Annotated in this window: 31 protein-coding genes; 12 read left to right on the top strand and 19 right to left on the bottom strand. The window is 32.4% G+C overall.

Annotation, left to right across the window (positions count from 1 at the left end):
* Positions 1 to 592: 592 nt before the first annotated feature.
* The 5 genes from RINTHH_RS09140 to RINTHH_RS09120 all read right to left on the bottom strand — a co-directional run bounded on the left by RINTHH_RS09140 (position 593) and on the right by RINTHH_RS09120 (position 10,329).
* Entirely contained in the window at positions 593 to 2,044 is a 1,452-nt protein-coding gene (locus tag RINTHH_RS09140; protein ID WP_008235700.1) for a S8 family peptidase, read from the bottom strand.
* A 323-nt stretch (positions 2,045 to 2,367) separates the two neighbouring features.
* Positions 2,368 to 3,660, bottom strand: coding sequence for a carboxyl-terminal processing protease CtpC (ctpC, locus tag RINTHH_RS09135; RefSeq protein ID WP_008235699.1), 1,293 nt, complete (start codon positions 3,658 to 3,660; stop codon positions 2,368 to 2,370).
* A gap of 171 nt (positions 3,661 to 3,831) precedes the next feature.
* Entirely contained in the window at positions 3,832 to 5,058 is a 1,227-nt protein-coding gene (gene ispG / locus RINTHH_RS09130) for a (E)-4-hydroxy-3-methylbut-2-enyl-diphosphate synthase (protein WP_044304971.1), read from the bottom strand.
* Positions 5,059 to 7,313: 2,255 nt separating this feature from the next.
* Positions 7,314 to 8,156 (bottom strand): YaaW family protein, encoded by an 843-nt coding sequence (locus RINTHH_RS09125; protein WP_008235695.1) that lies wholly within the window; start codon positions 8,154 to 8,156, stop codon positions 7,314 to 7,316.
* Between the two features lie 1,669 nt (positions 8,157 to 9,825).
* The gene (locus tag RINTHH_RS09120; protein WP_008235693.1) at positions 9,826 to 10,329 is read right to left on the bottom strand and encodes a sterol desaturase family protein; all 504 of its coding nucleotides are present in this window, start codon (positions 10,327 to 10,329) and stop codon (positions 9,826 to 9,828) included.
* A 940-nt stretch (positions 10,330 to 11,269) separates the two neighbouring features.
* Between RINTHH_RS09120 and ftsH the strand changes: the two genes are divergently transcribed.
* Positions 11,270 to 13,174: an ATP-dependent zinc metalloprotease FtsH gene (gene ftsH / locus RINTHH_RS09115; RefSeq protein WP_044304970.1), complete on the top strand. Its 1,905-nt coding sequence runs from the start codon at positions 11,270 to 11,272 to the stop codon at positions 13,172 to 13,174.
* A gap of 1,600 nt (positions 13,175 to 14,774) precedes the next feature.
* On the opposite strand, the gene RINTHH_RS09110 is transcribed toward ftsH, so the two are convergent.
* The 3 genes from RINTHH_RS09110 to RINTHH_RS09100 all read right to left on the bottom strand — a co-directional run bounded on the left by RINTHH_RS09110 (position 14,775) and on the right by RINTHH_RS09100 (position 18,769).
* Positions 14,775 to 15,086 (bottom strand): DUF6679 family protein, encoded by a 312-nt coding sequence (locus RINTHH_RS09110; protein WP_008227571.1) that lies wholly within the window; start codon positions 15,084 to 15,086, stop codon positions 14,775 to 14,777.
* A 1,361-nt stretch (positions 15,087 to 16,447) separates the two neighbouring features.
* Positions 16,448 to 17,395 carry a tRNA epoxyqueuosine(34) reductase QueG gene (gene queG, locus RINTHH_RS09105; RefSeq protein WP_008235690.1) on the bottom strand — a complete coding sequence of 316 codons (948 nt, stop codon included), beginning with the start codon at positions 17,393 to 17,395 and terminating at the stop codon, positions 16,448 to 16,450.
* Between the two features lie 654 nt (positions 17,396 to 18,049).
* A complete protein-coding gene (locus RINTHH_RS09100; protein ID WP_008235689.1) occupies positions 18,050 to 18,769 on the bottom strand; it encodes a response regulator in 720 nt (239 codons plus the stop codon).
* Between the two features lie 1,017 nt (positions 18,770 to 19,786).
* On the opposite strand from RINTHH_RS09100, the gene RINTHH_RS09095 reads away from it, so the two are divergent.
* Positions 19,787 to 20,560, top strand: a complete 774-nt coding sequence (locus RINTHH_RS09095; RefSeq protein WP_044304968.1) for a WecB/TagA/CpsF family glycosyltransferase — start codon at positions 19,787 to 19,789, stop codon at positions 20,558 to 20,560.
* 988 nt (positions 20,561 to 21,548) lie between these two features.
* Here the strand turns inward: RINTHH_RS09095 and accD are convergent.
* From accD to leuB, 3 genes are all read right to left on the bottom strand, one after another.
* Positions 21,549 to 22,508: an acetyl-CoA carboxylase, carboxyltransferase subunit beta gene (accD, locus tag RINTHH_RS09090; RefSeq protein ID WP_008235687.1), complete on the bottom strand. Its 960-nt coding sequence runs from the start codon at positions 22,506 to 22,508 to the stop codon at positions 21,549 to 21,551.
* A 2,707-nt stretch (positions 22,509 to 25,215) separates the two neighbouring features.
* Positions 25,216 to 25,488 (bottom strand): hypothetical protein, encoded by a 273-nt coding sequence (locus RINTHH_RS09085; RefSeq protein ID WP_008235686.1) that lies wholly within the window; start codon positions 25,486 to 25,488, stop codon positions 25,216 to 25,218.
* A 206-nt stretch (positions 25,489 to 25,694) separates the two neighbouring features.
* Positions 25,695 to 26,786, bottom strand: coding sequence for a 3-isopropylmalate dehydrogenase (gene leuB / locus RINTHH_RS09080; RefSeq protein WP_008235685.1), 1,092 nt, complete (start codon positions 26,784 to 26,786; stop codon positions 25,695 to 25,697).
* 1,883 nt (positions 26,787 to 28,669) lie between these two features.
* Here leuB and msrA point away from each other — a divergent pair.
* Both msrA and RINTHH_RS09070 read left to right on the top strand, forming a co-directional pair.
* The gene (gene msrA, locus RINTHH_RS09075; RefSeq protein WP_008235684.1) at positions 28,670 to 29,236 is read left to right on the top strand and encodes a peptide-methionine (S)-S-oxide reductase MsrA; all 567 of its coding nucleotides are present in this window, start codon (positions 28,670 to 28,672) and stop codon (positions 29,234 to 29,236) included.
* 1,040 nt (positions 29,237 to 30,276) lie between these two features.
* The gene (locus tag RINTHH_RS09070) at positions 30,277 to 31,269 is read left to right on the top strand and encodes an aldo/keto reductase (RefSeq protein WP_196794905.1); all 993 of its coding nucleotides are present in this window, start codon (positions 30,277 to 30,279) and stop codon (positions 31,267 to 31,269) included.
* A gap of 579 nt (positions 31,270 to 31,848) precedes the next feature.
* On the opposite strand, the gene RINTHH_RS09065 is transcribed toward RINTHH_RS09070, so the two are convergent.
* Entirely contained in the window at positions 31,849 to 32,343 is a 495-nt protein-coding gene (locus tag RINTHH_RS09065; RefSeq protein WP_008235682.1) for a hypothetical protein, read from the bottom strand.
* Between the two features lie 5 nt (positions 32,344 to 32,348).
* Positions 32,349 to 33,422 (bottom strand): undecaprenyldiphospho-muramoylpentapeptide beta-N-acetylglucosaminyltransferase, encoded by a 1,074-nt coding sequence (murG, locus tag RINTHH_RS09060; protein WP_044304966.1) that lies wholly within the window; start codon positions 33,420 to 33,422, stop codon positions 32,349 to 32,351.
* Between the two features lie 104 nt (positions 33,423 to 33,526).
* Between murG and RINTHH_RS09055 the strand changes: the two genes are divergently transcribed.
* From RINTHH_RS09055 to RINTHH_RS09045, 3 genes are all read left to right on the top strand, one after another.
* Entirely contained in the window at positions 33,527 to 34,336 is an 810-nt protein-coding gene (locus RINTHH_RS09055) for a nuclear transport factor 2 family protein (RefSeq protein WP_408005766.1), read from the top strand.
* Positions 34,337 to 35,598: 1,262 nt separating this feature from the next.
* A complete protein-coding gene (locus RINTHH_RS09050; RefSeq protein ID WP_008235670.1) occupies positions 35,599 to 36,072 on the top strand; it encodes an NADAR family protein in 474 nt (157 codons plus the stop codon).
* Positions 36,073 to 36,808: 736 nt separating this feature from the next.
* Complete coding sequence (locus RINTHH_RS09045; RefSeq protein ID WP_008235667.1) at positions 36,809 to 39,031, top strand: RelA/SpoT family protein; 2,223 nt, start codon at positions 36,809 to 36,811, stop codon at positions 39,029 to 39,031.
* Between the two features lie 1,189 nt (positions 39,032 to 40,220).
* On the opposite strand, the gene RINTHH_RS09040 is transcribed toward RINTHH_RS09045, so the two are convergent.
* Complete coding sequence (locus RINTHH_RS09040; protein ID WP_044304964.1) at positions 40,221 to 41,030, bottom strand: alpha/beta fold hydrolase; 810 nt, start codon at positions 41,028 to 41,030, stop codon at positions 40,221 to 40,223.
* Positions 41,031 to 41,964: 934 nt separating this feature from the next.
* Between RINTHH_RS09040 and RINTHH_RS09035 the strand changes: the two genes are divergently transcribed.
* Positions 41,965 to 42,351: a hypothetical protein gene (locus RINTHH_RS09035; RefSeq protein WP_044304963.1), complete on the top strand. Its 387-nt coding sequence runs from the start codon at positions 41,965 to 41,967 to the stop codon at positions 42,349 to 42,351.
* Positions 42,352 to 42,515: 164 nt separating this feature from the next.
* On the opposite strand, the gene RINTHH_RS09030 is transcribed toward RINTHH_RS09035, so the two are convergent.
* A complete protein-coding gene (locus RINTHH_RS09030; RefSeq protein ID WP_008235661.1) occupies positions 42,516 to 42,950 on the bottom strand; it encodes a hypothetical protein in 435 nt (144 codons plus the stop codon).
* Positions 42,951 to 43,394: 444 nt separating this feature from the next.
* Here RINTHH_RS09030 and RINTHH_RS09025 point away from each other — a divergent pair, with 444 nt between their 5' ends.
* The 3 genes from RINTHH_RS09025 to RINTHH_RS09015 all read left to right on the top strand — a co-directional run bounded on the left by RINTHH_RS09025 (position 43,395) and on the right by RINTHH_RS09015 (position 48,634).
* Complete coding sequence (locus RINTHH_RS09025) at positions 43,395 to 43,730, top strand: hypothetical protein (protein ID WP_008235659.1); 336 nt, start codon at positions 43,395 to 43,397, stop codon at positions 43,728 to 43,730.
* A 523-nt stretch (positions 43,731 to 44,253) separates the two neighbouring features.
* The gene (locus tag RINTHH_RS09020; protein ID WP_044304962.1) at positions 44,254 to 46,407 is read left to right on the top strand and encodes a pentapeptide repeat-containing protein; all 2,154 of its coding nucleotides are present in this window, start codon (positions 44,254 to 44,256) and stop codon (positions 46,405 to 46,407) included.
* Between the two features lie 1,723 nt (positions 46,408 to 48,130).
* On the top strand, positions 48,131 to 48,634 hold the full coding sequence (locus RINTHH_RS09015; protein ID WP_008235655.1) for a hypothetical protein: 504 nt from the start codon (positions 48,131 to 48,133) through the stop codon (positions 48,632 to 48,634).
* Positions 48,635 to 49,406: 772 nt separating this feature from the next.
* Here the strand turns inward: RINTHH_RS09015 and RINTHH_RS09010 are convergent.
* Entirely contained in the window at positions 49,407 to 50,507 is a 1,101-nt protein-coding gene (locus RINTHH_RS09010; protein ID WP_008235654.1) for a phosphotransferase enzyme family protein, read from the bottom strand.
* A 1,085-nt stretch (positions 50,508 to 51,592) separates the two neighbouring features.
* Here RINTHH_RS09010 and RINTHH_RS09005 point away from each other — a divergent pair.
* Entirely contained in the window at positions 51,593 to 52,876 is a 1,284-nt protein-coding gene (locus tag RINTHH_RS09005; RefSeq protein ID WP_008235653.1) for a hypothetical protein, read from the top strand.
* A gap of 1,670 nt (positions 52,877 to 54,546) precedes the next feature.
* Here RINTHH_RS09005 and RINTHH_RS11615 read toward each other — a convergent pair.
* The 3 genes from RINTHH_RS11615 to RINTHH_RS11605 form a co-directional block, all read right to left on the bottom strand.
* Complete coding sequence (locus RINTHH_RS11615) at positions 54,547 to 54,735, bottom strand: hypothetical protein (RefSeq protein ID WP_008235651.1); 189 nt, start codon at positions 54,733 to 54,735, stop codon at positions 54,547 to 54,549.
* Positions 54,736 to 54,845: 110 nt separating this feature from the next.
* On the bottom strand, positions 54,846 to 55,055 hold the full coding sequence (locus RINTHH_RS11610; protein WP_008235641.1) for a hypothetical protein: 210 nt from the start codon (positions 55,053 to 55,055) through the stop codon (positions 54,846 to 54,848).
* Between the two features lie 131 nt (positions 55,056 to 55,186).
* Positions 55,187 to 55,396, bottom strand: coding sequence for a hypothetical protein (locus RINTHH_RS11605; RefSeq protein WP_008235640.1), 210 nt, complete (start codon positions 55,394 to 55,396; stop codon positions 55,187 to 55,189).
* Between the last annotated feature and the right edge of the window lie 599 nt (positions 55,397 to 55,995).

Below are 55,995 nucleotides of genomic sequence, written 5' to 3'. Positions count from 1 at the left end.
ATATGGTAGGAGTAATATATTATCTATCGAAAATATATAATATATTACTAGAAAAAATTAAAGATAATTAACAAGAAATACCCATTACATTAATTTTACAAGTATTATATTGATAGCTGAATTTGATTATAGTCTCATAGTTAATTGGTGTAAGATTTATATCACTTGATAAAATCAAATCACTATTTAATTTTATGTTCAAGGTAAGCTTTTTTATATTATGATTAATTTTTTGTGGTTTAATTTGCAGCCAATTACTATTTCCTATCATCCCTAAATCATAAGTAATATTAATTATAATTTAGTCTTAGTATATTTAGTTATTATCATCAAAAACCGAATTGCAGAATATATATCTTCATAATGAATAAAGAAAAATTATCTGTCGTGATTTTGATGTTTTTATGTAATGTGCAAATATAATCCCTCTAATATCCGACGATAGGGAGTATAGTATTACCTTATTTAAATATTTATAAGCCTACATTCTAAAAGTTAGTCAAGCATTTTCTTAATTGTTAATAGAATTTTGAGGATATTCTTCCTACTAAATAATCTCATCCTATGAATTTTACTGCAGACTGACTTACCTTCAAAAGAAAAAATTGAGCAACTGTTGATAGGGCTGTAATTGTTCAGTAATGTCTTTAATAATACAAGACATATCATTATCTTCCTTACCACTATTATCTTCATTGTCATTGTATAAAAAACGTTTTATAGTATCCCCTATAATATTTCCTGGAAAAGCACTGATTAAGTTGGGAATCTGGTTTATACTCTCTCCAGAGTTTAACAATTGATAGTCACTGGGAGCATTATTAAAAGAGGGGTTATGGTTATGAACAATCATTTCAATCTCATTATTGATTTCATTATTAGATAAGTAACCAGAGACATCTCTAGTATTAGAAAATATCCCGTGAGCATTATTACCCGATGTTTCTATAATTATTTGACGAACTCTATCTGGCGTTAAATTCGAATTAGCATTCAGCATGAGTGCTACCACACCGGCAACATGGGGACTTGCCATAGAAGTGCCACTGTAGAAATCATATTCATTATTGGGAATAGTAGAATAAACCTGAACCCCTGGTGCTGTAACATATGCTAGATCATTGCTACCAGCCCGGTTAGAAAAATCTGCTAACTGGTTATTTTGGTCAACAGCCCCTACTACTAAACCCCATTTATCTGCGTCAAGCCCTGGATAACACGGTTTGGATTCACCATAGTTCCCTGCGGACATGACTACAACTACTCCCATACTATTGGCATATTCTAGAGACTCGGCAATATTGTTAGCGGGAAATTTACCACCAAGACTAAGGTTAATTATATTTGCCCCATTATCCACCGCATAACGAATACCATTGGATATGGAATCATAGTATCCGGAGCCAGAATCCCCCAATACCTTCACCGGCATGATTTGGGCATCATAAGCAATACCAGTAACCCCAAAGCCATTTTTTTCCCCAGCGATTATCCCGGAAACATGAGTTCCATGACTATTCCGATCTAAAATATCATTGTTGCCATCATGAAAATTCCAGCCGGAAACATCATCAATATAACCATTCAAATCATCATCTATGCCATTGCTAGCAATCTCTTTGGTATTAGTCCAAATATTGCCATTTAGGTCTGAATGTTGATAATCTACTCCAGTATCCAAAACGGCAACAATAACTCCCTTACCTGTATAGCCCTCACTCCAAACCTCAGGTGCTTGTACTAAATCAGCACTCCACTCCTGACCTCCTAAGCTTGGAACATTAGGAAAGCCATTATTCCCTAAAGCCTTTCCTACAGCTTCTGCTGCACTGACTAAACCATAACCCAAATTATGGTTATATTCAGCGTCACTAATACCAAAATTATCAGTGATTTTATTGGTGTATGTTGCTGAACTTCTTTGATTAGTGAATGGTAAGTCACTATTTTCGATTGTCAATTCATTCCTGGGAGAGAATAAAGACCAGGAAGCACTGACTTCTTCTTTACGGAAGGCTTGGTTAGTATCAGAGCTATTAAGCATTGCTGTTTTATCCTACTCAATCGTAATTGGTAATTGTCAACAAAGCACCAAAATTGGGTAGATGATGACAAACTAATTATTCACATTAAATATCTCCTCTTGCTAACAAGAATTACCATTAAATTTAAAAAAAAACTGTTGATTTGCCTACATCTTAAAAACTGCTCAATTTTACTAATATTTATTGGCAAGATAATCAGAATAAAAGTTCCAACAAGATGATAAAAGACTACTTAACCTGTATAAATATACATATTTACCATATATACTCTGAAGTGCGAGTTTTTAATTTAGCTTTACTATACTGTCTATTTACATTTTTCCTATCGTGCACTTTTTTCTATACTTGTTGAATATTGAGTAGTAATTTTCTCACTTAAGATTTCTACAGCTTTAGCAAACTGAGGGTCAGCAAGAGTTCCTACTGTTTTTCTTTCCTTTAACCACAGTTTTTTTCTTTGCTCTATTGTCATTTTAAATTTGATATCAGGGATTATTCCTTGCTTATTAATATCTCTACCACTTGGTGTAAAATACTTAGCAATTGTGACAGCAACACCAGAACCATCATTTAAAGGACGTACTGATTGTACTAGTCCTTTACCAAAAGTCTTCGAACCAACTAAAACAGCCCGCTTATTGTCTTGTAAAGCACCAGAGAGTATCTCACTAGCACTAGCACTGCCTCTATCCACCAAAATTACCAATGGTTTTTTAGTCAATGATTTACCTGTGGCAACTTCCCTTTCTCTATCACCAAAGCGGCTCTTAGTAAAGACAATAGTACCCTGACTCAGCCACATTCTGGCAATTTCTACACTAGAATACAACAAACCCCCAGGATTGCCACGTAAATCTAAAACATATCCTAGAACCTTATTCTTTTCTAAATTCTTTATTGCGCCTCGCATTTCCTTACTAGCATTGGCACTAAACTGATTTAGCCGAATGTAACCGATGGGACCTTGGGGTGTAGACTGCCTGGAATAACGTACTGGATGAATCTCAATTTTTGCCCTGACAATTCTAAAATCTTCCTCCTTCCCATTACGTAAAATAGTGAGAGTCACCTTAGTATTTACCTTACCGCGGATCAAAGACACAGCATGATTTGTATCCATACCCTCAGTACTTGTACCATCAATTTTGATGATAATGTCTTTCGCTTGAATCCCTGCTTTAAAAGCTGGTGTATCTTCAATCGGAGCAATCACTATAAGCCTTTTTGTCTCATTATCTATGCCTATTTGGATCCCAACCCCTGTTAATTCCCCGGAGGTATCCACCTGCATATTTTTAAATTCTTGAGGTACCATAAACCGTGTATAGGGATCATTGAGTTTATTTAGCATTGTCCTAATTGATTTATAAGCCTCCTGCTTATTGCTATAGTTTTTATCTAAATACTCTCTACGAACAGCTTGCCAATCCACCTGATTAAAAGTCCCATCTACGTATTGACGATAAATAATTTGCCATACTTCGTCCACTAACTCTTTTGGACTTCCCTTGAATAAGGCCTGTCCTTGAGAATGAACACCCAAGCTAGTGACGGTAATTGTCAATAAAGTCACTGCCGCAGCACCAAAAACAAGCCTTTTCCTATTAATTACCATAATGACAGCTGCTCGGCTAGAGAAAAAATAGTCAATATGCTCAATTTAACACAGCCATTAGTACCAAGATCGAGCATATTCTGTTATTTTCCAATAAAAAATTCGTTTTTAGGTGATTTGAGGCACTAATGATACCAAAATTAGATAAAAATTAAGCAAATTAGATAAAAATTAAGGATCTACCCAAAGCCCATCAGCTTTTATTAGGCTAATTAATTCTTCCACGCCATCATCTTCTGGAACTTTTTTAATTTCTTCCCTCCTACGATAGAGAGAAATGTAACCTGGTGTTTTCCCCACATAACCGTAGTCGGCATCTGCCATTTCTCCTGGTCCGTTGACAATACAACCCATGACAGCTATATCTAAGCCGGTCAGATGTTTGGTTGCTTCCCTAACTTGATGTAATACCTTTTCCAGATTAAATAAGGTGCGTCCACAGGAAGGACAAGCAGTGTATTCTACCATGGTTTTACGTAAACCCAAGGCTTGAAGAATGCTGTAGCACACAGGAATTTCTTTTTCTGGTGATTCTGTAAGAGAAACACGAATTGTGTCGCCAATTCCATCTGCTAGCAGGGTAGCAATACCTGCTGTAGACTTAATTCGTCCATATTCCCCATCCCCAGCCTCTGTAACGCCTAAATGTAAGGGATAGTCCATACCCAACTCGTTCATGCGTTTTGATATCAGACGATATGCTGCAATCATCACAGGCACTCGCGAGGCTTTCATGGAAATTACCAGATTACGAAAATCTAAATACTCACAGATGCGCACAAATTCCAATGCTGATTCCACCATACCTTCAGGAGTGTCACCATAGGTAAATAATATCCTCTCGGCCAAAGAGCCATGATTTACTCCTATTCGCATGGCTTTTCCTTGATCCCGTAGAGAAATTATTAAGGGTTTTAGGGTTTCCCCAATTTTTTCTCCAATTTCCTCAAACTCCGACTGGGTATATTCTGTGCGCTTAGAGTTTGGTTTCTCAAATACATATAGTCCGGGATTAATTCGAACCTTTTCAATGTGTTTTGCTACTTCCAAAGCAATTTTCATCCCATTGTGATGTACATCTGCAACAATGGGCACATCCTCATATGTTTGTCTTAATTCTTGTTTAATTCCTTCTAGGGCTTTTGCATGTGCCATACTGGGTACAGTGACACGAACAATTTCACAACCGATTTCATGCAAATGACGAATTGCGTTGACAGAACCCTCAATATTCAGGGTATCTTCGTTAATCATTGACTGCACTACCACAGGGTGTCCGCCACCAATGGTGACGTTCCCCACTTTCACAGGCCGGGTTTTGCATCTCCTGATGGTAGTATCATATTCCAGTTGATTGAATGCAGCATAAGGATGTGTAAGCATTGGTAGAGTTTGCATAATCTATTAAATAAATGTGTTGTAGGCTAAATACTAGCTTTCAAAAGTTGCTACTTCCCAGATTGCCATAGTTGGGATATTTTTGGCCATGCTCTAAGGGTAAAAATACAAATGACTTTCAGGTGAGGAGATTAAGTTAAAGATAAAACAAGTTAAAAAAATAACTTACAATAAGGACTTTATTTTAGAGTATCCAAGTTATATCTAAATATAGTTAGGAGAGTTAAAAAGAATTGGAAAATTTACTAGATAACTAAAATTAAACTGAGAGAATCACTATATATTGATAAGTCATAGCAAGATGTAAAAACCTCCGTATTATGTTGACTGGTAATTCAAATTCTCAGACTACTTACGGACCACCATGAAATAAAAAAATTATCCTCTATTCATGAAAATTTCTTCATCAACACAAAGTTTTTGATTCACCAACTTCCTAGAATTGTAGTAATTTCTACAAATAATTTGTAGAAATTACTACGGCAAGATTTTATCAATCACTATATAGTATTTTCTTAAACGAAACCGCTCCCTGTATATTTTGTTGTCAGGTAAGTCTTATTACTAATAATTCTAAACCCATTTAAATAGTTGTTGAATTCTAGAATTCTATTCTAGTTTAAGTTAATTGCTGTAACTTAAACCCATAGTACAAATAATAAAGCGCTAAAATTAATAAACGGCCTAGATTATTTAATATTTTCAATTAATATTGAAATCTATATCTTGACTTACAATTACTACCATAATAACGCATTGATTACTATTGATTAACTTATATGGACCTCTAAATAGAGTTGAATTAATATTGGGCTAGGAGAATTAAATAAAATTTCTGCCGCTATCAATGTTAGCAACAAATTCTCTATATCATGTTTATATTTAGGGTCTGATAATATTTTGATATCTAGAACTTATTCCTTTAATATTAGACAATAATATCTACGAAAATATATTCACTCGGAAGTGCAATATGGTTGTATATAATACATTAATATGGTAGTAAGCTAATTAGTGAAATCATATAAATGAAAAGCGTGATTTAGTTTACTGCTGATAAGAAATTTATATGGAAAAGCCTAATGCTAGTGAGCACTATTGTGGCAAATAAACCACAGAATAAAAAGGTTGCGGGTAGACCATTTTCTGCAGACAACATTAAAAATAAATTATGGGGATGACCTACCCAAATATACATTTTATTTTGATAAAGTTACGTAAACCCCAGCCTGTAAGTGGTTATTGCCATGTTAGATATATAGAAGAATCCCATTGAGTTTTTCACATCAAAGGTAGTGAGCGGTGGTGGTAGGGTATAGTGTGGTTATAATAACCACACTCAAAAGAATGAAGGTACAACTTGAGTAAAAAAAATTAGAAATATTATGAGGTGCAAGTGCAACCATAGCAATACTTATTACAATACTAAAAACTCCAACTGCTAATATCTAGCAGTCTTGTTAGATAATACAAATAAAACTAATAATCAAAACAATTGCACAGGTATTATAGGAATTATTTAGAATTAGGTCGGGCAAATTGGCAATAATGTTTGCACTAAGAGTCATAAGCTCACTAAGTACAACTTCTAATCTTAGATTATTCAGAATTCGGAAGAAAAAGTAGGTTTCTTAACTTTTGATAGTTTGTCAACTATAAACCTAATCCCAAAGTGAGCACCATAATAAGATAACTACTTAAAGTATTTGTATGAATAAATACAGAGGCCATTTTACTAGGGGGTAATTCTCTAATATTATTATCCGATCAAATACACTTTACCACTGGAGTAATATTAGTCCAACTCCAGAATAATTATCCCCAAGCCAGGATAACTATAGAGGTAGAGGAAATAACTACTAGCCAAGATATATATCTTAGTTGGGATGCTTCTCAAATGAGACTACCAAAATCAGCAAAAGCAATAAAGCATGGTAAAAATTACATATAACTAGCAATACTTCTATACTATTAAAAGCAAAACCCATACTGATAATAAATAAAAAGCCTAGCATTACAAATTCCCAATTCAAGGGATTATAAATAATTGACTAATAGTTATGTTGCCATGCAAAAATCAACGTTACTATTATGTATTATTAAAGGCAATATGAATCTATACTACTGTCAAATAATACCAGTTGAATGTTAGCATCATCAGGCCGAGGGGAATTTGATAAGGCCGTTTATCTTCTCTCCCCATCTTTACATACTTTATTAATCAGTTTTTAGAGGCTGACCTGTCAGTAGTTTATTTAGGCAACTTCCCAGGATTCAATATGGGTAAGGCGGATTTGAGCCAAAGTAAATATTGTGGGTATGATACGACTATAATTGGTTGCGATTGATCTCCACCCCAAGTCGGCAAAAAACCAAGTCCACATAATAGGACCAACAAGGGCAAAAATACTTCTTGCTGCTCCATAACGAGCTGCATTTATTGCCATCCCCCGCTTGGCCATTTGTAAACTGATATAGCCTTGAAACTGTCTTTTTGCAATTCTTCCGCCTTGAATTGCAGTGAATCTTGCGACCTCATAGGTTGCAAGATTCACTGCAAATTGGTGTGCTATTTTTTGTAAAATAAATGGTTGTAATAGAGAGGTTATAGCTAAAGCACTGCCACCTTTAAAAATTATTCCTAGAGGATCTTGTTGCCAAGACAGGGGTAAGGATTCCCTTAAATCCAAATTTGCTAATTGAAATTGTAGTCTTGTATTTAGTTCTTGTTGCTCTTTGCAAGGTAATTTTCTCCAAACTTTTCCTATCAAAAATAAAAATACTTCTGCTTCTAAATCAACAGTTTCCAGGTTATGAGAGTAAGAGATTTTTAAATATTTACATACTTGTATAAGTGCTTGTCTATAAGATACATGATTAGTTTGACCCCGTAATACGGTCATTCCATCAGCAGCTAAAAAGCGAAACCTTTGGTCAATTGCATCAAGCCAATTTTGATGGCTTTGGCTTTGAACTTCTATGGGTTCTGGTGTTTTTATATAATCGATAGGATTAAACTTGCGACTAAAAAGAATAGTCGTTAAGTTCTGTAACTCTTCTTTTGTTGCTAGTTCCAAAACTACCCTTAGTTCATCCAATTGATATTCCTCCATTACTTACAGCTTTTCCGTACTTTATTTTACTACTAGCCTTAAACTATGATTAGCAGTTCTTTATACAGGACCAGTTGACGAAAATTTATGCAAGACAGATTTCACCTTACTTAATGATAGAGATGGTTCAGGTGTATTTTCCATGTCAAGGTGAAACAAGATATTCTCATTGTCTATATCTATTAAATCAAAAACAGGAAAAATTGCGTTAATGTATTATATATATTTGTAATATCAACCAGTAGCAAAGTTATATTTCAACAATGTTGAAATATAACTTTGCTACTGGTTGATTCTTTAGTCAACTTTAAACTCTATCGTAAGTCATAGATTTTAGAAGAAAGAGTAAGGATGTTAATTTATATTAAATCAAAAAATTGGTTATTAAGTAAGAATTTTCTTAATCCGAGAAGTTGAACAAAGGATTTTTATAGGAGGGTTAACTGTAAACTTGATAGGTTAGCCAAAAATTTAATTACATAATATAGTTGATGTCTATACAATATAGACTTATTGCTATCAACCATGTTGATATGATATTTAAATCTCTAAAGTATCAGCAGATATTATTCAGTTGGAGCAAAATTTCTCATTTGACTACTATAAAATAATTGACGCTATAATTATGCTATGAGCTTTTGGCTTGTTCGTATGGTTAGTTTTACTCTCTGCTCTTATTCTTTGCGCTCTTGATGTAATAACATCTTAAGATTTTTTATCATAAAATATGGTAGTGGTAAGTTGATAAAAATACCGATATCTTTGGTTTTATTTTCCAAGGAATAGAGAGCCTATCAATTTCGCCTCCTAACTTATTAGCTTGCAGATAAACGGGAAATTGAACTCAAAGTAGACTTTCAACTTTGGTACTTATCTATTTTATGCAAAGACAATTAAATATCTTGAGAGTATTTGAGGGAGTCGTTATTTCGAAGGTTTGTCTTGATCAGATTTATAAAGTTAACCTGTTCTCCTTATTATTAAAATCATGAACTTTCATCAATTTCTTTAATTAGGGAAGACTGGCAAGTATATTCGTTCTTGAGTGAACACAGACTAGAAATAGTTTGATAGATTATAAGATTACATTTAGCAATCACAAGAAAATTGGTTAAAGCTATTATACATACATAACCCTTCTTATTTTGGTATTTAACTAATGCGTAGTGGCATGTTGGAATTTCTTATCTAATAAGGCAATTGCAAAATTATGGATATCTATGAATATTAAAATAGTTGCTTTTAGGGGGTTTTATAATTATTTTTAAGGGTGAATAGCTGTTGTTAGCTGTGCAGGCTATTTTTCCAAATTCTTATATTTAGAAGAAATTTATAAATGTATTAATTACAACGTATCCTATCAAAACCTCCTTAGTATATCTCCTAATCAAGCTTTGTTTTCCTTTCCCGCAGTATATTAATGCAAATACAACAGAATTAATAAATTAACATTGCTAATATAGCTTTAAGAGCTTTTTAATTTTATGTAGTTATTTCTCACACTATTTACTCGTGTTTTATATTCTATTTATTAGTATTAAGAATTACTTATAACCACAGGTACAACTTACACCCCATTATTATGAAATCCTATGCTTTGCAAGACAAAACTAGTACATCTCTCCTTGATGAATATACTAAATTTTGTCTGTTCTCACCACCATTTTAGTTGCAAGTGGCCTTTTTCATATTGTTCAGTTTCTTTTTCGGTTAGCCATTCTACTTCTTTATAAGTGCCAAATATATGATCCCAGCAATCTAGAGCTAAGCCAAAATTATGTTCCCACATGCCATATTTATGATGTACGTAATGAACTGGGATTTTCATCCAAAAACATTTAGTTGGATTTTCATGTTGTAGTTGGTGAGAATAGGCAGCAAAAGCTGCATAACAGAGGGAACCCATTAACCAACCAATCCCAGAATCCCAAGTATTGAAAAACATCAAGAACATAGCAAATGCACCACCTTTAATATAGTCAATAAACTCCCAAATCACTCCTTGTGCTTCGTTCCGACGATGGTGCTCCCGGTGTCTTTTGCCAATTCTATGAGAAATATGCATTAGTCGATGCATCCAGTACTCTACCAAACTGGCAAGAATAAAAGCAACTACAAAATAAAATACTATTCTAACGGTTATTAGTAAGAGAGTCATCACATTATTCTTCAATAACAGTAATCAAAAATTAATTAAGTTAGTTATTTTCTGATATAAATCAGTCTAGTTCATGACTTAACTTCATGGATTCTTAATTCTCCTATTATAGTTTAAGAATCTTTTTTAATAAAGTCCTAGATAGTTTATTCAAATGTCTAATAAATTATCTCCTGCGTGTTAGCTTCCAGCACTAAAGGTCCTCTAATCTCAAAAATGTAAGTATTTTCTGATAACAAAATATGTAAATATAACAGATCATTAGCCTCGATTATTCCTAATAAGCTACTATTGACTTATGATCCTAGGATGCCAATTAATTTAGTAAATTCCTCTTAATAAATGTTCAATAATTATTAAATTCAAATAATTATTGTGTAACTAAAATCTCATGATATGTTGGCATATCTGAAGTTGGTTCGTAGATACTGAAACTTTATCCTTCATTCTTATCATATCTAGGTAATTACTTATAATATTCACTATATGAAAAAATAATAATTATATCTGAATTAAATTTCAACTTTCTATATTCGTATTTAAGAATACTACTCTTTGAACTGCTAGATTTAAAGCCTGGTCAATATAGTAATAAAATTACTGCACTTAATTCTAACAATGATCATCAAAATCTATCTTCTTCGAAATCTACTTGCCAAACGGCAATTATAGATTAGGGTAAAGGAATATAATTGTAAGTAAAGTCTGGCAAATGCTCAAGGTTAGAAAAGTCAATATTTGTTATGTCCTAGGTTTGCCAAATCAAATTTCTTTGGAGTAATTTAAGCTTTCAGGACAACTAGAAAGTTGGGAATATTTAGTTTGCGGAAGCTAAGCTAAATTAAAGGAAGCTTATTAAAGGCTATTAGTGTAAATATTGTGAAACAACAGCTATAAAAACTTGTAATTTGCATATGGCAATAGATAAAGGAAAGTTATTATGATTTATTTGGAAACAAAAGCATCCATGAGAAAAAGCACCACTACTCGGCATTTTGCTTTAGCACGTCTGCTAGTAGCAAGTTTGATAGTTTTACAAGGGGTAGTAACAAATACTCCGGCCTTAGCACGAAAAGCAAAAGCCAATTACCTTAGTTATGGCGACTTACTACAAAAAATAGATAACAAAGAAGTTAAGAGTCTGGAAATTGATACAACTGAACAAGTGGCTAGAGTCAAGTTAAACAACCAAGAGAAAAATACAGCTTACATCAAAGTCAAGTTGCTCAATCGTAATACAGAATTAATAAATAAACTTAAAAAGAGTAAAGTTGATTTTGCAGAAGTTTCCTCTACTAGCAGTAAATCTGTAGTGGAATTGCTGATTCCTCTTATGTGGATTTTTTTATTCTTAACCTTAATTTTATTATTCTTGCGTCGAACCAGTAATACTCCTAGTCAAGCAATGAATTTTGGCAAATCCAAGGCTCGGTTTCAAATGGAAGCAAAAACTGGTGTGATGTTTAATGATGTTGCAGGAATTGAGGAAGCTAAAGAAGAACTTCAGGAAGTTATAACTTTTCTTAAACAACCTGAGAAGTTTACAGCGATAGGTGCAAAAATTCCCAAAGGTGTTTTGTTAGTTGGACCCCCTGGTACTGGTAAAACTTTGCTAGCAAAGGCAATTGCGGGGGAAGCGGGAGTACCATTTCTCAGTATTTCCGGGTCAGAATTTGTGGAAATGTTTGTTGGTGTAGGTGCTTCTAGGGTAAGAGACTTATTTAAGAAGGCTAAAGAAAACTCTCCTTGTATCATCTTTATTGATGAAATTGATGCAGTTGGTAGACAACGGGGTGCCGGAATTGGTGGTGGTAACGATGAACGGGAGCAGACCCTCAACCAGTTATTGACAGAAATGGATGGCTTTGAGGGAAACACAGGTATTATTATCATTGCCGCCACTAACCGTCCTGATGTACTAGATTCTGCCTTATTGCGCCCTGGTAGATTTGATAGGCAGGTGTTTGTGGATGCGCCTGATCGTAAAGGAAGACTAGCCATCCTTAAAGTACACTCCCGGGGTAAAAAAATTGACCCATTAGCTTCACTGACAATTGTCGCTCGTCGCACTCCAGGCTTTACTGGTGCAGACCTGGCAAATCTTCTAAATGAAGCTGCAATTCTTACGGCCCGGAGAAGAAAAGAGGCAATTACCCAGACAGAAATAGATGATGCAATTGACCGCCTTACTATTGGGTTAACTCTCAATCCCCTTTTAGATGGCCGAAAAAAGCGACTTATTGCCTACCATGAGATTGGACATGCTCTATTAGCAACACTATTAGAGCATTCAGATCCTCTGAATAAAGTGACAATTATTCCTCGTTCTGGAGGGCTTGGTGGTTTTTCTCAATTAATTCCTAATGAAGAAATTATTGATAGTGGACTTTATACTTGTGCCTGGCTTAAGAGTAATATTACCATGATACTAGGGGGAAAAGCTGCTGAAACAGAAGTATTTGGAGAGGCGGAAACTACTGGAGGAGCTAGTAGTGATTTGAAAACAGTTACAACTCTAGCTCGAAAAATGGTAACTATGTACGGAATGTCTGATTTGGGATTGTTAGCATTAGAAAGTCAAAACAATGATATTTTTCTGGGCAGAGATTGGAATAACTGCTCGGAATGCTCAAATGAAATGGCATTAAAAGTAGACAATAAAGTAAGGGAAATAGCTATTTCTTGTTATCAGGAAGCCCGTAATATTATTCGTCATAATCGAATACTAGTTGACAAATTGGTGGAAATACTAGTAGAGCAAGAAACCATCGAGGGAGAACAATTCCGTAACATTGTTGCAGCACATACTAAATTACCAATAAAACAATTAGCTGGAAGTAGCTAATTAAGCGAGTTAGTGAAAAGATTCAAGTGAGTTCGTTTATACATTATGATTCTTACCGAATACTTTCCTTCTTTTTTATCCTGATCTAGGATCATTACTAATGAGAGTTGGCCAATGTATTTATTTGAACTCACTTTGAGTCTAATTAGTTAGTCTTTTATTCTTACATAATAATTCTGGTGATTCATTTTATAAGTGAAACTTATTAAAATTATCCATAAATACATTCATTTTTTGGTATGTGGAATATTTATAAAAAATAGAGTCTATATTTTTTAGCTTATGATTCCTAATTATTAATGATGGCAAAATTTATTTTATATTTATATGACATATAGCAAGAATATCTAATATTTTAACAGTATGTAAATACATTACAAATGTTTCTGTCGTATTAAAAAAAATAGTAGGCTCTGCAATTACTCTAGATAAGAAATAATGATTCAGGGCAGATGAGGGTTTTTATTAGTCATAGAATATATAAGTTTCATACTGATACTGATTTTTGAAAAATTAATTAGTTATTCTACATTAATTATATAGTTGTAAATATACTCAGTCTGAAATTTTATTTCTATGTTGACTTTATATATGATTAGCCTTTTTTTGCATATAAAATAGTTTTTTAAGATTTGTAAATAGTTTCTTCACCATCATATTTTATGATGCAATTTAATGCTCAATACTATCCATATCAGGTTCTTATATTAACTTGCTCAATTAAAATTTTTTCCTATCTAATAATAAATGGACCGAATATTAAAAATCTTCTAAAACTTTATTAGCAAAACCTATAAAACAAACAGGTTGAATTGCATTTTGCTCTAGCCTTATTTTGCAGTGCCACACAAAGCTAAACTACCCAATCTTCAGTATCTATAAATGCTCTTATATCTTATGCCATTGAAAATATTGTAGAATACATTATTGACTAGCACTTATATTTGATATCAATTGCACTCAAACCCGCTAATAGATTTGTGGATTACAAGATGTAATTTAGATCAGTGATAACATTACTATAAATTAAATTAAAGATTAAACCTATTGGGTATTTTAATGTAGTTAATTTAGTTATTACTGATGAATTCTAATGTCCCATTTAACATATCAAAACGTAGAGAAATAAAAATTAAATTATTCTGATGGGAGATAAAAAGTACTTGGAATTTCCAGGTAGCCTTAGCAAATATAAAATGGTTAGGACTAGTAATGAATAGATTTGGTGGCATTTAATATTAAATTAATTTTAGGCCTGTTGTAATCTAAAAATATTAGATATGCTCTTGTTATCTGTAAAAGGTAAGAAAACTTGTGAATACTTAAATAAATAGAGTAGCAAAGAAATCTGATATGCTGATTTAGTATAAGTTAAACTGATTTAGTATAAGTTAAAGGGATTATACAATTTTCAAGTTAAACCCTGGATACACATGAATAGGAAAACTTACCAGTTGAATGCGCCCCCTCTAAGCAGCTAGTAATGAGGGGGACATAATTAGCAAGGTAGTTGGTGCCTATATTATCTTCACGTTGTCCTCCTACAGATACGAAGATGTTACAGGCAATGTACCTAATATAATCAATAGTCTAACTGGTTTTATTCTGGGTTTGTATCATTGTAATGGTTCCAAATGCGTTCAGATTCTGGGCAATCTTCTGTTAAAGGTGGATCTACATTACCTCGTGGGACCGAAGCTAGTTTTTGAGTGACAGCACCAACACTTTCTAGCCTAATCATTTCTTCCCAAGAACAGATTTCATCTTCTTCCTCAGTTTCATAACGTAAGGTGACTAGGTCACCTTCGATGTCGATGATGCGGGCGCGTTCTATCCAGCGTTGCTGGTCCCGCAAGAAAATACATACATCCCGCCCATCACAACACAGTTGATAAATCTTGCGGTGTAGCATCTACTGCTTCTGCCTTTTCTAATCGTTAAGTCTGTCAAAATCCAGGGATAAACCCAGTATATAGTACCCCTTAAAATTTTGGCGTACAAGACTCCAAGGGTACCAAAACTGATCATCCGCTCAAAAAATTGTATCGTCGTATTAACGATAACCATAGTTCTTAGAACTGCAATAATTGCAACATCCTAATTCAATAACCCATAACCTTATCTTCGATAAGATACTTTTGATAGGAGTAATATAGTCCATTAATTTATCCTGGCTAACTCTACAGCAATGGGTGAGTACTTCTTTCCTCCATTATGTAATAATACACACCCTTGATCAAGGGATAATGGTGATTGGTTGACTTGCCTGCTGATGTTTATGGTCATGAGTGGGAAATATCGGCGACTCGGTTTTTAGTTTAAACCTTGTATATACAATATTAACTCATTCTCTTCTAGGAACTTATATACTTTTAACAAAAGAGAATCAAGATTATTATGATATGTTGTGATGAACTGGGTAATTACTATTGTTAGTTGAGGCAGTACTTATAACTTAACCTAAGAAAATATGAAAACTATAGTTACATCTTATAGTTTTCATATTTGAATTATGTCCATATATATTTATTTAGTAACGGCATACTATACGTATAACCTTTTTTACGGGTATTCAAGGAAAATTCAATCTTCATAGCAGTAAATAATCTTGGCTGAAATCTTATCACTTAGGACCTCCAGTTTCAATACTTCAATACAATATCTGGAATATTTACTTGAAATCTTTACATGGTGGAAACCTAACAGATTAAACATGTTATTTTAACCTTGACCAATTTATTTTAGTGATGTTTCAAGTTATACGTATCTTTACTTTGGAAAGAATAGTCTATCGAAGTATTAATTATCAATTGCCAAAAAAATTAAAGGTTTTATCTTTCTACAGAACTTGACTCTGGCCAACTGATAAAAATTGATAATTTGATGTAAAGGCAATTCTTACTCTGATATTGGCAATAAAACATATTTATCTTAGATAGTTAACCTGCCACAATATACTACGTAATATAAGTAGTATCCATTTTAAATATGCAATTATGTGAAAAACATTTGCATTCTACCATATAAAAAGGCAAATTAAGTTTATTACTGTAGTTAAAAATACTTAGTTCCTATTAAATTATTTAAATTCCGGTATTAATATAACTAAAGCCCCAAACAGTTCAAATGTACAATTCTAGTCCTTGTTAGAATTAATATTGAGTAAATGAAATTTTTAAGTTGACCTAGGTAAATTACTTCGATTATCCTTAGATATTTTGAGAGAACATGATAGCTAATTCTAAACTTGAATAGTGATTAAATCATCACTATTCAAGTTTTACTTGTATTTGAAGATTTTTTAATGTTAGCACGGGCATTTCTTCTTAACATTTTTGGTTTGACTCGTCGTAATGCTGATGCAGTAAATTGTCTATCCCAGTCTTTATCAGATATACTTGCCAACTCTTCAAGTTTTGGGGCTAGGTTCCCAGCGTAAGGCTGAAAATCAACTACATTTGTCTCTTGTGCAAATCGCTGGTTCCAGGGGCAAACATCTTGACAAATATCACAACCTGCAACCCAACCATGTAGATGGGGTATGATCATCTCAGGCAGTTGTTCGTCCTGGTTCTCGATTGTATGATAAGCAATACACCGATTAGCATCAACTATAAATGGTTGAGTAATTGCATTGGTAGGACAAGCTTGTAAGCAAAGATTACAGCTGCCACAGTGTTGAGTATGTGGCTTATCCGGTGCTAGTCTTAGGTTTGTTAAGACCTCTCCTAAGAATACCCATGAACCGTACTTCCTTGTAATGAGATTACTATTTTTAGAAATCCAGCCAATACCAGCTCTTTGTGCCCACACTTTATCTTGTACAGGTCCCGTATCTGCATAATAACGCCCTTTTATTCCTGGCTCCAAACTTTCTAACCAGTTAGTAAGGGCTTTTAGGCTTTTATGCATAATCTTATGATAATCCCGCCCCCAAGCATAACGAGATATTTTTCCATATTCATCTTCTTGACTATGTTGGTGGGGTGTATAGTAGTTCAATGCAACGCAAATAACTGACTGTACTTCTGGCATTATCAACTCGGGGGAATGCCGCTTTGGAGAATCCATCCATCCCATGCTTGCATGAAACCCCAAAGCAATCCACTTTGCTAATCTTTCTTGATTGTTTACGTCTAAGCCCTCTACAGCTGCAATTCCTACCAGGTGAAATCCTAACTCTAAAGCTTTCTGCTTAACTAAATCACTATAAAAATTCACTATCGTAATAGGTGTTTCAATGATTCTCTGAAGTTAATGTTGCCAATTATAACTGTGAAATGTTTATAAAACAAACAAAATAAATATAAATATTTACAAATAAAACTTCAACGTAATTCACATTTAACTAGGTTTCAATTCTAATAAGTAGTCAGCTTTACTACTCATTTTGCAACAAAAATATCTAATTTAAATTCTTTAATATTTTATCGAAAAATAAAATCTTTTTATTTTTAGTGCAATCACTTTATTTAGGATATTCAGTATTTATGGTTAATTAACTATTGTATAGCAAATCTGTACCTTGCTCTTTATCAATTTCAACATAGGTATCCCTGCATTGTTTGCCTTATAGTCCTAGAAATTGCTTTGTAAAATGAAGCAGAGCCATCCTAGTTTATAGGATATCATCGACTATATATAAATGTTGGATTGAACTTTGTTTTTCATATGATTAGTTCAACATTTCCATCTCAAAACAATACCAGACTGAAATGAGAGCATACAAACTATAAGATGTTAAATAAGTAAAAGTAAAAATAGTTTCCCTATTTGGAAAGTATAATTTGTCGGTACAAATTTGTAAATTTACTTCTGATGTTATAAATATATTTGCATTATTATCTAAATTTTTGCTATCGCAATAAACTAGCTTCATCCTACCAAACCAGAACGCAAGGCATGCACTGCTGCCTGAGTACGATCATCAGCACATAGCTTGTTTAAAATATTACGGACATGTGTTTTGACAGTACCAACTGTAATGTATAACTTCTTGGCAATTACAGCATTGCTGCAGCCTTCAACAATTAAATGTAAAACTTCTAACTCTCTTTCCGTTAGAGTATAGGTATTAATGATATTATCAATTTTCCCTGGACTATAAGTGTTTGTAGGATTAAAATCATTTTTGGTATTAGACTTGTATTTTGATGATGTTTGTTGTGCTTGTTGCAAAACTATCCGTGCAATTGCTGGATCAATCCAAGAATCACCATTGTGGGTGAATCGTAAGGCTCCCAACAGATTTTCAAAATGGATATTTTTCATGCAGTAAGAGTCCGCACCTGCAGCAAAAGCAGCTAATACAGACTCCTTATTATCCCACAGTGTTAAAATTAGTACCTTTATACCTGGTATTCCTTTACTAGAAGAAGACTTCACTTCTTTGGTCAATTCAATGCCATCTTTATCTGGTAAACCAATATCAATAATTGCTATATCTGGGCAAGTTCTTGTTAACATTTGTCTACCTTCAGTAGCATTGGCTGCTTCTCCTACAACTTCAATTTCTTCCCTCTGTTGTAATGTTGTCCGAATTCCCACACGGGTGAGATCATCATCTTCAATCAGTGCTACACAAATTTTATTCATATTCAATTATTTACCGTTTATTTTGTACTCTCAGTTGTAAGGTCAGCTTAACAACTAGTCCTCTATCTTTTTTATGTGATGGTAATTTAAGTTGCTACGTATTATTTTAATAATACGTAGCAACTTGATACCAAATAGTTAATCACTTAGTAGAACCTATACCCACCCCAATTCTCCCTTTTAAGAAGCAATTTACTTACTTATTATCTGACCTATTTGTAACCAAGCTATATTAGATAATATTATGGGATTGTAGTTGGTAATGGAAATAATAAAAATATTGGGAAATAGGGAAACATATTAAAGTTGTTAACCAGATGAGAACAACCCAGCTATTAGGTGAGCATTTGCCTCAGAATATATAGTGTAAAGGATAATCAGGATTAGGTTAAAAAAAATATACTCTTATTAGCAAGTTTTAGAGGTATTAATTTCTATGGAAACAGTACTTTTTCCCAAAAATAACATTATGCCTTCGGAGGAAAGCACAAAGCTTAGTTATTAATTAAATAGGGGAATTATGTCATATTCTGACCTACTTCAAAGACTCCCTAAAATATTATTTTGTATGAATTTTATTTGGATTTGAATATAGATAAGAGCTTAAACTCATTAATAAATATATGAATTATAAGGAATTGGAAAATACACTCATTATTAGGAACAGATACTATACAAGATTTAATACTTCATATTCTTTCGTCAATACTTAAAAACCAAACTGGAATTATTCTGTTCTAAAGAAAAGATATAAGCGCGAGCAGTTGATACTATCAGATCAAAGTTAGGGAGCATGAATTGTAAATAATACAGTATAAGAATGTATTTCTTGACTTAATATAGTCGGTTAAATAAGATACTATCGCAGTACAATTAGGGACTCTAACAATTGTTTGAGGTTAACTACTAGTTAACTATTTGATAGTATATTTCTCTACTGGATAGAAAGTATGGCAAATACAAACTGATTTGATAAACTGCCATATATATTGGTATTGAAAGAATTATATGTAGACCATGTTGAAATCAGATAGAACCTTTTATATTTTGGGGTTGCCTATTAATCTCATGGAGAGTTACTCCACTTGGATCCTAGAACGATTGCAACAGGGCTCTGGGGCTCATATTGTCACTCTAAATGCAGAAATGACAATGCAAGCACAAAGAAATCAGTCTTTAGCAACTATTATTCACAATGCAGAGCTGATTATTCCTGATGGGGCCGGGATAGCTTTATATTTGACATTCATGCTGCATCAAACAGTACCAAGAATTCCTGGGATTGAGTTAGCAGAAGATTTATTGCAGATTTTAGGAACCCAACATAAAAACAAAAGGGTGTTTTTTTATGGGGGTGTTGCAGGTGTTTCGAGTAAGGTAGCAGAATTATGGCAACGGAAATTACCGGGGTTGAATATTGTTGGAAACTGTTCTGGTTATCTTTCCTCAGAAGAAATTTGGGAATTGCAACAGACACTTAAGCAATTACAACCAGATCTAGTTTTGGTTGGTTTAGGTGTACCCCGCCAAGAGCTATGGATTTCCCAAAATCGCGATTTATGTCCCCGAGCAATTTGGATTGGTGTTGGTGGTAGTTTTGATATTTGGTGTGGCATAAAAAACAGAGCTCCACAATGGTTAGCAAATAATAATTTGGAATGGTTGTACCGCTTGTATCAAGAACCTTGGCGTTGGCAACGTATGTTGGCCTTACCGGAATTTGCTATTAAAGCTTTTTTATATAGTATGTGGAAAAAGTTGAATATTCATAAATCTATCTTTTTTAAGTAAGAATTAAATAAAAACACAGAGCCTAGCCTAACCAAAGACTAAATATTTATACACCCTTTGTAATTTTGAACTTATCCAACTTTGTTGATAACTTTCTGAGGTAAATTGTCAAGAAATACTTTATTTTACAATACTACCAGTATGGATTACCTATTCAATGGTATTTATTGTCAGAGTTAAATAGTGAAAGTAAATATGATAATTTACCTAATTAAATCTAATGTTACCAACTAAAGAGAACTTTATATCAGGTTTGGTTTATTTATCCCTTACATATGTTAATAACTGCAGTGATACCATTCATACCTGGTTGAGAAAAGGTAGAGATAATAAACATTGAGCAAGTATTGAATAAAGAGTAAATTAATATTAGTAGTGAATACATAAATTATAAATTATGTCAAAATTGCTCTTGTATAAGAAAATGATGCTAACATAACTTCAATAAAATACTATAAACATTTATTTCAGCATTCTTGTTGGGTTGAGTAAGTCGTCACAAATAAAGTTGAATATAACATTCAGATAGTACAACATTCTAGAAGAAATAAAATTCTTTTACTGAAAGGCTGTAACATACTTGTAAATCTTGATACTAGTAAATTCGTCTAATATGGCATTATTATAACTGCAATATATTTGAAGTTTATTATAGTGTAAAAACTATATAAAAATATACTGCTATATCAAAATTATAAAGGTGGTAAATTGCACCAATAACAAAACATAAAAATTTTGGATTTGCTTGACTTGAGTATGTTTTATACAAAGCAAATTGAGGGGTTATGAAGAAGGGTAGATGTTTAATAAACATCTACCACAGATATCTTAATTAATGGCAGCATAAAATACTATCCTTTGAACTTTTAATTCTGCATACTATTACCATAGTGGCAACGGATATTATTGCAGATAGATATCGAAGATTGGAGTTAAATCCTTTACATTATCCGTTGCATAAATTCAGTTCATTTATTTATTAACGTTATTAATCAGCTGTACTAGAGCTCAAGGTCATAGTCTTTTGCAAAAATGCCATACTGGGGTTTTTTGGGATCATAGTGGGTTGATGTAATTTAATTAATTTACCTAAAGTTTGTTTTAATTGAGTACGAGGAACAATATCATCAACAAAACCATGCTTCAGTAGATCTTCAGCTGTTTGGAAATCTTCTGGGAGTTTTTCCCTTAAGGTTTGTTCAATAACTCGTCGACCAGCAAAACCAATGGTTGCTTTCGGTTCTGCAAGAATTAGATCGCCTAACATCGCAAAACTAGCAGTAACTCCACCAGTTGTGGGATTGGTTAAAACAGAAATATATAATAATTTTGCTTGTCGGTGTCTTTCCAAAGCTCCAGAAATTTTTGCCATCTGCATTAGAGATAACATTCCTTCCTGCATTCTTGCACCACCGGATGTACAAATGACAACTGCAGGATAACTACTTTGGGTAGCTTCTTCAATGAGGCGGGTTAGCTTTTCCCCCACTACAGAACCCATACTGCCACCCATAAATCGAAAGTCCATGATTCCTAGGGCAATAGGTAAACCATTAATTTGACCTAAACCAGTTTTTACTGCATCTATTAAACCAACCTTTTCTTGATAATCCCGCAAGCGATCACAATATGCCTTACGGTCACGAAAACCTAATGGATCAGTGGGATACAGGTGTTCGTCTATTGATATCCAGGTATTTGCATCTATAAGCTGATGGATGCGTTCATCACTATCTACTCGATTGTGATAACCACAATCCATACAAACCATCTGATTGGAACGTAGGTCTTTAGTATATGTTAATACCCCACATTTAGGGCATTTGTGCCACAAACCATCTGCAATATCTCTTTCTTGACGTTCGATTTGAATAGAGCCTGATTTACGTCGATTTGCAAACCAATCAAATAAAGACTTTAAACCGCGATTTTCTTCGTTATTTGCCATTTTTTTATTATATTTAAGGGGTTAATATTGTGAGTTACCACATATGTATGGGACTTTCCAAAATAGAGCAACTAGAAGTGAGTTAGCATAGTCATAGATTTCTTACCAATATGGAAAACACTGAATCTGCAAAGTATACTTCCTTAATCAATAGTCGAGAGTCTATAGATAATTATTTATGAATTTGCCAGAACTTAGTCAAGGCTTAATTTTTAACTCTTGGCAATTGATGAATTACTTGAACATCTCATGTGAATAACAAAATATATTATTGTATCTCCGGTTGTCAGCTTAACGAAAAAATGGAAGCCAATTCAAGTCTTTGTTCTTATAAGTAGAAAATTCATCCCAGTTGTCATCTCCATTTATAGTATTTATAATTTTTAGGCAATAGGAAGTGATCTTATAACCAAATATTAATAAAAGTGCTTATGGATAAGAATAAAAAATATCTTATATTAAAAGATTTTTTAAGTCACTTGCAGTATAGAGGTAAATAAATAATTTTCATATTCATATATAGGTTTCTCCCAATACTAATTTACTAATAAGGCGGAGTTTTTCTCCCACTTTCAAATGCTAATATTGATCATTGGGCTCTAAAGACTTAATAATAAGTTCATCTGTTATTATCACTCAGTTAACTAGGGATTTAGGATGTACGGTAACTTATGGGCTAGAAAACTAGTAAAGATTATCAATTGTAGTAAGAACCAAATCTAATATTAATTATAGAGATATAAGAGTTTACATGTATAGAAATTAAATATAATGATCGCCTATATTTGTGGAATTACATTATAATTTTCATTTTAATAGAAGTAAAAATACTTGTGGAGTAGTGCACATTACAGTCACCCAATTTTAAATTTGAGATTATGCCTATATCATTCAATGTGTATATGATGGAATCATAGCCTGGCCAAAATCATAAATAATATTATATCCGCAAAGTATAATTTATCACCAATACTTAACGATATACTCTTAACTGTTAGTAGATTATTTTAACTTCTCATATTAGCAAATAAGAAATTATTATATCTTCACTTACCAGCTTAGTGAAATAAACAAAATTCAATTGAGGTCTTTCTTTGATAGTAATAAAATATATTATAGCAGTTATCTCTACTAAGTAGATTTGTATGATTGGAGATACTAAAGTTAATTTTGTAGTAGGAGGTTTAGTAAGTTTATAGAAACAACTATGATTGGTAATTTAATTGGCAATCTTTTCAGATTTTAACTAAGCTATAAAAAATAGTCAAACTCTTTGGCTATTTTTATAGCGAGATAAACATACAATAATTCCTATATTGATGCATGAGTTATGCATGATTTTTTCTTATGTTTAATTCACCGAAAAAAAGTAGATTTTTATTACCAAGATATATACAATTAGCTTATATTTTCTGATAATTCAAAGAATAATAATTTTATTTGTAAAACTACTCAATATTGTGAAGCTATTAGAATAATATAGGTTTGAATACTCTACTCTATCAACCCGACATATCTTGAATCAATATCTTAGGTTATTGGGGCGATAAAGTTTAATCAATTTTTGTAATATAATATGTTAATGTATCTGGTTATGTTACCCTTTAATAGGATAGTCTATCTTAGTAACTAAATTGATAAGCAATAAGTACTATATTCTCAACTTAGCTATGAATTAATTCAACTTCTGTACGGGAGCGATTATTAAATATACTATGACAAGGTAAAATGTTGATTAATAAATCTTAATATTAATTCTTATTATCATTTTTATTCGTATAAGGCTTATTTATTCACTTATCAGTACTAATGTTACAAAGCTAATTGTTATTTTACCTATATTCTAAGACTTATTAGAGTCTTTAGTTAAGATAAATAATATAGATATTTATCTTAACTAAAATAAAGCCTTATAACCTGAATTATATACTTTTTCGCATTACTATTTCTTGTAAAGAATCTATTGTTTGTGTTTTACTATAGAAATTGCAAGTATGAGTTTTAGATAATATTATTATGTTTCTACTTGGATGAGTTTACCACTAAATTTTCTTTGTATGCAGCACTTATACATAGTTAATACGGATAATTATCAACAAAGAAACACATATATGGCTAAAATAGCTTCACTTGATATAGTTAAGGAACTTGGGTAGAGTCATGATACTGAAGCTAATCCTAGCTAAAGTATGAAAAATATCTAATGTTTAGCATGAAAAATAAAAATTCCACAAATAATAGAATCAAACTTGTGATTGCTACTGCCAGAGAGAAGTGAGGAGATATGGAGTTTTTACAAAAAAATAGTGCTCTTATTAACCACAATCAAATAGAGATAAGAATATATCTTATCTCTATTTGATTCTAGATAATAGTGACACAAAGAAAGATACCTTGAAAACTAATCTTACTTAAATAATTTATAAATAAAAATACTTGCATTTTAGTAATTATAGGTATAAGGTTACTAAATATCAATATACAATGTAAATATTTTTATAAACCCTATTATTCTGAGGATAATGTTTCTAAAGTTAGACTGTATTTTTTACTGTTCTATTGTCACATAGTTATAGTTATGGATTCTACCAATGGAAAATAAATAATAATAATTCCCCCTTCATATAAGTTTTCGAATTTTACTGATGAAGAAGTCTAAAAATTTCACTTTCTAAAATATAAATAACTTTCTAAAACTTTACCATGATTAGTAAACGCTAGATTCAATTTGACTTAAATGTACAAAACACTCTTCTGGTAACAAGGCTGGTTGGTCAATAAATATGACCTTACCTCTATAATTCGAGCGATTGATTGCTACTCCGGCAGCTTGCCCTTCTATTTCTGGATGTACTTCGCAGTGAGTATAATAAATTCGACCGGCAGCCCTAATTAAATTAGGGTCAACTAAATACGCCTGAGAAGTATTAGTTTGAGAAGTATTAGTATATTTATCTTGTTCTTGTTTTAAAGCGTACACTGTTTTCTAAAACCCCTTACTTTTACTATTGTTATTTAATTTATCCGAGACCCTTCTCAATCAGTATTTATGATTGAAATTTTGTATAAGCAATGAATTTGATAATCCCATAGGGCTATTCTGGTTAATTATGCTCAATAGACTGCTTCAGATGTGATTTCAAGTAACCAATAAATTTAAATTAGCCAGTTAAATTGATTTATTACTTAATCCATGGTCTCTAGTGTTTGAATTAATATATCTCCCATAGTTTTGCAGCCGACCAAATTCATATTGGCAGACATGATATCTTCAGTGCGATAGCCTAGTTCTAAAACTTGTGATACTCCTTTTTCTATAAATTCTGCTGCTTTCGGTTGGTTCAAACCATAGTTTAACATCATGGCAGCGCTTAAAACTTGTGCTAGGGGATTTGCTCTGTCTTGACCAGCAATATCTGGAGCTGAGCCATGAACTGGCTCGTAAACTCCCAGACTGGAATTACCCAAGCTAGCAGAGGGCAACATGCCAATGCTGCCTGTTAACATGGCAGCAATGTCGGAAATAATATCACCAAATAAGTTTCCAGTGACAATTACACCAAACTGCTTTGGTGCTCGTAATAATTGCATTGCAGCATTGTCTACATATAAATGGGATAATTCCACATCTGGATACTCACCAGCTAACTTGTTCATACAATCACGCCATAGGTGAGATGTCTCCAATACATTTGCTTTGTCTATAGAGCATAACTTATGACCTTGTTTTTTAGCAGTTTCAAAAGCCACTCTTCCAATTCTTTCAATTTCTGATTCAGAATAAGCCATAGTATTTACCCCCCTCTTCTCACCATCTTTGGTAGCAAATATTCCTTTGGGTTTACCAAAATAAATACCACTTATAAGTTCCCTAACTACTATTAGATTTACACCTTCCACCACATTTTTCTTGAGGGGAGAAGCATCAATAAGTTGAGGTAATATTCTTGCTGGTCTTAAATTTGCAAATAATTTTAACTTACCTCTCAGAGCCAATAAACCAGCTTCTGGGCGCATATTTGAAGGTAGGGAGTCCCATTTATAACCACCGATTGCAGCTAGTAGTATAGAATCACTTTGATGACAAGCATTTAGGGTGCTTGCTGGTAAAGGCTCTCCCGTAGCGTCAATAGCTGCGCCACCAATTAAAGCTTTTGTAAAATTAAACTGAATATCGAACTTCTTCCCTACTACTTTTAACACATCCACTGCTACTGATATAATCTCGGGTCCGATTCCATCTCCTGGCAGCAAAGTGATTTGGTAATTCTGAGTCATAACTGAGTAAATTTAAATTAAATTTCGTAATCTACAGATGTACTGGTGTAGTGTTCAGTTCATATGGTTAAGACTTATGCTACGGTACAATCCTTATTTATACTATGAGGTTTTATTCTCTTGTAGTTATAGGTGCTCATATCACTATAAGTCATAGGATAAATAAGGATTATTTCTAAAAGTAACTAAATCTGAGCGAATACACATCTATAATCATAAAAGTAAGCAGTATTCATAATCCAAACATTTATTAATTAAGCCTTTATTATTTTGTAATGATAAGCAATCACCAGATTCAGCAATTCTTATTACTCTATATGGTTATGATGTATCAAATCAGGGCTCAATACTAAACTGTTCTTATTTACTATATCACTATGCATTTAATCATAGTTCATGTAATTAAAAACAATCCTTGTTTTTGGGTTTATCTTAGCTAATACTTAATTAAGTGTATAACACTTTAATCAAAGATAGTTGAAATTCTTGCTTGAGTAGCATATGGCTACGGTCTAAGTTTTTAGGAATTTTTCCGAATTAAGCAACATACTTTTAATAAATGCAAATCAGAATACCAGAGATAAAAAAACTATCAGGATAATTGATTCATAATTCAAATAGGTCATCGGTATTTACTCTTGTTATGATGGGTAACCCAGATGGATTGACATAGATATATATATTAAGAACTTTATACTGAGAGGTTGGTGTAAATTAGACCTAGTATCCGAGTTTATATTAAAGCAGATAGATAGTTTATTGCTTACTTACTATATCATTGAATTACCACCATTCATAACTCTCTTGAAACCATAAAATACTCAATTGATTCTCTTATCTTTTTTAATGTTTACCCTAGTAATTCTACATTTTAAATAGGGTTAATTATAAAATATATTTTAATTTAAATACCCCATAGTAATAGCCAAATTAATATAAAATGAAATTCATCAAATGTTGTGCAAATGAAGATTTAATGTGGTTCATTATTAGTGAATTATATAAATGCGCTCCATATAATACTCTAAAAGATTATGCTTATAAAACTTTGAAGATTTTTTTGCTGAATTACATAGCTGCCACAACTAGTTATCTACTATTCGATTTCTACTCAAAATATTTAGCATTATTTATATTTAGTTTTATCTACCAACTTTCTTTATTCTATGAGTTTCTAAACAAGTTAAGATAATGAACCAACATACAATATAACAAGCAAAATATACTAATTATGATGCTAACATTTTCAGCGTTGCTAGTAGCCAAAATTCATATCATAGAACTTATTATTTATTTGATATTATGGTTTATTTACTGCATACTAATGTTAATTAGACACAATATATTATAATATAATAGCCAGCAGCCAATTTTATGATAAATCACACAAACTGTCTTATAGGAATTGTATAGATCTCCTTATGTGTAGAGAATTGACAAATCTATATAATTAAGAGAAATCACCCAGAATTTGATATTATTGTATTATGTCGTATAAAAACCAGTATTACTATTTACATAAAAGTAATTTTTACAGGTATTTACTCACTATCTTTTCACAGGATCAATATTTAAGTATGATTTCAAATAATTTTTATGGTTTGAATTGCAGAAAGACTATTATGGAAATAATTCACTTATATACCTTAAATAACATTAGGGTATATAAGCTAAAATTTTGAAATTTTTTTGGGAAAGCATAGAATAAATAACTTGGATAAATGAGGAAATTTCCGTTAAGTCAATAAAAATATAGGAAATTTTAGGTAAAGTTAAAAAATAGTATAAAAAAAATTGGAGTTGATATCCATCATGCAGTTCAGATTAAAAAAAAATTAAGCCTGCCTAACCCTTCAGAAGCTTTACCAGGTAGGGACAAAACCATGGTTGTACCATCAAAACACTATGTTAGTGGTAATCTGCTCCAACCTCCTTTCCCAGAAAGTCTAGAAAAGGCAGTATTGGGGATGGGATGCTTTTGGGGAGCAGAACGTAAGTTCTGGCAACTGAAAGGAGTTTATACTACCGCTGTGGGTTATGCTGGAGGTATTACTCCTAACAGTACTTACGAAGAGGTCTGTACTGGCATGACTGGGCATAATGAGGTGGTTCTAGTTGTATTCAACCCACAGTTAATTAGTTATATAGAAATACTGAAGGTATTTTGGGAGAACCATAATCCTACCCAGGGGATGCGCCAGGGGAACGATATTGGAACTCAATATCGTTCGGGGATTTATACTTACTCAGAAAAGCAAAAACAGGCAGCTCAAACTTCTCTGAAAATATATCAACAAGCCCTAAAATATGAAGGCTATGGTGAAATTACCACAGAAATCCTCGATGTTCCAGAATTTTACTATGCTGAAGACTACCATCAACAGTATCTAGCTAAGAATCCTGGTGGATATTGTGGTTTGGGTGGAACTAATGTGAGTTACCCTGCTTAATTACTGGAAGCCTAATCGAAACATTAGGAAGAATAAATTCTTATTATCTTATGTAGTAAACAAAGTACAGGCCAAAATAAATCCATTCTTTCTTCAAGTGATGAAACCCAACTATAATGTTGATAACATATAGATAATTTTGATGAATTTAAGATTAATGAGAATTATGTAGTGAAAAAGATAAACTCTCTCTTATGCTATTGTGTATAAATGCATTAGCTTCCTATATTTAGTGCTGTTTTATTCTACAAATTCCATACAAATATAAAATGAAAAGACTTATAAAATGAAAAGACTATTGAATATATTTATTTTCCTTTATCCCCCTATGTAATAGGGGTTAATTTTAGATAAATGTGAAAGTTTAACAGTAGTCAAATTTCTAAAACTACTCTTCTAAGGAAAGGTAGACTGTAATAATTATTATAGAGCTGGGAAGCAAAATTTGCAGGTAATAATCATAATAGTAGTGGTACTTATTTATATAGGTAAAGTTTAGATATTACTAAAAATCATAAATATTCAGGAGTTACTTGGAAGATATTCCAATACTTTATTGTCAAAGAGGCACAATATATATTGTGCAAGGTAATATTTATATCCATTAAGTTATCATTATTTACCAATCCATAATATTAACTCCAAATAAATACTTGCAAGTAGAAAATTTCCTGTGGTGTATTTTACTCATGGTCCAGTGTGAATTAATAATTCTGTCACTAGATAAACTGGAAATATATATAAATACCCTACAAATTTATTTGTAAAAGGAAGGAGAAATTTTTTTTAATTTAGAACTTAGGTATATATAATTTAGTGAGTATCATCAATATTCATTTATTCACCATTAAATGGTGTGTTTCTTTATCTACGGATCAGATACAGGATACCCATCAAATTCACAGCATCTTAAAACCTAGAATTATCAACTATTTTGATGCTAAATCCAGTTATTTAGTTTTTCATAATTAAGCTGATATGTTAAAGATATAAGCAAAACTCATGTGCTGTGTTCACTGGGTAAATAATAGAAGACTTTTATGAAGGTAAATATACAGACAAACCAGGAGCTTTCCCTACCCATGATGGGTTGCGGTACTTGGGCATGGGGTAACAGACTAATATGGCAATATGATGAGAGTATGGATAAACAATTAAAAGGAGTCTTTGACCTCTGTGTTAGCAATGGTGTTACTCTCTTTGATACTGGAGATTCTTATGGTACTGGTAAATTAAATGGCCGTAGTGAACAACTTTTGGGGCAGTTTGCCAAAGCATATCAAGGGTTAAACCAAGAAAATATTTGTATTGCTACTAAAATAGCTGCTTATCCCTGGAGATTAACCCGCCAATCTATAATAAATGCTGGAAAGTCTTCATCTCAAAGGATAGGGAGAAACGCAGATTTAGTACAGATGCATTGGTCAACAGCCAATTATGCACCATGGCAAGAAGGTAGACTCTTAGATGGTTTAGCCGAATTATATCAGCGAGGTTTAGTTAAAGGTATTGGGCTATCCAATTATGGTCCCAAAAGATTACAATGGGCATATAAAAAATTAGCAGAAAGGGGTGTACCCATTGCAACTCTTCAAGTCCAGTACTCACTACTTTCAACTTATCCTATTACTAAGTTAGGTTTAAAGCAAATATGTGATGATATGGAGATCAAATTAATTGCTTATAGTCCTCTGTGTTTAGGTATTTTAACAGGAAAGTTCTCTATAAAAGGCAAGTATCCCCCAGGTATTCGTCGTTTTCTTTTTGGGCAGTTAATACCCAAAGTTGAACCATTATTATCTTGCTTACACAATATTGCAGCATCTAAAAATAAAACTGTGGCCCAAGTCGCTCTTAACTGGTGCATTTGCAAAGGTACTATTCCCATTCCAGGAGCAAAAAATACTAAGCAAGCACAGGAGAATATTGGTGCATTGGGTTGGCACTTAGATAGTGGTGAGGTAGAAGAATTAGACAGAATTGCAGCTAGTTTGGATAGAAAGATGGTGCAAAATGTATTTCAGACTCATTGATACTATATTCTACTAAGTTAATAGTAATAGTTACCACATGGTAATAAACCCAAAATATTGAATAAATATAATACATTGCACAAAATTTACCCGTAATCAAATATTCTGTTAGATTTACTGAATACCATCAATACCAGAGTAAGTAAGAATAATACAGTAATAATGGCTAGGAACATATACCAAATCAAGGAATAATTTTCATACGGTCAATGGACCTCTTAAAAATGAGCATTTTATTAGAAGCTATGATATAGCTTCTATTTAATACTAATTAAAAAGAATTATCATAATTATATCAAAGCTTTAAAGTACTTTTTCAAGGGGTTTCCTTAATACCTAGGCTAGAAAATGAATTACTAAATTATAAGTCGTTCAGATTCATAATTTAGCAATTCATTTTCTACTAATTTAAGTCTAACTTTACATGTTCTAAATTAAATTGTTATAGTTAAGTGTTACTGGTAAGTATTGCCGGAGCTCATACAACAGATGTAGTTGAAGCTGTTTTACCATTATTACGACTTTATTTCTAAATAACTAATAGGGTTATATTTTTATAGTTATGGAGAAGGAATCAAATTATTTACTGATTTTATTTTTCATCAAACCATCAATGGCATCTCCAAGAGTTGTTGTTAAGTTATAGCGTGTTTGAGTATGGTTTCTTCGTTCTAAGTTTAATGCTTGTAAGAGTTTATCTCTTTCTTTAAGGATAATCATTAATTTGTCATGTAGCTCCTCCACAGAATTAAGGTGTGCTATTTCTAGATGTATTGATTCATCATTGGTAGTGTGATTAACTAGCTCTTCATTAATAGCTTGCATTTTCTGAATTTGTAGCTTTAAAGAATTAATAGCTTTTTGGGATAATAGTGAATCATTACGTCTTTGCTCAGACTCTTTATTATATAAATAACGCCATTTCTCTGCGCTTTTCCAGGCTTTATTCTTCTCTTGCTCTAATTCCGCCAATTTTTGTTTCATTGTTTGTATTTCTGTTAACCATTGTTGTGTTAAATCCTGAGTGATAATACTTTCAGCTTTTAGATTGATATTCTCTCTCTCTTCTCTCATAAAGCTCACCTTTCTACTACTTCTTTGACTAGCTTAGCCAGCTTTTGGATGCCGTCTACCAAGACTATCTCTTGTGCTTTTTTCCCCATCTGTTTCAATTGTTTTGGGGAGTTTATTAAACTTAATACTTTGTTTTGTAACACTTCTGAAGTCAATTCTGATTGTTTATAATATAAACCTGCACACATTTCGGTAAAAACATGTGCATTATAGGTTTGATGATCTTCTGCAGCAAAGGGATAAGGAATTAAAATTGCAGGAGTACCGCATATAGCCAGCTCAGTTAAGCTTCCTGCACCAGCTCTACTAACAGCTAAACTTGCCCGTTGTAACAATGCTGCCATATTTTCGTAGAATGGCATACAGATATATTGGGAGTGGTGAATGCTACTAGCTTCGGGATCATTATTGCCGGTCAAATGAACTACATATGCACCTACAGCAAACCATGCATGAACACATTGACGTACTAGCTTATTAATACCTACCGCCCCTTGACTACCACCGAAAACAACTATTAAGGGAACATTCTCAGGAATATTTAGATCTAAATCATCAATACTATTTTTATCTAAGAATTGTGATCGTACAGGGGTACTAGTATAAATCGTTTTAGCCTTAGGCAAGTACTGAGCTGCAACTTGGAAACCCAATGCAACTGCATGACACCAAGGGCCGAGGAAACGTGTAACTTTACCCGGTAAGGCATTAGACTCATGAAGAATTACGGGTATTCCCAGAATTTTGGCTGCAACTAGAGCAGGAGCAGCGATATAACCTCCAGTAGTAAAAACTCCATGAAATTTTCCCTGTTGCAATAACTTATACACTTGCAGTACTGAAATCATAAGTTCACCAAGCACATGAAAAGTATCAAAACCAAATTTTTCTTGGAAACCTTTCACAGCGATAGTATTCAACTTATAGTGTTGGGGAATTAACTGAGTCTCCAATCTATTAGATACACCCAGCCATTCTATGTCATATTTCGGTAACTCTTGTGCTAATGCCATGGCTGGAAACAAATGTCCACCAGTACCACTTGCAGCTATTAATAATTTTATTGGTGTATTTGCCATCAAAACTTATACTATATAGGGTATAGGGTTTGGTTAATTAACCTAAAAATAAAGCAATTTGTACACATGTATGTAGCCAAACTGCCCACTAAAAATAATTACCAGTGTCTAAGTCTACTAATTTACTACTAAAATGCCTATCTAAATTGCCTATGAATTGCTGGCTAGTTTTTACTCTGATAACTCTTGGTCTAGTTAGTTTAAGTGAGCCTGCATATGCAGATACACTGGATAAAGCACCTGCACAGTTGACAAATTCACTAATACAGATAGACAAAGCAGCCAGTAAAGGTGATGTTGAAGGGGTGATGCAGTTTTATAGTCCTAGTTTTATTCATGGAGATGGGATAAATTACCAGACTATGGAACAGGCGTTAGACAAATTTTGGAAACGTTACCCCAGATTAAGATACAAAACAAAAGTTAAGTCTTGGAAGTCAAAGGGCAATTTTATTATTGCTGAAACAATTACTAGTATTATTGGTTTACCATCTTCCAATCAAGATAAATTAGCCTTAAATGCTACTATCCACTCTCGTCAAACATTTATGAGAGATAGAATTACCCACCAGGAAATCCTATCTGAACATACTGAAGTGACTTCTGGAATTAAACCTCCTAAGGTAGATATTAAACTACCACAACAGGTTAAAGTAGGAATGTCTTATTACTTTGATGCAATTGTCCAGGAACCTCTGGGAAATAATTATCTTTTAGGCAAAGTTATGCAGGAGCCAGTCAAATTACCCCAATATCTTAAGCCATCCTCTATGAATTTGGAGTCACTCAAAGCTGGGGGATTATTTAAGATTGGGCGTGCCCCTGATACTCCGGGAAATTACTGGGTTTCTGCAGTAATTGTGCGCAGTGACGGAATGACTATAGTTACTCGACGTCTGCGAGTTATTAAGTGAGAGAAAAAGATTAACAAGATTAAAAAATAGGGAAAACAAAATTTTTATCTCCCTATTTTCATTTTTTTTAATTAACTTAAGAATTATTTAAAATATAACTTGGTTTGCAGTATTTACAGCGCAAGTTTTATTAATGAGACTTTTATAAAAATAAAAGATAATAATTTAGACTATTGGATTTTACTAATAAATGTTAATTTGGTTGCATTCAATTGTTTTATAAATCGAGATTTTTACCATGTAAGGGAAAGGATAAACAATCACCAATTTTGGATGAATTCGTTATGGTCAAACTGTAACAACTACTGCCGTAAGTGTTGGTACTAATGCCAGTAACAGAGTTTTTGCTGGTACTGGAAAGAAACTAATACTTATGGATGAATTCACCTACAAGTTATTTTAGTTCAGATATCGGTTTTTTGCAAAAAAGTAGTATGTGGGATAAATAGTCCTGGAGATTAAATAAATCAGTTTTGCATCCAAAAAACATACTTATCTTTGCTCAATTATGCTGAAATCCTAGCAATAGGAGACCTGGGGCTTGTATTATGGAATTTTCCTATTAATTACAAGATTTTACTCCTAGCTCGACATTTTTTCCAATACTTACAAATTTATCAGCCCGAGAAGAACTTTACCATGTATGTTATTTTTCCTTAGTTACTAGTAAGTTGATCTTTTCCAGACATTATGAAAAGGTGTGTTAACAGCTTAGGAATAATGGTGCTACAACTCATCATCCAATTTAATTAATCCTTGACAAGTATAAAGATGATTTAGTTGAAGTATCCACGTTAATAACGATATCTTTTTATTTTCCAAGTATTTTTTTTGGACGTTTAGGTACAAGTGCAAGAAACGAATTACTGATAAGGGGATTGAATTACTGATAAGGGGATTATATATAGCAATATCATATTGGTTTATAAAGTAAAATAAAAGTGATTTTAGTTAGGGGGTTTGTAATGAGAGCCTGGGTTTATTTTGTCTTTTGGCCTTCTTATATCAAGAATCTATTATAATTAGAAATTATGAATTATGAGAAATTTAACCTGAATGTTAAGAAGGAGATTAGTCACCAAGTAATTAGAATTATTTTACTGAGTATTTTATATTGGTAGAGTGAATTAAAAATTGAATACCACATAATAAACTGCTTATGATATTTACCGCTTGATCACAAAATACCCATAGTAGAAGGATTATGAAAGATGGATAAATAAACTACAATCAGCACCAAGTCTAAAACTTATTAAAATCAAATGACAATTTACTTTTATAAATCTTGGCAACCATATGGCTGCTTTTCCAATTTTTCTCCTCATGGTATTACCATCGAAGGAATTTATTGGCCTGCAGTAGAACATTATTATCAGGCTCAGAAATTTCTAGGCACAAAAGATAAATATATTATTAACGCAATTCATAATGCAAAAACTCCAGAAGAAGCAGCTGCTTTAGGTCGCCATCCTGGCTATAAGGTGCGTCCAGACTGGGAATCAGTAAAAATTAATGTAATGCGAAAGGTCGTCTTAGAAAAATTCAACACTCATAAGGAAATTCGAGAGATTCTCCTATCTACAGGGAAGGAAATATTAGTAGAAAATTCTCCTACTGACTATTTTTGGGGTTGTGGTGCAAGCAAATCTGGTCAGAACAATCTTGGAAAGATTCTCATGGACGTACGTTCAAAATCACTCAAAAATTTAATCTTAAAACCATTAGCGATTAGCTGAACTAAAAAAACTAAGTGTGGTCAGTCAGGTAAATCATACTTACTAGTGTGGCATGATAACTCCCAATCAGAGTATTTAGGTTCTCACTAATTTTTTCGAGTCTCATCTAAATAGCAGTAGTATTCTACCTTCTTCCCCATAGAAATATTACATCTACTTCTAAAAGGCGTAATTATTTATTGATTCCTGTATGATAAAAGTTGATTCTACCTAATATTTAGTTTTTGTCTACTTCAGGAGAAACCAAACTCAAAATCTGTTATTAAGGAAATTCACCACTGCAATTCTGGTGTAATTTGGCTTATAAGTGTTGATATGGTTGCGTAATTCCTATAAAAAGTTCATGAATACCTTATATAGCTTACTATTAGATAATATCCAGTATTTGAAAAAGGAGCTCGGTTAATGAAGAAATTTTTCTTATACAATGGGTAGATGATTCTTAAGTAGGTTTGAAAAACATAAAGGCTAAAAGCAAATTTTATACTGTATGTTTGCTATGACTCAAGCTTCATATTATGGTCCTTAATACCCATTAGAGCATCCTTAAATTTTTTAATACTAATTCTCTTATCCCTGGCTTATGTCATCACACGATTGAAGGTTCAAAACTATGACTAAATCATTTTTTAACTTGTGCATAGTGTCATGACTCCATACTTACTTTGCCACTCAAGTTTACCTTGTACTTTCTTTCCACATAAAAAAATACATTAACTGCCCAATCAACTTCATTATGGACATCAAAATTCCATTATGGTTACAAAATAGCTTAGACAAATCACTTGCCGGCAGTAACCAGACTGAAGATAAATTAATAGCTGAGTCATTTAAATTTGCCTGCCAACTGCATGAAGGACAATACCGCAAATCGGGGGAACCTTATATTTGTCATCCTATTGCAGTCGCCAGTTTATTACAAGACCTAGGGGGTAGTGCTGCCATGATAGCAGCTGGGTCTCTTCATGATGTAGTGGAAGACACAGAAGTTACCATTGAAGAAATTGAAACTCTTTTTGGTGAAGAAGTCAAACAGTTAGTAGAAGGTGTTACCAAACTTTCTAAAATCAATTTTAAGAGTAAAACAGAAGGGCAAGCTGAAAACTTTCGACGGATGTTTTTAGCTATGGCAATGGATATTCGTGTAATTGTAGTTAAGTTGGCAGATAGGCTACATAACATGCGTACTCTGGAACATTTATCAGATACAAAACGCCATCATATTGCTTTAGAAACCAAAGAAATCTTTGCCCCTTTAGCTAACCGTCTGGGAATTTGGCATTTTAAATGGGAGTTAGAAGATTTATCTTTTAAGTATTTAGAGCCGGAAGCTTATCGAAAAATTCAAACCCTAGTTGCCGAAAAACGTGGTGTAAGAGAAGAAAGGTTACAACAGGCAAGTAAAACTTTGCTATCTCGGCTAGAGAAAGCAGGAATCCACTGTCTTGATCTTAGTGGCAGGCCTAAACATCTCTATAGTATTTACCAGAAAATGCAATCCCAAAATAAGGAGTTTCACGAAATTTATGATTTGGCAGCTTTACGAATTATTGTCAAAGCTAAAGATGAATGTTACCGTGCTTTAGCAGTAGTACATGATGCATTCCTACCAATTCCTGGAAGATTTAAAGATTATATTGGGTTACCCAAGGCCAATCAGTATCAGTCTTTACATACTGGTGTTATTGGGCCCTGGGGTGGACATTTGGAAATTCAGATCCGTACTATAGAAATGCACCATATTGCAGAGTATGGGATTGCTGCTCATTGGAAGTATAAAGAAACCGGCAGTTCTCATAATACAAATTTAACTGCAGCAGATGAGACATTTACTTGGTTACGGCATTTATTGGAATGGGAAAATGACCTTAAGGATGCTCAGGAATATCTTGATAGTGTTAAAGATAATTTATTTGAAAGTGATGTTTATGTTTTTACCCCCAAGGGAGATTTAGTTGATTTAAAAGCTGGTTCCACACCAATAGATTTTGCTTACCGGATTCATACAGAAATAGGCAATCATTGTGCAGGTGCTAAAGCAAATGGAAGAATTGTTCCCCTCTCGACATCTTTGCGAAATGGCGATATTGTAGAGATTATCACACAAAAAAGTAGTCAGCCGAGTATTGATTGTCTGAATTTCGCAAAAACCAGCTTGGCGAGGAATCGCATCCGTCAACTATATAAACGTACCCATAGAGAGGAAAATATTGCCCGTGGTAAAGACGCAATAGAAAAAGCATGTGGTAAAAAAGGCTTTGAGAACTTGCTCAAATCCCGCGCTATGCAGACAGTAGTGGAAAAGTCTAACTATCATAGTGTAGATGATTTGCTAGCAGCTTTGGGTCATGGTGAAATTACTCTTAATTTTGTTCTTAACCGTCTACGAGAAGGAATTAAGTCTCAACAACCATTAACTAGCGAATCAGAAATAGTTGATAGTTTAGCATGCCCTGTAACTAAATCTAGAGAAATCATTCCTAGTGGGTTTCAATCCGGCAACTCCACAATTTTGGGTGTAGAAGGCTTAATGCACCATCCAGCGGGGTGTTGTAATCCTATTCCTGGGGAACCAATTATTGGTGTCGTAACCAGAGGGAAAGGTATTAGGATTCATCACCAAGAATGTCAAAATATTGAAGTAGTTAAATGTGATCGCCTAATTCCTATTAGTTGGAATATTGACAATGATAATAACGTTGGTTTCCATACCTATCCGGTAAGGATTCAAATTAAAACTTTGGACAGAGTTGGTGTTCTCAAAGATATTTTAGCTCGCTTAAGTGACCACAGCATTAATGTGCGTCATGCCAACGTGAAAACCTCCCTAACTAAACCAGCACAGATTGATTTGGAGATAGAAATATCTAGTTGTACTCAACTAGAACAGTTGTTTAGTCAGATTAAAAAGATGAGTGACGTTATTAATATTCGTCGTCTTGGTCATGTTAATTCATAATCATAAATATTTCCGGATAATAATTCAAACTTCCGTATAAGCAAACAATTATTTTTGATGGTTGAATAATTACTACAGCCAGGTGCAATTTTACAGTGTGGATAAGGTGGGCAGTAAAACTGCAACTACTATAAAAATGCGAAATTTAGGAATTGTAGAGACTTCTGAAACTAGATATTTTGACTTAATACTAAAGCCTATCTTTTTTGAACTTTTAAAGTTCATGAATTATTCGAGAATATTATGTAGGGATACCAATTATACAAGTGCAAAATTATTTGTATTCTTCACTTGAATTATCATCTTTAGCCACTAAATACTATGATTTATGAATTAATAGTTTATGTCTTTACATATAAAAATTATGCTGTTATACAATCCCTACTTTCCATTTGGCATTTGGAGAGTAATACTTTGTAATCCTCTGCAAAAGTGATTCTCTTGATTTAATCTACTACTATCCAACTACTTGTGCTACAACTATGTATTAGTAGTATTTAAATTTCTAATATATAATTGTAATAGTGTACACTACTCATCTAATTTCAGAGCTTTAGAATTATTATAGATATTTATGATTTAATAATTAAATGTGTTGGAAATCATACCAATTATATCACTGCAATCAGTATAACATTAAGATAAAAAACCTTTTGATTTGTGATCAGTAGCTCATAGTCTTAAACTAATTACCGATGTACCATAGAGCAGATAAAATTACGCTTTGCTAAGCAACATTTTCGGACAATATAGCAAGATTAATTTGCTCACTCCTTAAAAATACTTGAATGATATGATTAGAGAATGTATTATCTAGTACGCAACAGACTATCTTTCAAAGATGCTATTTATATCAAAAATTCTTAGGCTGTTTTTTGCTCAAGTTGGTTAACTTGTTTGGGAAGTTGTTGCTATCTAAAAATATCACCAAAATTGCCTACTATATGAATAATAATCATAATACTTATTCTAAAGTGTGAACTGTAATCAATAGTTGATACCTTATTAACATTCTACAAGTATACTTGTAAGAATATTTGATCTATGGGAATAATTCACACTATTTACTATAATAGAAGACTATTGGACGACCTTTACAGCATCACTATTTATTATAAAAACAATATGTAAAAACGTGCTAAAAACTAGCCCTAATATATTCACTTTACTATGTGGTCGTCCTAAAAACTTAGATATTTGTGACACTTGTTCTTGCTAGAAAATCTAGTATATTTGAGGCAACAGTATGAGGAGATTCAATTAATAGTCCATGTCCACAATGATCTATAATTCGCAATTCTGCCTGAGGAATGAATTGTAATAACTGCTGAGAGAAAGCCACAGGGGTTAGAATATCTTGTCTGCCTACCATGACCAAGGTAGGGCAGGAAATAGTTGACATGCCCCCGGAAATACTGCTGTTAAGGATTGCTTGACTTTGATAGTATAGACTTTGGGGATTGGGACGAAAAGAATAATTGACTGCTATTTTAATAATTCTGGCAAATGCCTGGGGGCTAGAAAGGAATTTATCTGTAAACAACCATGGCAGTATAACTTTCTGGTATTGTTGATAATCTAAAATTTTTGGTAATTCTCCCCAGGTGTCAATTATATTATGAAAGATGCTATTTGCCTCTTTCCAAGAAGAAAGCAATATTAAATTTTTTACTTTTTCCGAATAATTCGAGGTCAAGACCTGAGCAATTTGAGCACCCATGGAGTGACCAATAACACTTACTTTCTGAATCTGTAGATATTCCAGTAATGCTGATATATCCCCTGCTAAGTCTTTCATTAAATAAGGATGTGTAGGTAGGGAGCTACGTCCTACTCCCCGGTTATCTACTCGAATTACCAAGTTTGTTTTTGCCAAAAGAGGCATCATTAAGGACCAGCAAGAATGATCACAGGCAAAGCCTGACAATAATAATAAAGGCTGTCCCGCACCACTAATATCATAAAATAGCTCAGTACCGTTGACTTGAATTTTTGGCATTTAATAATGAATAGTTATGTAGCTTTACTTTTCTGAGGGAAGATTGTCAAGTTCTCATTAACTAATTGAACTAGTACTTCCTCCAACTTCTTTTGCATAAATAAAAACAACTAAAACTATGATTACTTAATTAGACATAGTCACATTTCATTTTTCTGGACATAAATCTGAAGATAAATATTGTTAAATAGTACATTCGATTCTATCAATCATTACTCCTTCAATTATATCAAAATAATTAATAATTATATGGTATTTCATTTATATTCTACCAATGCTATTTTTTATCCCAATTAAACTCTAAAGTTCTTGCTAGTCTATGAATTCAGTAATGGGTTTAAGCACATTCTATATAATAATAATATAAATATTAGCAAATCAAATTTTAGGTAGTATTTAGCATTAAAATAGAATTAAAAAATCCGGATATTTTTTCTTCTTATAAATAAACATTGAGTTATAATAAGATTTACCTAATTTCCCATATAAATTATCAATGTAATACTGATGATAAAATGTCCAAAACTTTTTTGTTCAATTGGGCTCTTATCAGTATAATTAACTTATAATTTAATGCCTGCTCAATATTAAAAACGGGTTTCATATGATTATTAAAATTCTATTTTTTTATTTCCAGGCGACTCTAATTAATTGTATTCTTCTCTTTGGAGGAATATTTGATTATATTATAATTGAACATTAAAATCAGCAGCCGATATTTTTTTACTTATCATTTAGTCCCGTATGCTTATCAAGCCCCATGTTTATTTTATGTAAGTTTGCAAAAATAAACGATAAGATATGCATAGGAAAAATCAAATTACAACCGAATCCAAAGTAATGTTAAATTGTTGCAATAATTCTAAATACTATTTATTGATTAAGAATAAAAATCGCTATTCTAGGTTTAGAGGAGATAAATAATATCCCAACAATGAATTTTAGGAACATACAATTCAACCCTTCCCATCTTCTATCAGGTTTACGCCCTTGGCTGAATTTATTTATAGCTTTATGGCTACTTGGATCTTTCGGACTGGGATGGTTAGTCAACTCATTTTTAATTTTGTTAGGACTGCTGTCCATTACACCAGTTATTTTATTTTTTGGTTTTCGCTGGTGGCTACAGGGTAATCTAGTCGGAGGTTGCTGTCCTGTATGTGGAAATGAAGTAACTGGGTTAAATAATACACAACTGCAATGTAACAGCTGTGGAGAAAAATTACTTATAAGAGAGAAACAAATCCAGCGGTTTTCTGCAGAGGGGACTATTGATGTGGAAGTGACTGAGGTTTCTTATAACTCCCCAGAAGATTCGTAATACCGGAATCAACTTAGATATCTTGAAATTTTAATCAGTTGGAGTCAAATAATTGATGATACTTTGATCATAATAAAATTGATTTTCGGGTGAAAGTGAAAATTTGAGAAATATTCCTGGTCATATTTGATAGTTATCAAGAAATTATATGGCCTGAAATAAAATTACTTCTCATGTTGTGAAATTGACAGAGTATATTTGGGACTTTTACCCGGAACCATCTGACCTATATAAAGCTTATATGTCCCATCTTTAAAGAATCCAGAGATTTTTGGCTTATTGCCAGAATAAGCATCATATAGTATGCAGAATTTGCCTACGGGGCTATCAATTAAAAGAGTTGGTTTACTTTCACTTTCAACAGTTATCTGTAAATAGGATAATGGTTTCTTAAGCTTTAAAACTTGATGAGGTGTTTTAGGTATAACACCACAGTTGCTATTGACCGATCCCCCAGATTTACCAATAATGATTAATGGATCCGATTCCAAGTTGTCATCAACCTTTACTATTTCTGCTTTTGCATACTGACTGAGTAATAAAAATGGGGCAAGTAATAGGACTGCCTGAAATATTGCTGGGTTGTTCTTAAGTTTCATAATAATTATGGTGGGTGAACTAAGGAAGAATAATTAATATATTGCAATTTTCGAGGCTAAGTTCATTATTCCTTTGTTTTCTCTTAAATTGTATTATTTATTTCACTCCTCTATTTTATTGAACTGCTTGTACACATACAATAATTGTCACTACTTAAATTAGGATATATTGCCATTATTGCTCAAAGTTAAATTCTATTAGAAATATTTTTTGTAATTCATGTTTTTCTTAATATATAATACTTGGTATAGACTTGTATATACATTCTAAAATGAGTAATTAGATTAATCAATTTTAGTCGTTATGCTACTAATTTTATTTAATAAAATGATTTCTGATTAATCACAGCAAATAATATTGACTGGGTAACTATATAGAATCTAGTAATTACTATTTAATGTTTTTAGTTACATTAATATCTTGAGCAGAGGTTAACAAAGCTGATGAATCATAAATCAGAACGAGAATTTCAACAACACTTACATTCATTAGAAACAGAAATCAATTCGCAATCTATGCCAAACTCTGAGACAGAAAAAAAATTTGATGTGGATAATTCTAGCTTTGCAGGGATAAATAATGTTGCCAACATTACTAGAAAAATTACTCAATGGTTTAAAAGTCTTCCTAGAGTATCTCAAATAGGAGTATTGGTTTTATCTCTTGTAATTTCTGTTGCCCTTATACAAGCTATTTTCAAGTTATTAGCAGCTGCAATTAGTCTGACAGTATTTCTAACGTTAATATATCTAGGATATAAATTTTTCGTATCTAAATAGGTTGCAATGGAAGTGGTAAGATTTTAACTTATTTTGAAAGCTTCCAATTGTTTTTCACATGCTGGGAAGAGTAATTAACATCTCAAACTTTATGTAGATTTTTCATTTTCTCTACTGAACTGTTAGATTAATTCAATATTGCTGGCAAATGACTGCTTGCAAATTATTGGATTTGCTTAATTAGTTGACATGATATCTGCATAGGTTTTATTAAAGAAACGATCAGTAGTACAATTCCTTTAGTTATTAGTATGAGGTAATTATTAACCTATGAAACTTTTGAGTGGTTTGACTTTGGCAATGAATTTCCAATACAAAAAAATATAAGAATTTAAGCAAACCTTAAATATCCTACCTGAAGACCTTATAAGTTTTTTGTCTAAGTCTCGGATCTGGTTAATTTTGATAAGTTTTCCTTACATCCCAAGATGTGGTTTAAACTTCATTCTATCAATTCTCATACCTGTATATAAAAGCCACCAGCTTAAATATTTAAATATAATAATAAAAAGGGAACTATCTCATGGCAACCCCAATGGCGAGGAGAAGTGTTAATCAATCCAGTCAGTCCAATAAAATGGGTAAATCTAAGTTGCTGTCCTTGAAAACTAGATGCTTTGCTGCTTGGACTGTTGAATTTAGTCTATTGATTATTAGCGGATTACTTCCTTTTAGTATTGGAGTTTATGCCAATTCAAAAAGTGATATGGAACGCACTTCTTTGCATCCGATTTTGGTTGTAGCTGAAATAGCAATCGCTTACCCCCTAGCATTGCCTGTAAGTCACGGTACTCGCAATGTGGCTTGGATAACTAATTTTGCTTGGTCATTGGCCTTATTAGCTCCTTTAGGTGTATCTGGATGGCAATTATATTTGCTGGCCACTACAGGTCGGACAACCCCCAAAAGTTGGTTTAGAGTGCGAGTCTTGAATAAAAATGGAATGTCACCTGGTTTCGCAGCAGTTGCCCAGCGGGAATTAGTGGGCATGTGGATAGTACCAGTATTAACTACTTACACCGTGTGGCGAAATAGTTTTGCCTTCCCAAATTTGGGGGCGTTTATGGTTATTGCTTTTTTGTTGTGGTTGGCAGATAGTGTTGGCTTTGGTCAACGTAAACCCAGACAAGCATGGCATGATCGCTTGGCAGGTACTTATACCGTTGATGATACTATTCCCTTTACTTTGGAGCAAATATATGATCAAGATCAATGGTCTAATGATGAGGAAGCAGCTATTGCATCCTTGGTAATTACTCCGGAACCGGAAGGAGAAAATAGTTATAAAAGTACTATCTGGAATTACATTAAGAAACATTCCAATATTTCCCTAGTTGGATTGTCAATCAGCAGTATTGTCCTAATCTTAGGTACATTAATTAGTACACAAATTTACATTCAAACTCAGAAAAATAGTCGGGCTATCCAACAGATTAATAGTCAACAGTTTATATTTTTACTACAAAAGTTAAATCCTAAGTCCCAGGTTGAAGAGAAAGAGAAAGTCAGTGCTATCCTAGCTTTAGGAACTTTAGAAAACGCTCAAGCAAACCAGTTTCTGGTTGATTTATTAGTCAAAGAGTCAAATAATCTAAATATAACCAATATTATCGAGCAAGCACTAGTTAACTTGGGGGTAAAAGTTATTCCCAATTTAAAACGTGCAAATCACTTTCTGGCTGGCCGACTGGGATCAGAAATGAGTATTACTGCTTCAGCTAGAAGATTACAGGAAAAGAGCTTGAAAGTTAATATCCAGGCAATTAAGAATATTTTAGCTGTACACAGTGGTAATACTTATAATCTTGACCTCAGTCGAGTTCAATTAAGTATTGTTAATAGTGTTAAGCCAAAACCGAATTTGGTATTAGATAAAGTTGATATTTGGGGTGTTAATTTTAAGTACGCTAATCTTAACCAAGTTAGTTTTAAAAGTAGCCGTTTCCGAGGGCCTGGGAAAGATGGCCGTTGGGATACCTATGATGATTGGATTACTGACTTCAGTGGTGCCCAAATGCAGAAAGCTGACTTAAGTTATGCTAACCTTAGCCGTGTGTTGCTGGTAAAAACTAATCTCAGTCGTGCAATACTGAACCAGGCAAAATTATCTGGTGCCCGCATGATAGGTGCTAATCTCAGTAGTTCTCAATTAGTAGGGGCAGATTTGCGCGGTGCAGTTTTAGAAAATGCTAGACTTACAGGGGCAGACCTAGGAGATGCCAAACTGGACAAAGCTGATTTGTTTGGAGCACGTCTAGTAAGAGCAACTGCTATTGGTGCCCACTTAGCCTATTCTAACTTAACGAATACTGATTGGCAGGCTGCGGATTTGTCAGGGGCAAATCTACACCGAGCAAATTTGCAAAATGCCAACTTAAGCGCTACAAGCCTGAAAGGGACTATTTTAAGTCATGCAAACTTGGAAAATGTCAGGTTTAGGAATGCGAACCTAAGTTTAGCCGATTTACGAGGTGCTGATCTGACAGGGGCAGATTTTCAAGGAGTAATTCTCTCATCTAGACGCCCTTATCTCACAGACAAATTTGTGGATGTTCCCACTGTCGGATTAGAATCTGCAATTGTGCGTGGAGTGGATTTCAGTCAAGTTAAAAATTTAGATCCCAGACAAATAGCTTATATTTGCACTCAGGGAGCCTTTCATCCCAATTGTCCCTAAGTTAAAGTGTTCTAAGTACATGCGAATTGCAAAAATTAGAAATAATACTATTTCACTTTCAAGTCAATACTAACTATTAACAAAATTCCGGGTTATGGGAAGAAAATAATTTCAATGCTAAAGATGCTTATCAGGATTATTGTAGATTCGTATAATTGAACTTTAGCCATTTAAATAACAGTAGCAATTTGATTCTAAAATGTTGGCTATTTAAATCTTGATAATCAAACATAATAGTAATTTAGTGTAAAACATTCCGGGCTCCTAAACTCGCCGAAATATTTTGCTTATCATATATACTACCTCATAAATACTAGTACTTTAAAAACAATAGTATGTATTCTATACAACTAAATAGTCAGTTTTGATGTCAAACTTTATGAAACTATATATAGTTGGTATAACAAAAAATGCTATTGAAAATAAGGTAAATAAAATATAAGTTTTACGATTAATTTTATTTAGTTATCATTGATACTGGAGTTTAATTTCCAAATGTGCCCGAATCCCTAAAAGTAACCCAAGATAATAATTACAATTCAAGATAATTAAGAATGTGTATTGAATTCAAACAGCCTTGCGCTTCTGAAACAACTACAATTACTGAATGAATTTAAATTGGCCTTTTATCCTGAAATACCCGAAGGCTATGCCTCTTAAAAACTCAGAGTTTTAACTTTGAGAACATACTATTGCACTTCCCTTTGTTGTGAATGTGAAGGATACTCACCTATTGGCTTAACTTCTAACAATGCTTTTGGATTGTGGCTAAAGGCAATAATATAATTCATTACCTCTCCATAGATCAACAAACTAAAGGTATATAATTGCGAAAAACCTCTAGTAAAATTGATAAAAGGATATCCCCAAATGCCAATATTTTTAAACTAAATAATAACTTATTTATCTGATTTTACTCAAAACCCAATAACTGTTTGTTATATGTATTAGTTAATCAACTTTTTCTTTTTTAGATGCTACTATAGTTGCAATAGATTAAATAATTTATTGATAAACTTAACTATATATTAGTATTTGCTTTAGTCTTAATTTTTGTTTTAATATTCTTAATATTTTCATCAATTATTATTCACGCAGTAGATATTTTTGGCACAAGGTAATATTACAAATACTTATAGTGATTTTATAGTTTGCAAGACTGACCACTGAGCTTGAATTAATACAATCTAATCTTAGTTAGTGAAATATTTTTCTCCAGATGAGCTTAATACTTATAAAATTTCCTATTTTTATTAACCCATCATTGTATAAAATCTCTATATACAAAATACTTCACTACGTATTTTAATAAATGAACATAGAAAGTAACACCCCGAAAGGATAAACTGCTAGTGTGGTTAGATATTTTTGGTGTCAATAGACATAATAACTTTTGGACAATTAATAGTAGATGCTGATTCTAAAATAGTTCTTAACCCCATTTTTCCATACATCCTATTCAATAACATCACTATATTAAGAAGTAAATAGTAATTGAGTGTTAGGATATGTATTATTTAGCTATATATCTATTAAATATTGAGGTTACTAATAACATAACAATCATAGTTACTAATCATACATAATCTGCCGAAGTCAAATAATACTAGTTAATACATGTATTGATTCTCTTATCCTAAAATGGGAGTTATAAAACAAGATGAGTTATCACTAACAACCAATCTCAAATTATATGAAAATCAGAGTGAGGAGTGCTATCTATATGACTAAAAAGTATAATCAAAAGCTTCTGATTTTCGGATTAGTAGCTAGTAGTGTATTGGGTATAACTTGTAATATCCAATCATCATCAGCACAGGTTACCTATGGGAGTTATGTTGGTGTGGGAACAACTATGGGTTTAATTGAAGACTCCCAAGTAGGAGGAATAATATCAGCCCGTTATAAATTTTTAAAAAATCCTGTTTCTTTACGTACCCAAGCTTTAATTGGTGATAGTACTGCCATTATTTCTACTATCTCTTATGATATGCCAATAAATTGGCAAACAGATGTTTATTTGGGAGTTGGTTTGGTTTTAGCAAGTGAGGATAAATCTTCTACTGTGGGTAATAAAATTAGCTTTGCCTTACAGCCTGGAGTTGATTACATAATCCCCAACAGCAATACTGTCATTTTTGGTAATGCTATCATCGCGTTTGATTCTTATCGAAATCGTAGCAGCAATGCTTTCTCAATCCAAGGTGGAGTCAGTTGGAGATTCTAAACTACAGGGATAATAATACTATATCAATGAATTAATTTTAAATTAAAGTAAATACCCCAGGAAAAAATCCTGGGGTGTGTGAATTTTAGAGTTGTTAAGAAATAAACTAGAGTTTTAGTTGAAACTCTGTAATTCTAAGTGCTTGTTAAGCTTATTTTTTATAAAATTATCAAATAAAATTTATATAATTTAATGAGCAGTTAGCATTAAGTAAGTACAAAATTCCCAAAGTCCATGGTGTAATAAGCAGAGAATAGCCTATTACACCATGGACTTTGCTCTGGCAACAATACTTCACCTTTAAGCCTCAAGTTAAACTATTTTGCCTTTGTATAAATTTATCACCTTAAACTCAATAAATTTTTTTGTTCTACAATATTGAATATAAGTTATAAAAGTTCTATTTTACTAGTGAAGTAAAGCTTCAAAATCCTTTTAAATTAAGAAGTGAAACTGAGTACAAAATAACTTACATTCAGGATTTGATAACTGAGATTTATAAATCATCCTAAAAATAAATTAGCATCAAATCTAATATACTTATTATTAATTACATATTAAGAAAAAATACTAGAAGTATTCATATTTTTCAAATTTCAATAATTCCTGACATCATAAAGTCATATTGTCAAAATTATTAACTGAAATATTCAAGAATAAACAAACATTTTGACATGGTTGATAAGATGATTTATTCCAAAGTATTATCTATCATGATTAGTAAGACTTTAATCAAGAATTTTAAATATGTATAAGTAAAAATATAATGAAATTACCTCATTACTTGAATTATTTTGCGGATAATATCTTCTTGGAGTTCAATGCTTTTAGTCAGTTGGAACTGAACCAGTGCTCTAACTAAATTTTGCTCTGGATATTTGACTTTAAAGTAAGTATTATATCCTAAATAATCTATGAAGAATCGTAGTCCCAGTTCAAATGTAATTAGGCGGATTGCATCGTACATATATTCATAGTCATTATCAGTCAGAAAATCTTTGGCAATTGAGAAATATCCATCTAGTACAAATTGGCAAATATCAGTATCAAAGCTTACTTCCTTCCACTCTTGAGTTTCTTCTCCCAGACGATTGCAACTAGAACGCAAGCAGTCACCAATATCATAATGAATTAATCCAGGTTTAATTGTATCCAAGTCAATAATACTAACACTTTTCTTGGTTAGAGTATCTATCATGATGTTATTAACTTTTGGGTCACCATGAATAGTACGTAAACGTAAATCCCCTTGAATAATAGCCCTTTCCAAAACATGTGCCCATGTATAACGATCATTTACAAATTTGCAACAATAATTAATTTCCGGGAATTGTGTGAGTCTATTATATTGTAATTTAACATCAGTAAACTGATTCAAGTAAGTAGATATTATATGAAAACCAGGAAGAGTATCAACTAGTTTGTCTATAGGTAAATCACTAGTCAACTTATGAAATGTACCTAAAGCATAGCCAACTTCATAAGCATGATTATAGTCTTGAATTGTATCAAAGGTTTCTGCTCTTTCAATAAATGTTATTGCTCGCCAAAAGGAGTTATTGATATCGATAAAATACGCTTGAGAATCTAGAGTAAGTAACATTTTTGGAATTTCCCATCGTCTGCCGTTAGTGCTAGGAAAATCCTGTAGACTTTGGAAAATATGGCTTGTAAAAACAGACATATTTTTCACTATTAACTCTGGCTTATAAAAAACCTGAGTGTTAATACATTGAAGAATAAAACACTTTTCTATGAAACTATCTAATGTAATCAGAAAAGTTCTGTTTATATTACCACATTTTAATTCCTGAATATCAGTGATTATTCCATTAGGCTTAAATTGACTTGCTATATGAATGAGATTATTCAATTATATATAGGTATTTTAGAAATAAAAAATATACTAACTAATTTAATTAAACCATATATGTATCGATACAATAACTCTTATAAATGACTCTTATATTTTTTTATTGAGCAAGAAATTAAATCTACCTACATAATATTACTGTAACAATAAGAAAGTATCATAGTTTGAATTATATTAATATAATTCAAACTATGATACTGCTATTAACCTACTAAATAATACTTTTTATGCAGATTTAATCCGTATATATTGCGTAAAAGCACACAAATGATATACTAAAGTCACTTAGGATATGCCTAATGTAATAGGTTTTTAACTAGTAAATCCATTATTTAAGTTATAATTATATTTATGGAGTATAATTATTTTCTATGATGAAATCAAATAAAAAATCTATTATTCAGTTTTAGTGAGTATAAAAAGCGAGTCTGATCTAGACAGTTTAATTTTGATTCTGGATAATACCAAATTATCAATACAACATATATGTCGAAATTTCATATCATTTATTGATATGAAATTAGCTTTAGATAGTTAATAAAAATAAAAACCTTGGTGAATAAAAAAAATATGCTATTTGCATTATAATTAAGTTTCATCTATTTTGATATATTAACGGTTAAGTTTTGAATCTAGTCCAAATTTGTTATTTCATAGGTAGTTAGAAGATTTCCTAATAGAGGTCCAAACGTTAGGATGATCAATCATATCACTATCAACCTTAATGTGCTATCGTTTAAATGCTTATCCACTCTCCTAGTAGTCCTTAATCAGAAGAAAAATCTACCTCTGTAGGAGAACTTGTAACTAGTATATGAAAATATATAATTAATAATTATTACAAAAACTGAATATAGCTGTGGTAGCTGATTAGCCTATTCTAGGCCGGGCAATTTTCGAACTCTCTACATATACTCAAGATTTAATAGGAAATTACTCTATTTAGTATACATTCACAAATAAGCAAGTTTGAAAGAGGGGTTTTTCCATAATTCAGAAGGTGAATTAACCGATAATCTAAATAAATTCCCTCAAACCAAACTTTATACTAGAAAAGGAAGAGTTATTTTCACCAAGAGGGAAAAATGTCTCCCAATCAAGCTATTATGCAAGCAGTGGAGAACCTGGACTACCGTGTCACTATAGGTGATGTAGTTACTCAAACGGGATTAAATATTGGGCTGGCAAGTCAAGGATTATTAGCCTTGGCATCTGATGTTGGTGGACATATGCAAGTTACCGAGTCAGGCGATATAGTTTACGAGTTCCCGCGCAAATTTCGGGATATTTTGTACAGTAAAGATTTGAGCTTGCAATTGCAGGAATGGTCGAGAAGGATTTGGAAAGTTCTTTTTTACATGATTCGTATTTTCTTTGGGATTTTATTAATTGTTTCTATAGTTTTAACGTATGTAGCAATTTTCATTATTACTACTTCTTCCAAATCTGACCAAGATAATGATAATCGCGGTGGTAATTTTAGTGGTAGTTTTATCTATTTCTCAGATTTACTCTGGTATTTGAGTCCTAATTATGGGGTTTACAAACAAGGAGGACGTCGAGAAAAAAATGAGCTGAATTTCTTGGAGGCAGTATTTTCTTTTCTTTTTGGCGATGGTGACCCTAATGTGAATTTAGAAGAACGGCGTTGGCAAGAAGTAGCAGACGTAATACGTAATAATTCTGGTGCAGTTATAGCAGAACAAATATCACCTTACTTGGATAACATTTGTTCAGGATACTCCCCGGAAGATGAAGATTATATGTTACCGGTACTTGTCCGTTTTAATGGACAGCCTAAAGTTAGTAATACAGGTGATATTGTATACTACTTTCCTGAATTACAGGTCAGTGCATCCCAAAAACATCATCACTCTGTATCAGATTATTTGCAGGAATTTTCCTGGCGGTTTAGCAAAGCTACTCCTGGACAATTGATGTTAAGTGTTGGTCTTGGGCTAGTCAATTTTGTTGGTATTTTGATTATTGGTGGCTTATTAACAGATATAAGGTTTACGACAGAAGTTGGTGGACTGGTCAGCTTTGTTCAAGGAATATACTGGATTTTATGGACTTATGGGATAGGATTTTTAGCAATACCCTTAATTCGTTATTTCTGGACTCAGTGGTGTAATACCAAGATTAGTTATCGCAACCAGCAACGACAAGCTAGATCCAGTTTGTTAGCCAGAAATAATTCTAAATTACAACAAAAGATCGAATATGCTGGCCAATTTACAAATGAAAAGGTAATTAGTAAAGATGATTCTGTGTATTCCACCAGCACAGATTTAATAATACAAGAAATAGACAGTTCTGCACGAATTGAAACTGAATGGCAGCATCCATTAAAAGAAAGAGGGGATTAAAGATAAACCTTGTAATTCCCATGATGCCAAGTATTTACCTTATTTATATCAACTTAGAGTAGTGATAATAAGCGGAGCATTCTACCTATATAGTAGATAGATATTCTATTATTTGGATTTTGTTCCACTCTATCTCCTGAATTTGGGTTGCTAAAAAATATAATTGGTATAGTACTTCTTATTAATATGATGAAATATAAGTTTCAAAAAAATATTTCAAGTTGCTTCATAATATTTTGTGGTATTGCTACAATTTTCAGTGGTCCTAGTATTACTAACATGTATGGTGTAACTTGAAAACTCTTACCTGTTTCAAAGATAGTAATAAGAATATAGACTTAACTTGTTAAGTTGAGGTGGGTCATTATTTAGTTTATAGACCTAGTATCATAGGAAATAATCAAAGATAATATGGAGGCGAAAGTAATTAACTATGACTATGACACCTATAAAATAAATCGGCCAACTATTAGAAGTAAATATTTTTGGCAATCATCCTTCTACTTCCTGTCATGCTCTGTATGAAAGTCATTTTTCTTATTCTTTTATGAGAAGGCATTACAAACTTAATATTATTCCAGGATTTCATCTTAGATTAGCAGTTGTAACCAGAGTGGAAAGTACTAGCCTAATTCTCCACATAATGACTAATATGTAAGCTGTGATCTCATATCATAACCAAAATGATGGAGTTGCTGGGAAGTAGAAAACAATATTAAAGTCTAGTAACTGAATTAGAATAATACTAAATATTTAATATAAGGCTAATCCCATAGTAGTTCATACTACTATATTGACTTGATTGAATATAAAGGCTTTTAAAGCAAAATTTACTAGTAAACCAATACTGCTTTCTGAACAGAAGATAAATCCGGTTTAATAAAACTCCATAGTAAATTACATAGAAGTAAGTTACATAGAATTACATTGGGAGTATTCTAATATTGCCAAATACTTTCTTCAAATTTACTTTTGTCTTAATAAACTATAATCAAGCCTATTACTATATGAATAACTATAGATTAAAAGGGATATGAAAATGCTGGTCTTATGAGAGATAACATTATAGTTACATAAATTCATTCTTATGCATACTAGAAAAACATTTATTGAGTCTGATAAGTTGACTTTTTCTAATATATGAAAACTACAATAAAGAAAAACAGGAACCAAATGATTACAGCAAAATTTTTGAGTAAAGTAAAATTAGAAATAGATTATGATAGTCTTATGTATGCTTGGTGATATTATACTAAATTTCATTAATATTTATACTAAGACTATTATCCCCCATAAATGACTCAGAAAACGTTGATATGAATATATAAATAAGACAATAAACATTAAGAAAAGTATCGAGACTTTGACGCATACACATATTTTTGGAGAGGATGCTTCTCCTGGAGTAAAATTATATAGTGATGTACGTATATTTTTTTGACTAACATTTAATACTAATTCTTATTATATTACGGAATTTTCATCTAAATTGTAGTTTATAATAAGCTTTTCAAGTTGCAGAATTTTTACTTTAATTCTAAATTGCTTCTTGATAATAATTTGATACTGTTAAAATATTTATACCAGTAAAAAAAAGATACAAGCACCGTGCCTCAATAAAATAATAATCTAATTACTTATTCACTCGAATTTTTGTAAGGAATTCACCTCTAAAATAACACCCGAGAATTTGCAAGTAATTGGCCCCATGCCTGGCTCATACCTAAGCCTTGGCCAAAGCCAAATCCACTAAACATAAAGCTGCTAATACTCTGACGAATAGTAAAACGCATACTTTTTAACTTGAGGACATTACGTATTTTTTCTACTGTTAAAACTATCCAACCCTTATCACCCATAATTTTTAAGGATTTTACACTTTAATAGGGGTATATTTGCTCTATTCGTATCTGCTTTACATCTCCTAATTCAGGAACTGTTGCACTTGTATATTGAGTGGGAAATATTTTTATACCCAGTTACAGTATTTAATATTCTGGTCAAAATCTGGGACTGCACGTAAATAGGGTAACTTATTACCCCAAGCATCTTCTACATTTTCCGTATGCTCTCCATCACAAGTATGGAAAGCTGAAAGGAAAATTTTATTGTTGTAAGTTAATACCTGTCCTACAGTTTTATGTACAGCAGCTAAAGGATTATGGTGCCGGTTAATCATACCCCATAAATTTGCCAGCGTCCAGGGCTACTCCCAACATCATACAATGAGTTTTTCCCAAATTTTTTTGACGTTTGTAGAGAGCAATAGCTCCTCGTCTTGTTGCTGTAAAGGTATTCTTCTAAACTTATCTAGTTAATAGCCGTTAACCCTTTCTCTTCTAGGACAATGAGCATTCTACCCTGATACCAGCGACCGTTAATATAAATAAATCCCTTGTTTGTAGGTTCAATCCAAAATAAATTGGAACGCCACTTATTTAATAGAATTATCCCAGATAAACTTTTTGCATAATACTCTTTTCCTTTTAATCTTTCTCCTAGCATCTCTAACAATTGCACCAGTAGAACTTCCCAATTCTAGCTTTTCAACTTCTCTTATAATTACCACACGAATAATTAAAGAAGCTTGAACAGGAGTGGCTAGAGTAATCCATAAAATAAGACCAAAATGCCAATAGCACACTTTAAATAGGGAAAGCAAAAACTTTGAAAGTATTTGGAAATTTATTGACCTATTTTAATTTATTGTCTAGTAATATTTAAATATATTTTATTCGTTCTTCTTTTAGGTTATATTTTCCCAGGATAATATTTTATTTCTTATTATATAGCCTGTTCTCTTAGTTATTTCTACCAGTCTCCTAGTTAGAGAACTTATTTAATTAGCTAGTTATATTACGATATTAATTAAAAATGTGGATAAATAAGTATAGTCAACTAATTTATTCTCTAATTCCAAGAGATAGGCATAATTTCATTTATTTTTGATAAATACATGTCTGCATACATACTTTCTAATAAAAATAAGTTTATTTTATTATGAATTAGCCTTGTTATAAATAGGGTTTTCTTACACATATGAGTCTCATAAATTCTACTTATTTTTAGTACAAATAGTGCCCAGATAAATAGATGTATGCAAAATATTTTTATATCTT

This window comes from Richelia intracellularis HH01, from assembly GCF_000350105.1.
GTDB classification, from domain to species: domain Bacteria; phylum Cyanobacteriota; class Cyanobacteriia; order Cyanobacteriales; family Nostocaceae; genus Richelia; species Richelia intracellularis.
The sequence above is the reverse complement of the archived record's forward strand: the minus strand, read 5'-3'. Positions and strand labels throughout refer to the sequence as shown.

What these genes read in the sequence shown, in the direction of transcription:
- RINTHH_RS09065 (WP_008235682.1), bottom strand. Translation starts at nt 32,343, where the DNA reads ATGAGAGAAGAGAGAGAGAATATCAATCTAAAAGCTGAAAGTATTATC.
- RINTHH_RS09005 (WP_008235653.1), top strand. Translation starts at nt 51,593, where the DNA reads ATGTCTCCCAATCAAGCTATTATGCAAGCAGTGGAGAACCTGGACTAC.
- RINTHH_RS09100 (WP_008235689.1), bottom strand. Translation starts at nt 18,769, where the DNA reads ATGAATAAAATTTGTGTAGCACTGATTGAAGATGATGATCTCACCCGT.
- leuB (WP_008235685.1), bottom strand. Translation starts at nt 26,786, where the DNA reads ATGACTCAGAATTACCAAATCACTTTGCTGCCAGGAGATGGAATCGGA.
- RINTHH_RS09050 (WP_008235670.1), top strand. Translation starts at nt 35,599, where the DNA reads ATGACAATTTACTTTTATAAATCTTGGCAACCATATGGCTGCTTTTCC.
- RINTHH_RS11615 (WP_008235651.1), bottom strand. Translation starts at nt 54,735, where the DNA reads ATGGGTGATAAGGGTTGGATAGTTTTAACAGTAGAAAAAATACGTAAT.
- RINTHH_RS09035 (WP_044304963.1), top strand. Translation starts at nt 41,965, where the DNA reads ATGAATTTTAGGAACATACAATTCAACCCTTCCCATCTTCTATCAGGT.
- RINTHH_RS11610 (WP_008235641.1), bottom strand. Translation starts at nt 55,055, where the DNA reads ATGATTAACCGGCACCATAATCCTTTAGCTGCTGTACATAAAACTGTA.
- msrA (WP_008235684.1), top strand. Translation starts at nt 28,670, where the DNA reads ATGGTTGTACCATCAAAACACTATGTTAGTGGTAATCTGCTCCAACCT.
- accD (WP_008235687.1), bottom strand. Translation starts at nt 22,508, where the DNA reads ATGGCAAATAACGAAGAAAATCGCGGTTTAAAGTCTTTATTTGATTGG.
- RINTHH_RS09015 (WP_008235655.1), top strand. Translation starts at nt 48,131, where the DNA reads ATGACTAAAAAGTATAATCAAAAGCTTCTGATTTTCGGATTAGTAGCT.
- ctpC (WP_008235699.1), bottom strand. Translation starts at nt 3,660, where the DNA reads ATGGTAATTAATAGGAAAAGGCTTGTTTTTGGTGCTGCGGCAGTGACT.
- RINTHH_RS09120 (WP_008235693.1), bottom strand. Translation starts at nt 10,329, where the DNA reads ATGACTCTCTTACTAATAACCGTTAGAATAGTATTTTATTTTGTAGTT.
- ftsH (WP_044304970.1), top strand. Translation starts at nt 11,270, where the DNA reads ATGATTTATTTGGAAACAAAAGCATCCATGAGAAAAAGCACCACTACT.
- RINTHH_RS09020 (WP_044304962.1), top strand. Translation starts at nt 44,254, where the DNA reads ATGGCAACCCCAATGGCGAGGAGAAGTGTTAATCAATCCAGTCAGTCC.
- RINTHH_RS09045 (WP_008235667.1), top strand. Translation starts at nt 36,809, where the DNA reads ATGGACATCAAAATTCCATTATGGTTACAAAATAGCTTAGACAAATCA.
- RINTHH_RS09110 (WP_008227571.1), bottom strand. Translation starts at nt 15,086, where the DNA reads ATGCTACACCGCAAGATTTATCAACTGTGTTGTGATGGGCGGGATGTA.
- murG (WP_044304966.1), bottom strand. Translation starts at nt 33,422, where the DNA reads ATGGCAAATACACCAATAAAATTATTAATAGCTGCAAGTGGTACTGGT.
- RINTHH_RS09025 (WP_008235659.1), top strand. Translation starts at nt 43,395, where the DNA reads ATGAATCATAAATCAGAACGAGAATTTCAACAACACTTACATTCATTA.
- RINTHH_RS09030 (WP_008235661.1), bottom strand. Translation starts at nt 42,950, where the DNA reads ATGAAACTTAAGAACAACCCAGCAATATTTCAGGCAGTCCTATTACTT.
- RINTHH_RS09040 (WP_044304964.1), bottom strand. Translation starts at nt 41,030, where the DNA reads ATGCCAAAAATTCAAGTCAACGGTACTGAGCTATTTTATGATATTAGT.
- ispG (WP_044304971.1), bottom strand. Translation starts at nt 5,058, where the DNA reads ATGCAAACTCTACCAATGCTTACACATCCTTATGCTGCATTCAATCAA.
- RINTHH_RS09070 (WP_196794905.1), top strand. Translation starts at nt 30,277, where the DNA reads ATGAAGGTAAATATACAGACAAACCAGGAGCTTTCCCTACCCATGATG.
- RINTHH_RS09095 (WP_044304968.1), top strand. Translation starts at nt 19,787, where the DNA reads ATGTTGAAATCAGATAGAACCTTTTATATTTTGGGGTTGCCTATTAAT.
- RINTHH_RS09140 (WP_008235700.1), bottom strand. Translation starts at nt 2,044, where the DNA reads ATGCTTAATAGCTCTGATACTAACCAAGCCTTCCGTAAAGAAGAAGTC.